We start from the raw sequence: 57,671 nt of genomic DNA, 5'->3' as shown, positions 1-57,671 counted from the left end.
CCATTTAAATGCGATTGAGCATCACGATAAAATTGTGTTTCTGCATCAAGTTCAAGAAGGCGCGGCGTCTAAAAGCTATGGCTTACAGGTTGCCTCCCTTGCAGGAGTTCCGAAAAGCGTAATCGGACGTGCCAAGGAGATTCTGCAGGATTTAGAAAACCACAACACCACCTCCACAAACAAAGAAGCGCAAGCCAAGCTTGGCTCAGGACGCACAAAAACCCAAGCTAACAAGACATCAAAAGAGGCCGAAATTCAATACGACCTCTTTAATTCGGGCACATCGCACCCTATATTAACTAAACTTGATGATATTACACCCGATGAAATCACGCCTAAACAGGCGCTCGATTTACTTTATGAACTCAAAAAACTGCGCTAATGCGCGAACATTAATAGGATAAATCATGAGCCAAGCTTTAATCGCCGATGTAAGTGCGGACAACTTTCAACAAGTCGTGATTGAAAACTCAAATCAAATTCCAGTATTAGTCGATTTTTGGGCGCCTTGGTGCGGACCGTGTAAATCGGTGATGCCGATTTTAGAAAAATTGGCCGAAGAGTATGCCGGCTTGTTTTTACTTGCCAAGATCAATATTGATGACCACTCAGCGTTGGCCGATCAATATGCCGTGCGCTCAGTGCCCAGCTTTAAACTTTTTAAACAAGGCGAAATGGTGGCCGAACTAACTGGCGGCCAACCTGAATCAGCTTTTCGTGAATTATTGGATGCACATATTGCGCGCCCGTCGGATGCCATTCGTGCGCAAGCGCAACAAGCGTTTGTATCCGGCCAGATGGATCAAGCGCTCGCGTTACTTGGAGAGGCGGCTCAACTTGATCCGCTCAATCACAAGGTTCACTTGGATTTGGTGCAAATGTATTTGCAAACCGGTCATTTAGATAAAGCCACCAACCTTTTTAACAAGCTACCGGATGAAGCCAAGAATTCAACCGAAGGCAAACCCATGTCGGTGATTCTGAGTTTTGCTGAAATTATGCAAACTACGGATGATATTCAGACCTTACAAAAAAAGTTGGCTGACAATCCGAATGATCCAGCCGCACTTTATGGATTCGCCAGTATTTTGGTGATGCATCGTGAATATGAAAAAGCCATGCAAACTCTGCTTAAATTGTTTAGCGTTGATCGAAGTTATGCCGATGGCGGTGCACAAAAAGGACTCATCAAGCTGTTTGATATGTTGGCTGAGCAAGCACCAGGCCTGGTTAAAGCCTATCGCCGTAAGCTCCAAACTTTACTTTATTAATGCACGATTGTTTTGCTACAATTCCAAACTATATTAGAAAAAACTGAAATAACACCCATTCACCGAGGCTATTTACATGAAAAAATCGATTCTTCTTACTTGCGTATTGGGGCTGAGTTTTGGACTAACGTCTATTGCCCAAGCTGAAAGTGAGGTATTTAAAGCACCGCAAGACTTAAGCAAAGTGAAACCGCAACAGCTTTGTGTGCATTACGCAGAACAGGATGAAGCTGAGAAAAAACGGTTTTTTGATCGTTTAGATACCCTTAGCTTACTGAGCCACAAAGATTATGACTTAATTTCACAAGGCAAAGTTGAAGTAGGTTCGTCTATGTGTGGCATGTATATGGGCAAAGGTAAGCCATTGTCTGAAGATGGCATTCAGATTCGTCCAATGGTCTTTAAGGTTGTACATATTTATGACGATCTATACGCGGTGACACAAAGTGGTATGGTAATGGAAGTGCATGAACGCATTGAAGGTAAAATGCCACCGACGCTAAACCAACAAACCCCAAAAGTGGCTCCACCTCCGATTTTACCCCACTAAGTCAGCAAAGCCTTTTTCAAGCATGGGTGCGTTAATAAATACAACCCACCCATCCTGTTTAAGAACCGTTAGGAACAATGATGGGCCAAGCGCCTGGTCGCTCAATCACCTCTACCGAACTTTGGTATACCGTTTCTATATTATTCTGGGTCAACACCGATTCAACTCGACCACTCGCATAGACCGCCCCTTCATGCATCAACAAGGCTTTATCCGCAAACTGCGATGCTAAGTTTAGATCATGCAACACAGCAACGACACCCATTTTTTGCTCGCGAACACATTGCTTCAACACCTTAAAAACCTTCTGTTGATGAGCTAAATCTAGGTTAGAGGTGCATTCATCTAATAGCAAAAAACGCTCTTCAGCCAAGGTTAAAGGGTTTAAAACTTGCGCCATTACACGGGCTAAATGGGTACGTTGTTTTTCGCCACCTGACAGCGTTAAATAATTACGCTCAGCCAAGTGAGTGACATCAAATAAAGTCAAAGCTTGATTCACCAAACCTTCAACTTTATCTCGTGATGTGTCCAATAAACCCAGCGCGACCACCTCTTTTACCAAGAAGCCAAACTCTAGTCCAACCGACTGAGGCATCACCGCACGTAATCTCGCTAATTGACTGGAAGTGTATGATGTTAAAGGCTGCTGATTTAGAAATACTTGGGATTGAAACCTGTTGAGTTCGCCCGATAACACATTTAACAAACTAGACTTACCGGCGCCATTTGGCCCTAAAACTACCCATATCTCACCGGCTTTTACCTGCAAAGATACTTCACTCAATATGGCCTTATTGCCAATTGTATAATTAATAGATTGAGCTTCTAGCATATTTAGGACACCTCGATTATCCCCTAGATATTTCTGCGGAGGACTGACCACCAGGCCTGGTAGTTAATCCAAATAGGGATAAGTTTCAGCCTCAAGGGTTTCTTGGTAGGTTTCAATATTACCTGCTGCAATATCAGTTCGATAAAAACGTGCAATATGGAATAAGGCTTCACCTTCGTTCACCAAGGGTAGATGCAATTGGCCAATAATAATGCCACTAAATGGCGACCAAACTTCCACTTCTGACTCGCCAAACGGATCAGAGACACGCCCCAATAGCGTTTGATCCTTGACCACGCGCTGCCCCTGCTTGACACTGGCACGGAAAATCCCATCTTGAGGCGCACGCACCCAGGCCGAAGAACGTGCCATGATAGGTTCAGCAGGCTGTGCTTTTCGTGATTTAGGTAGCATTTCTAACTGGCGCATCACGCGAAGTATACCCTGCACGCCACCACGAATTGCCAGTTCGTCAAATCGCAAAGCCTCGCCGGCTTCATATAATAAAACCGGTATACCTTTTTTAGCGGCGGCTTCACGCAATGAGCCATCGCGCAAATCCGAGTTAAGAATCACCGGCGTTCCAAATGCACGCGCTAAATCTAGGGTTTGTGGATCATCTAAATTAGCGCGAATTTGTGGCAAATTTGAACGGTATATTGCACCGGTATGTAAATCAATACCGTGGGTTGAACGCTCTACAATTTCCTCTAAAAACAAACGCGCTACACGCCCTGCTAATGAGCCTTTTTCAGAACCCGGAAAGCTACGGTTTAAATCTCGACGATCGGGTAAATAACGACTTTGGTTAATAAACCCATGCAAGTTCACAATCGGTACGGCAATTAAGGTGCCCTTAAGCTGACGCAAACCCGGCACTTTAAGTAGCCGACGGATAATTTCTACCCCATTGAGTTCATCGCCATGAATCGCAGCACTTACAAACATCACTGGCCCGGCTTGGCGGCCACACAACACCTGTACCGGCATGGTGATTGGGCTATGGGTATAAAGTTTACCTACCACTAAATCGACAGTGCGACGCTCACCAGGCTGAATCGTTTGTCCGCCCAGTGTTATGGGCGAGTTCTTGCGCCGTTTTGGCGCTGGCGAGCCAGACGACATCAACCTTTACCCTTGGTTTGGGTTTTATTTGGCTTGGCGGTTTTTTCTATAAAATCGATAATTAAGCCTGCTACATCTTTACCGGATGCGGTTTCAATTCCTTCCAAACCCGGAGAAGAGTTCACCTCCATCACCACTGGGCCATGGTTTGAACGCAAAATATCAACACCACATACATTCAAGCCCATAATTTTGGCAGCTCGCAACGCCGTCGCGCGTTCTTCTGGCGAAATCCTTGTCAAAACGGCACTACCACCACGGTGTAAATTGGATCGGAACTCACCATCTTGCCCCTGACGTTTCATAGCTGCAACCACCTTACCACCAACTACAAAGCAGCGAATATCCGAACCACCTGCTTCCTTAATGAACTCTTGAACCAAAATATGCTCTTTCAAACCCATAAAGGCCTGTATCACACTTTTGGCCGCTTGCTTATTTTCGGCCAATACCACACCAATACCTTGCGTGCCTTCCAGCACTTTAATAACAGCAGGTGCACCACCCACAATGTTTAATAAATCATCAATATCATCTGGCGAGTGCGCAAAACTGGTGACAGGCAAACCCACACCGTGTTTCGATAAAAGCTGCAAACTGCGCAACTTATCACGCGAGCGTGAAATGGCCACCGATTCATTAAGCGGGTAAACCCCCATCATCTCAAATTGACGCAATACCGCCGTTCCATAAAACGTAATGGATGCACCAATACGTGGAATGACAGCATCAAACCCGGTTAATACCTCACCCTTGTAATGGATCTCAGGATGATGGGAAGTGATATTCATATAACAACGCAGTGCATCAATGACACGCACTTCGTGACCGCGCGCCTCGGCTGCCTCGACTAAGCGGCGTGTAGAGTAAAGATTACGGTTTCTCGATAAAATGGCTATTTTCATGCGTGGCTCCCTTGAGCAACAGTTTTGTCTAAATTTTTTAACGCTTATTTGGGCAATTTTTGGCAGTAAGAGCGACTTACATCCACTAGGAATCGGTTTTCCATCGCTACGCGCCCAAGCAACATTCTAAAACGCATTGTATCGCGACTGGTTAAGGATAAGTCAATCATAAAACGCTGGTCGCCCAAGACTAGTTCCGTTTCAATAAAATAACGCTCCGTTTTATTACCGCCGGAATCGGTTACTGTTCTTTTATCTTTAACTCTTGCTTCACACCATACTTCGGTATCCAGTTCATCTTGATGCGGGTGAACCCCAAATCTTATCCAGTCTTGGGCATCACGTTCAAAAGGTTCGACTGAAAAAGCATGCAAAGCGGAGGTTCTCGCTCCTGTATCGACTTTGCATTTTAAAGCTTGGATACCCAAACCTGGCAGAGATACCCATTCTCGCCAACCTAACGTTTGTTTAGCTAGAACAGGCTCAGATAGCGTTTGTTTATTTATATTGGTTTTCACTTAATGACCTCACCCAGTCTTGATCCAAAAGATGCCAATCGTTAAACCTTATCATAGCCTGAATTTCTTTAATATATTCTTCACGACGTTGCGAATACGCCAACAAACCTTTAGCCAACTTCTCACCAGTTAATACTTGGTTCTTGTTACGCAAATCTAAACGCAACTGACGAAAATCACGATAAGTATGAAACGCATTTAAATTAGTCATATAAGCCTGTACCGATTCGCTAGGAGACTTAAATAAACGTACTTCATATTTTTTGCCATCAGGTCGCTCCTCTGGTACGAGCCCACAACCTTCTGAGAAACACCATTGGCCATAAAAGTTTAAACCTTCCGTCGCAAATCGTGAGGTACCCCAAGCCGACTCATTCGCGGCCTGAGCCAATGCAAGCGATGGTGGTATGATGTCGACTTTTTTTAATAAGGCCTGCCGCCATTGTGCCTTAGTTTGTTTTGCTTTACGTGGTTGCTGATACTTGTCAGCCAACAAGGCTAAACGCCGTGCTTGTGGTTTGCTTAAGTTGTTAAAATCTAACGCCTGCAAAAAAGTACGCTCTTCTAAAATTTGTTCATTAGACTGGTGGATCGCTGGTAATAAAAACGCCTGGAAAGCCTGCTTTTTTTGATTAACATCCTGAATACTAGCAAAATCCGGCAAGCTTACTTTTTCGACTGGTTGATTCTGCTCTAAGGCATTTATACCTTGTTCTTGTGTAGCTCGTTCTAACGGCTTCTGTTGACGACTCTCGCTTACAAATATCCCTATCGCAACCAAAATTAACCCCGCCAAAACTATTTGAATCACTCGTTCCAAAACACCCTCCAAGGTTATTACAATATAATGTCTTTAATTCGGTTATTATCTCAAAACTCAGGAATCTACATGCTGAAAAAAAGTTATAAACTTGCATCTATCTTACTACTGTCCAGTTTAGTATCTGGCATGAGTTACGCTAAGTCATCCGCTGTGATTTTAATGTATCATCATTTTGGTGATGACACGCCAGCTAGCACCAGCGTGACACTTGATCAATTTGAAGCCCACTTAGATTATTTAGAACAAAATAATTTTAATGTATGGCCTTTGTCTAAGCTTATACAGCAATGGCAAACGAATCAGGATGTGCCTGATAAAACCGTTATATTGACAGCAGATGACGCTTATAAAAGTGTTTATACTGAAGCTTATCCACGCCTTAAAAAACTTGGCTGGAGCATCACAACCTTTGTTAATTCAGAGCCGATTGATAAACGTTTTGGCAATTTTATGAGTTGGGATCAAATGCGCGAAATGCAAGCGGATGGTTTTGAATTTGCCAACCATACTCACACTCATACCAAAATGCGCCCATCAAACGATGAAACCAAACAACAAATGTTGGAACGCGTTCGTAACGAACTGACGTTAACGCAAACACGCTTGCAAGAAGAGCTGGGTGAACAGGCCAACCAAAATCCAAAGCTATTTGCCTATCCTTATGGTGAGTACAGTGAAAGTGCCGCAAACTTAATTGCCGAAATGGGTTATGTGAGCATGTCGCAAGTATCCGGTGCGGTGGATAAAAACTCCGATCGACGGGCACTCAACCGTTTCCCAATGGCTGTTAATTTTGCCAAGATTGAGGATTTCGCTCTAAAAGTTAACACGCTCCCTCTCCCTATTCGCCACCAAAGCCCTAGCGATCCATTAATTCAAACCAACCCACCGGAGCTTACTCTTAAATTAAGCAAACCGGTTAAGCAATTAAATTGCTTTAATAGCCTTGGCCAACACTTAAGCATGGATTGGCGCTCAGAAACTGAGATCATGGTTAAAGCAAAACAAGCTCTTAAACCACCCCGTGATCGTTATGCCTGCACCGCACCTGCGGGCCAAGGCCGTTGGTACTGGTTTGGTCAACTTTGGATTATTGACAAATAAACCCAACAGCCCAACCTTATACATTGATTTGATATGCGTAAGGCTTAAAACAAAAAAACCGCCTTTCGGCGGTTTTTTTATGACGTCTTGTTTAAAGAAACTATTATAATTTTTCTTTAATACGAGCCGCACGACCTGACAATTCACGTAGGTAGTAAAGTTTCGCACGACGTACCGCACCACGACGCTTAACAGCAATACTCTCAACAAGTGGACTATATGTCTGAAAAGTACGCTCAACACCGACACCGTGTGAAATCTTACGCACAGTAAAAGCCGAGTTTAAACCACGGTTACGTTTTGCAATTACAACGCCTTCATAAGCCTGCAAACGTACGTTTGTACCTTCCTGTACTTTAACCTGTACAACTACTGTGTCACCCGGTGCAAATGCTGGAATTTCTTTCGTCATTTGTTCCGTTTCAATTCGCTTGATGATATCGCTCATCTTAAAGCTCTCCATATTCTTTGAAGTGTTTCTCGTGTTTTCACTTCAAAATTGCTATTCAACCAACTTGAGCCAAGCATCCAGTTTTTGGCGTTGCTCAGAGGTTAGTGCCAATTTTTCTATCAAATCTGGTCGACGTGCATGGGTGCGTAACCATTTTTGCCGCTCGCGCCATTCGTCGATTTTGGCATGATGTCCTTCCAATAAAACACTTGGAACCAGCATGCCGTCCACCGACTCTGGACGCGTATAGTGTGGACAATCAAGCAACCCGTCCGAAAAAGAATCTTGTTGAGCCGACTGCGAATGACCAAGTGCGCCTGGCAACAGGCGTATCATGGCATCCATTAACATCATCGCAGGTAGCTCTCCGCCACTTACAATAAAATCGCCAACACAAATTTCTTCATCAACACATTGCTCAATCAAACGTTCATCAATGCCTTCGTAGCGCCCACATAGTAAGGTTACTTGTGGACGCTCAACCAACTCTTCCACTTTCGCTTGTGTTAAGGGTTGGCCTTGTGGAGACAAATAAACCACATGCGTTTTTGCATCTGGCTGCGATTGTTTGAGCGTTTGATCTAACGCATCAAAGGTGTCTTTAAGAGGCTGGTACATCATTAACATACCCGGCCCCCCACCATAAGGGCGATCATCTACGGTTTTATGCCGATCATGCGTAAAATCACGCGGATTCCAAAAGTGCAGATCAACTAGCTCTTTTTGAAATGCCCGCCGACTTATACCTTGCTGCGTAATCGCATTAAACATGTCAGAAAACAGCGTAATCACATCAAAACGCATGCTTTACTGATCATCCTCTTCATATTGATCCGCTTGCCAATTAACTAAAATCTGCTGTTGTTCTAAATCCACATCCAAAATGTAGTTGTCGAACACAAACGGAATTAAATGGCTTCGCTCACCTTTGACACGCAACACATCATGTGCGCCTGTCTCAACTAAATCAGTAACTCGACCCAGCTGCTCACCTTGTTGATTTTTAACATCGCAGCCAATTAAGTCTGTCCAATAAAAACCATCGTCATCTTCGGGGAACTGATCACGCATTACAGCGATATCAGATCCCATCAAATCCCGTGCTAATTCACGCGAATCGATGCCTTTCAAATGAGCCACTATGGCCTTGCCACCTTGCGGTGCATGGGAGTCGATAACTTGCATCTCCACCCATTGTCCCTGGCGTTTTACCAACCAGGGCTGGTAACTTAAAATGTTACCGACTGGGTCTGTATGTGAATACACTTTAACCCAGCCTTTGACGCCATACACGCCATTAATTCGGCCGATAATGAGTTTATCTGGTTTCATTAAATCGACCGAAAATTCTTAAGCTTTCTTTAGAATGCTTTTAACGCGATCACTCATTTGAGCGCCTTGAGCAACCCAGTGATCCACTCTCGCCTGATCAACACGAAGAGTTTCTTCGTTGCCACGGGCGCTAGGGTTATAAAAACCAACTTGCTCAATAAAGCGACCGGTTGCCGCAACACGGCGATCCGCTACTACTAACTTATAAAACGGGCGCTTTTTTGAGCCACCACGTGCTAAACGAACTACAACCATTGTGTATCTCCTTATGGTTAATCAGGCGATGACAGGAAACCCCATCAACAAATTCTTCTAGTTTACAGTCACCAGAACCAGGCCTGGTGATGGGTTGACACGATTTTAGGCGCATCAAGTAAGCGCGTGATTATACACGCGCGCTTAATGTTAAGCAAAGTTTTTATTAGGCTTGCTAAATACGCCTCTAGTCATACGACCAAGTTGGTTATCTTGGCATTCCGCCAATACCACCCATTCCAGGTGGTAATTTTCCGGCCATGCCCCGCATCATGTTTTTCATGCCGCCTTTTGAGACTTTTTTCATCATTTTCTGCATTTGCTCAAACTGCTTGAGTAATTTATTAACGTCTTGAACCTGCGTGCCCGAACCCGCGGCGATTCGACGCTTACGCGAACCTTTTAGCAGAGTAGGATAAGCGCGTTCTTTTGGCGTCATGGAGTTAATAATCGCTTCTAAACGTTTAAACTCTTTCTCCGCTACACCTTCTTGCATTTGGTTTTTGAGCTGCCCCATTCCGGGTAATTTACCCATCAAACCACCAATCCCACCCATACCTTGGATTTGTTGCAACTGTTGACGAAAGTCTTCCAAATCAAATTGACCGGTTTTTTGGATTTTTTGTGCAAAGGCTTGTGCCTTTTTTTGATCGATTTTGGTTTCGGCTTCTTCAATCAAGCTTAAAACATCACCCATCCCCAAAATACGACCGGCCATACGATCTGGATGGAAAAGCTCCAACGCTTCAGTTTTTTCTCCCGCACCAATAAATTTAATGGGCTTGCCAGTTACTTCACGAATTGATAATGCTGCACCACCTCGTGCATCACCATCAGTTTTGGTCAAAATTACGCCAGTTAAAGGCAAAGCATCATGGAAAGCTTTAGCTGTATTAGCGGCATCTTGACCTGTCATGGCATCCACTACAAACAAGGTTTCGATCGGCTTAATCGCTTGATGTAAGGCCTTTATTTCGGTCATCATGCCTTCATCAACATGCATACGACCAGCGGTATCCACCAGTAACACATCCATAAATTGTTTTTTGGCTTCGGCTCGCGCCCGCTCTACGATATCAACCGGCTTTTGATCCGCACTAGATGGTGAGAAAACCACTCCCACTTGTTGAGCCAGCGTTTCTAACTGCTTAATCGCGGCTGGACGATACACGTCGGCGGACACGACCATAACTTTTTTCTTCTCACGCTCTTTTAACCAGCGCGCCAACTTAGCGACCGATGTGGTTTTACCTGCCCCTTGCAAACCCGCTACCATAATCACCGCAGGTGGCTCCACACTAAAGTTAAGCGGCTCAACTTCTTGCCCCATGGTTTCGGCCAGTTGCTCACGCACCACTTTAACAAAGGCTTGTCCTGGGTTTAAGGCTAGTGAAACCTCTTGCCCTAAGGCGCGCTCTTGTACCTTATTAATAAAGCTTTTTACTACAGGCAGGGCAACGTCCGCTTCTAGCAACGCACGGCGAACATCCCTTAGGGCGTCCTTAATATTATCTTCTGTCAGGCGACCTTGACCGCGAATGGTTTTCAGCGTCTTCGCCAAACGATCCGATAAATTATCAAACATAACGATTCTCCAATGTTCTAAGCCAAGTTGGTAAAGTTGGCTTAGGGTGTGTTATTTGACGGTCCATTTATGAGAAATCCTTCTCAATAACTTTTAATTTCGCTATTATAGCGGATATGATGATTTTTCGAGACCTTTGCATTGCTAGCCTCTGTCCAGCATGCTAAGAACCCCTGTCACAAACAAGGAATTTGCATGATCAGTAGCCTTAGCGCCCTTATGGCGAGTTTGCTTTATTTAATGAGCACCTATTATCTATTGCGCTGCATTCGCGACACCCAAACCACCTCTCGCTCTTTGCGCCGCCCGATTTTGGGCGTGGCGACTTTTGCACTAGTGCTACATACCATTTCCTTAACACTGACTTTGTTTACTCCGGAATCAATGATTTTTAGTTTTGGTAATGGCTTATCCTTAATTGGCTGGATCGGGGTGTTTGCCCTACTTATCATTAATTTGAACAAGCACACCGAAGCCTTAGGCATTTTTATTTTTCCACTGGCCGCGATGGTGACGTTATTCCCACAGTTTATCGGTGACTTTCACCCCATTGATTATACGCTTGGCTTTCATGTCATTATTTCAATTTTTGCCTACAGTGTTCTTGGTTTAGCGACCGCCCAAGCGGTGCTTTTTTCTGCCCAAGAGCGTCGCTTTCAGCGTCGCAACTTATCGAACTTAATTCGCGCCTTGCCGCCTTTGCAAGTCATGGAGAAAACATTAATTCAATTAGTTGTTTTGGGTTATGTGATTCTGACCTTTGCAATTTTTAGTGGTGCTTACTTTATTGATAACTTTTTTAGTCAAAACATCGCGCACAAAACCTTCTTTTCGATACTGGCGTGGCTAACCTACAGCCTGTTTTTGTGGGGGCACTTTCAATTTGGCTGGCGCGGCCAAAAAGCCGCGCGCTATACCATCTGGGCCTATAGTTTCTTGATTATCAGTTACATTGGCACCCAGGCAGTTTATGGTCTAGTTAACGCTTAAGCACTAGACTGAACACCCTAAGTATGCATTCGATTATAAAATTCGTTATAATCCCAATCTTGTTTTCAAACTTAATGGTAATACTTTGAACGACATCCCTCTATCCTTGTTATTCTTTATTTTATTTCTAATGATGGTTTTATCGGCGCTTTTTTCAAGTTCCGAAACCGCCCTTATGTCGCTCAACCGTTATCGCTTAAAGCATAAAGCGAACAGTGGTCACAGTGCCGCCATCAAAGCCCAAAAGCTACTTGAAAAGCCTGACCGTTTATTAGGTGTGATTTTGCTTGGCAACAACTTTGTGAATATTTTCGCTTCATCCATCGCAACCATTATTGCGTTGCGCTTAATGGGTGAAGCCGGTATTGCGATCGCCGCCGGTCTATTAACCCTCTTGATCTTAATTTTTTCTGAAGTGGCACCAAAAACAGTCGCCGCTTTATATCCAGAAAAAATCGCTTTCCCAATGGCTTATATCCTTGACCCAATGCTCAAAATATTCAGTCCGATTGTTTGGTTTGTGAATATTTTTGCGAATGGCTTTTTACGTTTGTTTGGCATACATGTCAATAAAATCCAAGCTGACCATTCTTTAAGCCATGAAGAACTTCAGACCTTAATTGATGAATCAACGGGTCAATTACCACAACAATATCGAGACATGTTAACCAGTATTTTACGCTTAGAAAGCGTCACGGTTGAAGACGTGATGATCCCAAAGCAAGAAATCTATGGTGTAGATGTGGATCAACCATTTGAAGACTTCTTAAAGTCAATTCAAAACTCCTCATATACTCGAGTTCCTTTATATCGCGGCACGTTTGATGCAGATTTAGTTGGCATACTCAATTTACGCCGTGCATTGCCGACTCTAATGAAACCTGGAATCACTCTAAAAGATATCATCAAATTAGCAAGACCGGCTTACTACGTGCCAGAAACCACGCCGCTAAACACTCAGTTAGCTAACTTCCATAAAAACAAGCGACGCATGGCATTAATCGTTGATGAGTACGGCGAGCTGCAAGGCTTACTAACACTTGAAGATTTGCTAGAAGAAATTGTGGGCAAGCTTTCAACGGACGCCAATGCAAAGCTGTCTGAACATGTTGCAATCCATGCAGATGGCTCCATGACCGTAGATGCGGCCGAATTTATTCGTGACCTAAACAAAGATTATTTTCTCGACCTACCCACGGATGGCCCCAAAACACTAAATGGTTTAATTCAAGAACATTTAGAAACTTTGCCGGCGGCGGGCACTTGCATTCGGATTGGTGAATATAGCCTTGAGGTTTTAGATGTATCTCAAAACGCAATTGATAAAATCAAACTCAGTTTAATTGATACCAACCGAAACAAAACAAACTAAAGGCGGCGCTTTATGTCCCACCCATTTGTCGACAACCAGGCCTGGTCAGGCCTCAAACAAGCCATTGTAAGCCTAGCCAAGCAAGAAGTAATGAGCCGGTTTAACCAAATAGGTTATGAAGTTAAAAAAGACGGTTCCTTGCTTACTGAGGCGGATACATCCATGCAACAACAAGTAACCCAACTGCTTAAACGCGAGTGGCCTGAATTTGCTTTACTAGGTGAAGAATCATCTTTAGAAATACAGCAGGCGGCACTAGATCATCCCAATGGCTGCTGGGTTCTAGACCCTGTAGATGGCACCACTAATTTTGCAAATCATATACCTTTTTTTAGCGTATCTCTCGCTTTGTTGATTGCTGGAAAACCGGTAGCGGGTCTGGTATATGATCCGGCTAGAGATGAATTATTCAGTGCCCGCGTAGGATTAGGTGCTGAACTCAATGATCAACCACTCAACAGTCCCCAAATTACCCCGCCTTTAAAACGCTGTGTAGGGATTATCGACTTTAAACGCTTAGACGCTCCCTTAGCCACCGTATTAGCCACCCAAGCGCCATACGCCTCGCAACGTAGCTTTGGCTCGGTAGCTTTAGATTGGTGCTGGATTGCTGCAGGGCGCGGTCAGATTTACCTGCATGGCAATCAAAGCTTATGGGATTATGCAGCGGGCTGGTTAATATTAGAAGAGGCTGGAGGAGCCAGTTGCAGCTTAGACGCTGAAGCGGTTTTTCAAAATAAAATCGGCAAGCGTTCAGCCGTAGCCGCGATTAATCAAAGTACGCTTTCCTTGTGGCATGAGTGGATTCAGACTCAGCAGTAATTCGTTAACTATAAAAAGTCTTCTCAAACAAAACTGTCTTTAACGGCTCCAACGCCAGAGAACCCTTTGAAGTGCTTCGACATCTATTGGCTTACTTAAATAATCATTCATGCCAGCGGAGATAACTTTTTCACGATCGCCAAACATCGCGTTCGCGGTTAAAGCAATAATCGGAATACAAGCCACGTTTTGGTTTTCGTGATTGCGAATCTTCTGCGTGGCCTCTAAGCCATCCATTTCTGGCATTTGCATATCCATTAGAATTAAATCGAACTTTGAGCCTGGCTTATTCAGCTGTGCTAGCACTTCCAGTCCATTTTCAGCTAAGACTGTTCGATGATTTAATTTGGTAAGAATTGCTTGAATTAAAAGCTGATTAGATGGGTTATCTTCAGCCACTAGAATTGATAATGAATGTTGTTTCAGGTAATCAGACTGACCGATTTCTGACTCAAGTTCATCTGGGTTTGCGCGCTCACAAGGTACTTCAAACCAAAAACAACTGCCAACCCCTAATCGACTACGTGCACCGATGTCTCCGTGCATCGCTTGAGCCAATTTTTTACTGATGGACAAGCCCAGCCCTGTCCCCCCATATTTTCGGCTAGTAGACGCATCAGCTTGAGTAAAAGCATCAAATAATCGCTGTAATTTATCCTCCGCAATGCCAATACCTGTGTCCTTGACCTCAAAACGGATTCGATGGTCAACAGCGATTACTTTTAAGGTGACCGAACCTTTTTCAGTAAATTTAATTGCGTTACCCAGCAGGTTAAGCAAAACCTGACGTAATCGCGCCGGATCGCCTTTTATATGAGTCATCAGGTCTGGTTGCTTATCAACCAACAACTCTACGTCCTTAGCTTCGGCACTAGGTTTAACCATTTCAATAACGGTATCAATCAGTTGATTTAAATCGAAAGCCTGATGTTCTAATTCAACCCGACCCGCTTCTAACTTATTAAAGTCCAGAATATCGTTGACTAAGTGAAGTAAATGTTGACCAGAGCGCTGAATCATTTCAGCTTGGCTCTTCTGCTCCGAGTCCAACTCTTGGTCTAACAATAAACCCGACATGCCAATTACGGCATTTAATGGCGTGCGAATTTCATGACTCATTACTGACAAAAACTCAGACTTGGCATTGGCCGCTGATTCGGCCTCTTGACGCGCCTGCTCTAACACTTGCTCCATTTCTCGCCGGTCTGTAATGTCCAGCGCGAATCCTAATATCCAAATTTCAGGGGCTTGGTCCGGACGCTGAATATGGATTGGGCCACGGCCAGTTAGCAGCCAGCGTGTTTGACCCATTAGGGTTAGTTGTTCTTCCGACACAATCAACTTGCCACCTTGTTTGGCCTGTCGATCATCATCCACAAACTTACGCGCTAAATCAATAGGAAACACCTCGAAATCGGTGCGACCAATCGCACGATTGCGTTCAACTCCGGTTATCTGTTCGGTTTGCTTGCTGTAAAAACGGAAACATCCTTGAGCATCTTTAACGTAGATACTGATAGGAAGCGCATCTAAAACTTGCTCAATTAAAGCCTCCCGCTGCCTAACCGTCTGTTCTAATCGCTTAGCGTCTGAAACATCGCGAACCGATCCCATTAAACGGTACGCTTGATTAGTCTCTGTTTGCCAGCTGGCTTGCCCAGTCATTTGCATCCAGACAAAACTTTGGCTAGAAGTCTTAAAGCGGAACGTTACATTGAATGGCCAACGTGCCTCAAGGTGCGCAAACAAGGCATCTTCTACCCGAACCCTATCTTGAGGATGGACACGCGCCATAAATTTGACTTTTGTCTGACCCAGTTCAACCGGTGAAATGTCACACATTTGATAAAACCGATCACTGTAACGGATCAAATCTTGTTTTAAGTCCCAATCCAGCAAACCCAAACCCGCCGCATCTGATACCGTTCGGTATATCTGATCTTCTGCACATTCTGGATTAAAACTTTCTGTATGAGCCCCCGACATCATAAATTGGATTAGAATTCCATTTTTATAATGCACCAACGTAAAGTGACAAGCTTCTACCCAACCTTTTAAAGCATGCTGAAAAGTCGAAACACCGTTACGCTGCATCGCGCTTAATAGTTGTAACTTCAGTTCTAGATCTAAGTTGAGGTCATAATGCCCCCATAGCGAGTGGGCGGTTTGATTTTGCCAGCTGATACGCCAGTGCGACTCATCATTGCAAACAGCCAAGGCGACGGCCAAAGGCGAGTTGGCATAAAGTTCGTTTAAAGCCGAGTTGGCAGGCATGGCATATCTCTTAAAAACAAATTGAAATTTATTCTAGCCTATTGGTCTTGATAAGTGGAAGGTCTTTTACACAATCCATTCATAATTGATCTAAAGCTTGCGCTAAATTATGTACCCCGATCAATTCCATACCTGCAACCCCGCCTTTTGGGATATTCGCCATAGGAACAATCGCCCGTTTAAATCCGTGCTTACCGGCTTCAAAAATGCGCTCTTGACCACTTGGAACTGGCCGGATCTCGCCTGCCAAACCAACTTCACCAAATACAATTAAATCCTGATCGAGTGGTTTATTGCGCATACTGGATAGAATCGCCACCAATAAAGCTAAATCTGCACTGGTTTCCGATACTTTAATCCCGCCCACCACATTCACATAAACATCCTGGTCAGCCGCTTGTATACCGCCATGACGATGCATAACAGCTAACAACATTGCAATTCGATTTGAGTCCAACCCCACACTTACACGACGCGGACTGCCATAAGGTGACTCATCCACTAAGGCTTGAATTTCTACCAACAAAGGGCGCGAGCCCTCCCAAATCACCATTACTACCGAACCGGGTGCGGGTTCATTGGCACGCGATAAGAAAATAGCTGAAGGATTTTTAACCTGTTTTAGCCCTAACTCAGTCATGGCAAATACGCCCAACTCATTCACTGCACCAAAGCGGTTTTTTATCGCCCTTAAAGTTCTAAAGCGGCTATCAGATTGACCCTCTAAAAATAAAACACTATCCACAATATGCTCCAGCACACGAGGGCCAGCCACTTCACCGGATTTTGTTACATGCCCAACCAGGAATACTGCAATATTATTTTGTTTCGCAAAGCGTGTTAGATAGGCGGCCGATTCTCTCACCTGAGTTACCCCTCCGGCCGCCGTCCCAACTTCAGCTAGCTGCATGGTCTGAATCGAATCCACTACCATCACCTTGGGCGACTCTTGTTGCGCAAAACGAATTATTTGCTCCACTTCCGTTTCCGCCAATAAACGTAAATGATCTTCCGGCAGCTGCATACGCTTCGCGCGCATGACGACTTGTTGTAGAGATTCTTCACCAGTTACATAGAGCGCTGGAATAGCCTGACTCAAACCACACATGACCTGCAACAAAATCGAGGATTTGCCCACCCCTGGATCACCACCAATTAACACCACCGATCCAGGTACGATTCCGCCACCTAGCACACGATCCAGCTCTGAAATGCCGGTCGAAAAACGTGGTACTTCGCCCAACTCTATATCGTTGACTGACAATACTTGATTCGATTGGCTACCACTATACCCTTGAACAGAACGCGAAGCTGACTTGCTAGACGTTGAAATTTTAAGCTCTTTAAGCGTATTCCAAGCACCGCATTCCATGCACTGGCCTTGCCACTTAGTGTGCTCGGCGCCACAGTCCGTACAAACAAATACTGATTTTGCTTTCGCCATACTCAATCCTTAAAGACTCAGTGTTTTGCTGTCAAAATAAAAAGGCCCGCTCTAGCGGGCCTTTCTTAATGCTTCACATCTCGCCAATATTCTCTTTTGAGAAGATAGGTTAGAAGCAATAATACAAGTAAGAATAAAATAACCTTCCAACCTAGATCCCAACGTTCTACTTTATTGGGTTCAGCAATATAATCTAAGAAGTTAACTAAATCACGCGTCACTTGCTCATACTCTTCTGGGCTAGAGTGCTTCTGGAACGACTCTAGAACATTTGGCATGGAAGTACCCTCCAATACCTTATTGTTCCAGTTACCCGGTTCCCAAACACCTTCATTCTCCAGGTAGTAACCACGTAAAAAAGTATAAATGTAATCGTTACCTTTTAAACGCGCCATCAACGATAGATCGGGAGCCTCAATACCAAACTTGCTTTCTGACACACCGTCTTCCATAAAGCTCATCATGTGATCAACTGGTAAACGCTGACCAAAAGCTAGTTTTTCAACCACCTCTTCATCCGTCCAACCCAAGTCACGAGCTACACGGTTGTAACGCATGTATTGAGCGGAGTGACAGGCCATACAATAATTCGCAAAGTGAACGGCACCACGCTGTAATGACTCTTTATCTCGAATGTCATTATTGGCTGCTTCAAGCTCTATATTATAAGACGCCGCCGCTAGCACTAAGCTAACAGGAAACACCATTGCCGCTATCACTAAACTCAGTCTGCTTAAAAATGATGTCATCATTAAGTTGTCCTCTCTGGTACAGGTTTGGTTTTTTCATACGCTGAGGTATAAGGCAGCAAAATGAAGAAAGCAAAATACAAGATCGTAAATATTTGCGCTAGTTTTGTATAAAGCGCTGTCGATGGTAAAGCACCTAATACGCCTAGCACCACAAAGCTAATTGCAAACATGGTTAATAAGAGCTTATAAGAATAGCCACGGTAACGAATGGAACGTACTTTACAGCGGTCTAACCAAGGCATCGCAAACAATACGGCAATCGAAGCCCCCATCGCAACAACACCTAGGAATTTATCTGGAATTGCACGTAAGATCGCATAGAAAGGCGTAAAGTACCAGACTGGCGCAATATGATCCGGTGTTTTTAAAGGATCAGCTGGCTCAAAGTTCGGCGCCTCTATAAAATAACCACCGCCCTCTGGCATATAGAACACCACCACTGCAAACAAAATCAGGAAGGCGGTCGCACCAAACGAATCTTTTACGGTGTAATACGGATGAAATGGAACCCCATCCAAAGGTAAACCTTGTGAATCTTTATGCTTTTTGATCTCAACACCGTCCGGGTTGTTTGAACCCACTTTGTGTAATGCAACGATATGCATAAAGACCAATAAGACTAACACCAAAGGCAAGGCAATCACATGCAATGCAAAGAAACGGTTTAGAGTTGCGTCTGAAATAATGTAGTCACCACGAATCCATAATGCCAAATCCGGCCCCACTAATGGAATCGCACTAAACAGTGAAATAATGACTTGTGCCCCCCAATAAGACATCTGACCCCATGGCAACATATACCCCATGAAGGCTTCAGCCATTAACACTACAAAAATCAACATCCCGATTAGCCAGACTAACTCACGTGGCTGTTTGTAAGAACCATAGAGTAATGCGCGAGTCATGTGCAAATAGACCACTAAAAAGAAGGCCGAAGCCCCTGTGGTATGCATGTATCGAATCAGCCACCCCCACTCTACATCTCGCATAATGTATTCAATCGAGTTAAACGCATCATCCGCTGAAGGCTTATAGGACATGGTTAACCATATACCAGTGATAAATTGAATCACCATCACCAACAAGGCAAAAGAACCAAAGAAATACCAAAAATTGAAATTTTTTGGTGCGTAGTATTGAGCGACATGCTCATTCCAGGTGCTGATCAAAGGATAACGATCATCCAACCATTTCAACATGCCACCAGGCGCGGCTTGATTTGTATTTTTGTCAGACATTAGGCTTGCCCTCCTGATTCCGCATCTTCACCTACTCGAATATGTGTTTCTGACAAATACATATAAGGTGGAATTTCTAAGTTGGTCGGTGCTGGCACCGAACGGAACACACGACCCGCTAAATCAAAGCTCGAACCATGGCAAGGGCAGAAAAATCCACCTCGCCAATCTTCCGCCATATCTGTCGAATTTACGGCCGGACGATATAAAGGCGCACAACCCAGATGCGTACAAATCCCAACGACTACAAGATATTCAGGTTTGAGCGCACGTGAAGGGTTTTGACAATAGTCTGGTTGAATAGAAGCAACGGAATCTGGATCTCGCAGCAATTCGTCTAAAGTCGTTAAACGTTCTAGCATTTCCGGAGTACGGCGCACAATCCAAACTGGCTTACCACGCCAGCTTAAAGTCATCATCTGACCGGGTTGTAGCCCACTAATATCCGCATCAACCGGAGCACCGGCCGCTTTTGCTTTTTCACTGGGTTGCCAAGAACCTAAAAAAGGTACGGCTACAAATGCCGCACCCACGGCACCCACAACCCCTGTTGCACCAGCCAATACTTGACGGCGCTTTATGTTCACCGTTTCTATCGTTTTCGTTTCAGACATAGTCATGACTTCCTCATGGCTCAAAAATAGGGCTCTATTCTACAGAACCGCCTCGTGAACTGGTATATATAAATGTTTATACCAGCATAAATAACTTTTATCGATATTGCACATTTTAACCCAATAATTCGTTTGAATACTCGGGGATTTTTTCTCAGATTATTTCTAGTTAAACCGGGTTAACACAGTCTACAAATTGGCACTCAATACCAAATTTATTTTGAAGGTACTCACCTAAGGCTTTCACACCCCAGGTTTCAGTCGCATGGTGTCCTGCAGCCAAATAATGAATACCTGATTCACTGGCAATATGCGTAGTCTGCTCTGACACTTCTCCACTAATATAAACGTCAGCCTGCCAATCTACGGCTTGTTGAATATAACCTTGTGCGCCACCGCTACACCAGGCAACAGTCTTAATCTGTTCTGGACCACCCGGCAGATGCAAAGGCTCGCGTGCTAAGGTTTCACTAACCCTATGTTTAAATTCTTCTATTGACATAGGGTTACTCAAGCGTCCCAACCGTACCAGGCCTGGTGCTGGCGTAATATCTTCTAACTGCCACAGCTTACCCAGCTGAGCATTGTTACCATATTTGGCATGGCCATCTAAGGGCAAATGGTAAGCGAATAAATTCAGGTTATTTTGGATCAGTTTTTTAATGCGCTGAAATTTCATACCCGTAATAGCTTGAGGTTCATTTTTCCAGAAATAACCGTGATGAACGATAATCGCATCCGCTTGGCGATCGATCGCCGCTTCAATCAGTGCTTGAGTCGCTGTCACGCCCATTACAATTTTGTTTATCTGCTCAGGGCCCTCCACTTGCAACCCATTCGGTGCATAGTCTTGGTACTGATCGACCTCTAATAATTGATGTAAATGTGCTACCAACTCATTTCTTAGCATGAAACCCTCACAGATTTAGGCTTTTAAATGATGCGAAAAACTATTCAAAAATGCTTGATTTTCATTTGGGGTTCCGACCGTGACGCGCAAACAATCCGTCAACAAGCCACCCATGGGCGACAGGTTTTTAATCAGCACCCCGTCTTGTTTCAACCCATCAAAAATACGATTAGCTTGTCCATTAGGCACCCGTAGAGTGACAAAGTTAGCTTGTGAGTCAAACACTTTCAATTCTGAAAATTCGGAGAGTGTTTGCATTAAAATGGTTCGATCTTGCTTAATTTGCTCAGCTTGCTGCCTTAACACATCGCTATTTTCCAAGGCAAAGGTCACGCCCATTTGAGTGACCACATTAATGTTATACGGCAAGCGAACCTTATCAAACTCAGTCATCCAGGCCTGGTGACCAATCATGTAGCCCAAACGGAAGCCGGCTAAACCTTGTTTGGAAACCGTGCGCATCACAATTAAGTTAGGGTAATGTTGAATATCGCCAATAAAACTATCATCGGCGAACGCGTTATAGGCTTCATCCAACACCACCAGGCCTGGTGCTTGTTGAATAATCTGCTCTATATCTTGACGGGAAAAGGCATTGCCGGTTGGGTTATTGGGGTAGGCTAAAAACACAACAGCAGGTTGATGCTGCTGCATCGCGTTTAAAAAAGCGGGCAAATCTAACTCAAAATTTGATTGGAGTGTCACGCCATGAAATTGCAAACCTACAAACTTAGCAATCATCTCATACATGACAAAGGTCGGAACCGGCGACATCACACTACGACCTGGTTGAGATAACGCCATCATTATGATCTGAATTAACTCATCCGAGCCATTACCAAATACCATTGCTTGATCGTCTGACAAAGCCAATTCTTGCATTAATATATGACGCAAGGACTCTGCTGTTGGATCTGGGTAGCGATTAAAGGCTTGATAACGAGTGCGCTCAATCCATGCCGATTGCATTTCGGGTGGCCAACCATAAGGGTTTTCCATTGCATCCAGCTTTATCATATTCGCCGCGGGCTGAACATGATAAGCCTTAATGTCTCGAATTTCAGGCCGAACCCAACGCTCAATCCAGTTTTTCACGTCCATAGGTTCCGTATCTCTTAAGGTTTTATTATGATTTTTTCAGGCGGAAACGCGCTGAAGCAGCATGTGCTTGCAAGCCTTCACCATCCGCTAAAATTCCGGCCACTTCACCCAGAACGCTCGCGCCGTCGGCCGAGCACATTATTAAGCTTGAACGCTTCTGGAAATCATATACACCTAATGGCGATGAAAAACGTGCAGTACGAGACGTTGGCAATACATGGTTTGGACCGGCACAGTAGTCACCTAAGGCTTCAGCAGTATAGCGCCCCATAAAAATGGCACCTGCATGGCGAATTTTTGGCAATAAGGCCTGCGGATTGTCGACCGACAACTCCAGGTGCTCAGGTGCAATAAAATTAATCATTTCAACCGCTTGAGCCATATCGTCCACCACAATCACGGCACCACGCGCTTCTAAAGCGGTGCGAATAATTTTCTGACGCGGCATGGTCGGTAATAAACGATTCATGCTGGCGACTACTTTATCGGCAAAGTCCGCATCCGGCGTTACTAAAATCGACTGAGCATCTTCATCATGCTCCGCTTGTGAGAACAAATCTACCGCAATCCAATCTGGATCGGTTTCACCATCACAGACGACTAAAATTTCGGACGGCCCAGCAATCATATCAATCCCAACCGTACCAAATACCATACGTTTGGCCGTAGCTACATAAATATTACCTGGACCCACCACCTTATCAACCGGTGGAATAGTTTCGGTGCCATAAGCCAAGGCCGCTACGGCTTGAGCGCCACCCACACAGAATACACGATCTACGCCACAAATCGCTGCGGCGGCCAATACCATTTCATTCACTTCGCCATCTGGTGTCGGCACGACCATTATCAACTCAGGTACACCCGCAACTTTAGCTGGCACCGCGTTCATAATTACCGATGAAGGATAAGCTGCTTTACCGCCTGGAACATACAAACCAACCCGGTCCAAACAGGTAACCTGCTGGCCCAGCATGGTGCCGTCTTCTTCAGTGTAAGACCAAGATTCACTTTTCTGACGCTCATGGTAAAGTCGAACACGCTTCGTCGCCAATTCCAATGCATCACGTTGTTCTTTTGGAATATTGATTAAGGCTTGCTGTAGGCGCTCCTGAGAAATCTCAAGCTCCGCGCCGGTTTTCAAGTCTAATCGATCAAACTTAGCGGTATACTCCAACAAGGCTTTATCACCTTCGGTCTTAACCCGATGCAATACTTCTTTTACAACATTGTTAACGCGGTCATCTGAGACCCCTTCCCAATCCAATAAACGATTTAGCTCTTGTTTAAAACCCGATGCATTAGCATCTAAACGGCGAATATTAATGGCTGAGTCTGACATAATTATTTTCCTATTACAGTTTTGAACTGTTCCACGATTTCTTGAATCTGCGCAAACTTGGTCTTATATGCATGTTGGTTAACAATTAAACGCGAACTAATATCCGCAATATGTTCCAGCGGTTTAAGATGGTTAGCTTTCAGTGTGTTACCGGTGTCGACCAAATCCACAATACGGTCGGCTAAGCCAATTAAAGGTGCCAACTCCATCGAACCATAAAGCTTAATTAAATCGACTTGCTGGCCTTTTTGTGCGTAATAAGCCCGCGCTGAGTTCACATATTTGGTGGCAATCTTTAAACGATGTCCATGCGGGCCTTCCTGTTCTGGACCGGCCACCATTAAACGACACTTGGCAATTTGCAAATCCAGTAACTCATACAGATTATCCGATGGAGCCTCCATCAATACATCTTTGCCTGCCACCCCAATATCGGCCGCACCATAAGCCACATAAGTAGGTGCATCGGTTGTGCGCACCACTAATAAACGTACATTCGGCTGAGTGGTTTCCAGAATCAACTTGCGACTGGTTTCTGGATCATCTAAAGGCTCAATGCCAGCGGCTTTTAATAAGGGCAAAGTATCTTTAAAGATTCGGCCTTTTGACAGCGCGATCGTTAATGTCTGTTTCATAATCTAAACCTCAAGAACTTAAACGCTGAATATTGGCGCCTAAGCGGTGGAATTTTTCTTCAATACGTTCATAGCCGCGGTCAATATGATAAATTTTATTAACCACGGTTGCGCCTTCCGCTACTAGTGCGGCTATGATTAAGCAAGCCGAGGCCCTTAAATCGGTGGCGACCACTTCCGCGCCATGGAATTTGGCTTGACCTTTGGTTTTCGCGACATTTCCATCTAGCTCAATGTCGGCTCCCATCTTAATGAGTTCAGCCACATGCATATAACGATTCTCAAAAATGGTTTCTTTGACTTTAGCTTCGCCTATCGCCAAACAGTTCATCACTAAAAACTGAGCTTGCATATCGGTCGGGAAATTCGGATAAGGATGCGTCACAATATCAACGGCTTTTAATTCACGTCCTCGCATATCCAATGTAATCGTAGATTCCGTTTCCGTAATCAACGCCCCCGCCTCTTCAAACTTCTCCAGCACGGATCTTAAATGCTGAGGTTCAACCTGCGTCACGGTGACACAACCTTGTGTTACAGCGGCCGCAGCCAAATAAGTACCGGCTTCAATACGGTCAGGGATCACACGGTAAGGTACGCCTTGTAATTTCGACACGCCTTCAATCGTAATCGTAGGCGAGCCTGCGCCCTTAATTTTGGCACCCATTGCATTTAAGAAGTTAGCTAAATCCTCAACTTCAGGTTCACAAGCGGAATTGCGTAAAATCGTGGTGCCTTTCGCCAAAACAGCGGCCATAATCAAGTTCTCTGTGCCGGTGACCGTGACTGGATGCATATCAATATCCGCACCTTTTAAACCGGCTTCGGCCTTGGCAATGATAAAACCGTCTTCAATGTGAATATCCGCACCCATTTTCATCATGCCATCAATATGGATATTAACCGGGCGCGAGCCTATCGCACAACCGCCTGGCAATGCCACCTTCGCTTCACCGAAGCGCGACAACAATGGCCCCATCGCCAAAATAGACGCACGCATAGTTTTCACCAAATCAAAAGGGGCTTCTTTGGTATGAATATGTGAAGAATCGAGCGTAATGTTCATACGCTCATCCATCATGACTTCTGTACCCATGGTCGCAAGCAACTGGATAGTGGTGGTGACATCACGCAAATGAGGCACATTCGATAAGGTTACAGGGGTTTCGGCCAGCAAAGCCCCCATTAATATTGGTAACGCGGCATTTTTTGAGCCCGAAATTTCGACTTCACCATTTAATACCGCCTGACCTTGTATGACTAATTTATCCATTCAACTTACTCAGGTGCGTGGGTTTTAATTGAAAGTGCGTGTAGTTCACCATTTTCAAGCTGAGTTTTAAAAATATCGTTAACCAAGCGATGACGTTTTAATGGAGGCAAGCCCACAAACGCGTCACTCGTGACTTCGATACTAAAATTACAGTCCGCACCGGACATCTTGACCTGACTGCCAGGTAAGGCGTCATGAATCATTTGTTGAATTTTTTCAGGAGACATAGATTTGATACCCAATTTTTTAGTGGCGTATTTTAACGCCTTTCAGCAATAAAATCAGATTTATCACGGTGACTACCAACAAAAAGGCCAGAGTAACCGCTAAGCTTAAATAAACAGAAACGTCTGAACTGGCATAAAACCCGTAACGAAATCCGTCTACCATATAAAAGAATGGATTGAAGTGTGACATGGTTTGCCAGAACTCAGGCAAGGCATGAATCGAATAAAACACGCCACTTAAAAAGGTCAAAGGAATAATAATGAAGTTCTGAAAAGCGGCCAAGTGATCGTATTTTTCAGACAAAATACCGGCGATTAATCCGACACCGCCCATTAAAGCCGCACTTAATACGGCAAATAACACCACCCAGCTAACCGAGTACCATTGCAAATCAAACCAGATCCAGCCGACTACTAACACGCCCAAACCAACGGCTAAACCACGCAATACAGAGGCTGCAATAAATGCTATATACAACTCAAGCGGCGAAATCGGACTCACCAACACAAACGTCAAATTACCGTACATTTTTGATTGAATAATACTCGAAGACGAATTAGAAAACGCGTTCTGCAAAATCGCCATCATCACCAGGCCTGGTATGAGGAATTGACTGTAAGTTAAGCCTGAAAACGCATCAATACGGGCCTCAATAACTTGTCCAAAAATCAATAGAAATAACAGCGTTGAAACCACGGGAGCAAAAACGGTTTGCACGACCACGGAGTAAAATCGACGCACTTCTTTTACAAAGAAAGCCCAACATCCGTACCAATTCATGCTTTCACCTCCGTTAAATCTAAAAACACTTCTTCAAGTGACGCATCACGAGTACTCAGATCTTTGATATTCAAACCATTTTCCTGTAGCCAACCCAAAATAGTCTCCATCGAAATATTTTTTTCGACTCGAAACAAGCAGGCGGTAGCTTCACGCTCGACCAAACGCAACTGAAGCTCGCTGGTTAAGCTGATGGTTTTCGGATTATGCTCCGGCAAAGTGATGCGCAAATAACGATAAGGATGGCGGGCCAATAAAGCTTGGGTTTGCTCTAAGGCTTTCACCTCACCCTTTTGCATAATCGCAACCCGATCACACAAGGCCTCCGCTTCTTCTAAATAATGCGTGGTCAAAATAATCGTGTGTCCTGCAGAGTGCAATTCACGCGCAAACTCCCAAAGAGTGCGCCGCAGATCAACATCTACCCCAGCCGTCGGCTCGTCTAAAACCAGTACTTGTGGCTTGTGTACAAGCGCCATCGCAATTAACACACGACGTTTCATACCCCCAGAAAGCTGCTGAGTTTCGGCATTGGCTTTTTCACTCAAGGCCAAACGTTCAAGCAACTCATCCACCCATGCCCACTGAGCCTTTCCGTGCAAACCAAAATAACCCGACTGCACACGCAAGAGTTCACGAATTGAGAAAAACGGATCAGATATAAGCTCTTGTGGCACCAAGCCTAGCGCACGTCGCGCTTGACGATAATCACGAATAACATCATGCCCCATTACTGAAATTCGGCCAGAGCTGGGCGTCACTAAACTCGACATGGCATTAATAAGTGTTGACTTACCTGCACCATTCGGTCCAAGCAAACCAAAAAAACTGCCTTCTTCCACTTCAAAACTGACATTATTGAGGGCTTGCAAGTCTCCGAACTGTTTTGAGACCTGTTCAAATTTTACCGCTCCACTCATGCTGTCTCCTTGGCAATGGGTAATATTTCGGTTAAGTTATATAAGCTTAATAAGGTTTGTAATGAAGCCGGTGGACTAGCCAACACTAAGCGAGCCGAACCACGCTGTTGCAAGTCAAGCAACAATGCAATTCCGGCACTATCAATCTGCGACACTTCGGCCATATCAAGCGTCATAACATCTAACATGTTAATTGATGCTAGCTCAGCCCAGACTTCAGATAAATTAGAAAGCATCAAAGCCTTTTTGAATATTAAACGACCTTCCGATGTCTGGTTAATCCACTTCATTAAATGACTTATTCCGTTCTTTCATCGCTACGATCACCTCATCAAACCCACGACGCTCTATGTCGGTCGCATAGGATTGACGGAAATTAACTAACAAACTAATGTTCTCCACTACGACATCATAAATCAGCCATTTTCCGCTACTGGCTTCTTTGAAAATGCGATAAGTCACTTCTGCGGTTGAGCCGTCGTCCTGGGTAACCTTAGTAGAAACGATTACCCGATTTTCACCATCTGGCAAAGGCTTAGCTACATCAATGGAACGCACATTCAACTTTAAAATACTTTGTGAGTAAGAGCGCATCATGGTTAAAGTAAATTGTTCAACAAAATCCTGCTGCTGCTGTTCACTTGCCGTGCGCCAATAACGTCCAACCACATAACGCGCCATACGAGCCGTATCGACATAAGGCAAAATATTCTGATCTGCAAACTGGCGAATGGCACTGGGGTTGTCCGACAACTCATCAGCGCGCGCCTTAATTTCGTCTAAAACGGAGGTCGACAAGCCTACCACCATCTCTTGAGGATCTTGCTGGTTAAGCTTAATCGGATCGGCTATCGCGAACCCCGCTCCCAAAGCAAGCCCGAATAATGCCGTTATTATTTGTGTTTTCCACAGCCTCATTTATCACCACCTTCGGTTAGACTTACCATCAGACGACCAATTAAATTCTCAAGCACTAAGGCCGACTGAGTATAGCCAAAGCGACCACCGTCCGCTAAAACTCGTTCATCCCCCCCTATCTCAATCCCGACATACTGACTGCCGAGCAGACCCGATGTTAAGATTGAAGCCGATGAGTCCATCGGCAAGTCATCATACTCATTATAAATATCCATCACTACCTTAGCTCGATAACTGACCGGGTCAATACTGATCTCGCCGACTCGACCTATCGTTACACCACTTATTTTAACTGGGGCACGCACGGTCAAACCGCCGACATTACTAAACAGGGCTTCAAGTTGATAACTCGGGCGATCTTGCATTGCGTTAAAATTACTCACTTTTAACGCAATAAACACCATGGATATCAGCGTCATCAACACCAATAATCCCACTCCAATTTCTGCTTTAACTTGACGAGTCATAATCTTTCCCTAAGTAAACATCAACGATGTCAAAATAAAATCCACACCCAATACCACAAGTGACGCATGCACCACCGAACGAGTCGTCGCGCGACTCACGCCTTCCGATGTGGGCACGGACTCATAACCTTCATACAGCGCAATAATGGCAATTAAAACCCCAAATACGATGGCTTTAATCAAACCATTCATCACGTCATCTTGCCAATCCACTTGCTCGGACATCTGCGCCCAAAACGCGCCGTCATCCACGCCTAACCAACCGACCGAAACAACGTAACCGCCAAACACACCCATCGCGATAAAAATCATCGCCAACATTGGCAAGGCAATAATACTGGCTAGGATTCGAGGCGCGATCACAAATTTCATTGGATCCACCGCCATCATTTCGAGTGCCGAAAGCTGTTCGGTAGATTTCATCAAACCTACCTCAGCCGTCAAAGCCGAACCCGCACGCCCGGCAAACAAGAGTGCCGCAACCACCGGCCCCAATTCACGAATTAAAGATAAAGCGGTCATGGTGCCAACCGCTTCTTCCGAATTATAGGTCGTTAAAATATGATGTCCTTGCAAGCCAAGCACCATACCCACAAATAAACCGGCAGTTAATATAATCGGCAGTGATAACACACCGGCGAAATAAACCTGCTTCATTAGCAATCGAATTCGCCAAACACTATAAGGTAAAGCGGGAATAACGGCCCAAACAAAAAAAGCACGCTTACCTAGACTCTGTAGAAACCCTAAAGTTATGCTTCCCAACCAAGCAATAGACCGTGTGGCTGTATGCATCATCGAAGTCTTCATTATCTTACACCCCAAGGTTCAACCGGATAATGCATCGGTACTGGACCATCCGGCAAACCTTGTAAAAACTGCTGAACATAATCTGAGTCCGACTGCTGCAACTCTTTCGGTGTGCCTTGCGCCACAATTCGACCTTCTGACAGCACACAAGCAAATTCGGCAATGGATAAGACTTCATTCACATCATGCGACACAATAATACTGGTTAAACTCAAACTGGCATTCAATTTCTGAATCAAAGACACCAACACCCCCATTGTTATAGGGTCTTGACCAACAAAAGGTTCATCATAAAATAACATTTGTGGGTCCAGTACAAACGCGCGGGCAAGCGCCACTCGGCGCGCCATACCTCCGGACAACTCAGCCGGCATTAAAGCATGCGCACCTCGCAAACCCACCGCCTCAAGCTTCATACGCACTAAATTAGAAATCAATGGTTCGGGCAACTTGAAATGCTCACGTAAAGGAAAAGCTACATTTTCAAACACATTTAGATCGGTTAGCAATGCGCCCGTTTGAAACAGCATTCCCATTTGTTGTCTAAGCTTATACAAGACATTGCGACTTAGATTATTAACATCTTGACCATCAATCAAGATACGCCCTGAGCTGGGTTTTAGTTGACCCACGATAAGCTTTAGCAAAGTAGTTTTACCTGTGCCACTGGGCCCCATAATCGCCGTAATTTGGCCGCGCGGAATTTGCAGGCTCAGATTATCGAAAATCTTTCGATCACCTCGATAAAAGCTCAAATTTTCGATTTCAATCAATGGCATGCTTTGCATAATAAGTTCGAATCCAAGCTGAAATTCCGTTAATAACCCAGCAACTCAGCCAGGGACTTAAGTTGCTGTAAATCGTCCATCTTAATGGATTCGCCGCCAACAAAAAAGGGCACCGTTAGTTTTTTATCCACCAAGCTCGCCGCGAAACTGCGCAGCATTTGTGCTCTTAACTTAGGATTCGAATCCAACTCATCCACCCAACCACAAGGTTCGCCAGACAAAACCTTTCCGGCGAATGACCAATGCCACCCCGACCAGGCCTGATGATCTGCTACCCAAGTGACTGGACGACCATGAAAGCGTTTATCACCCGCTGACCAACTCTCATCGAACACAACAAAACCTGCCACCCAATCACCTAAAACCACTAACAAATTGGCCAGATGAGACTCCGGAACAAGCTGCTTATCATCAATTCGCAAATACAAAGCACTTTCAAGCCGATACGCCACCTGTAACTCGTCAAAATCCAAATCACTCCAAGCCACCCACTCAGTTTGTGCAATCAGTGCGCTGCGATATTCATTTAAATAATAATCAAATCGCCATTCGACGGGCAGACTTTCAGGATAATAATACTCAATCAATTCTGGGCGCTGCCAATCATCGACGCCTATCGACATATTTTTAAGCATAACTTTGTTACCCACCACCTAACTAAAACACATAAATTTAACAAAATCCGACCTAAATACAGCCTAGGTCGAAAAAAGCTGAAGGTATCATAAATTTTTTTTATCCGAACCGACAAGATTGTATAATGTCGACCAAATTTTGAAAACTAGTCTATAGCGAGTAACCCGCCATGTCGACAACATTAATCCTACCCAGTGCCTTACTTATTATAGGTTTAGCCCTTTTAGTCTGGAGTTCTGATGTCTTTATTGAAGGCGCCGCCAGTACGGCCTTACGCTACAAAGTCTCGCCCCTCATCATTGGGGTCGTTATTATTGGCTTTGGTACATCAAGTCCTGAAATGATAGTAGCCGTAATGGCTTCACTAGAAGGTAACCCAGGCCTGGCGATTGGTAACGCGGTCGGATCCAATATTACCAATATCGGTTTAGTTTTAGGTATAACCGCGTTAATTGCGCCACTGGTCGTAAAATCTTCGGTATTAAGACGCGAGTTTCCGATCCTACTATTCATTACGGCTTTTGGCCTGGCCTTGTTGCTAGATCATCACCTGGGGGTGATTGATGGCATTATTCTACTGTCTACCCTTATCGGCATTCTTGTTTGGATGGTTCGCTCCAATAAAAACATTGCGTCCGGGGACCCATTAGCCGAAGAAATAAATCAAGAACTCGGCTCACTTCCTAAACTCTCTAAGGTAAAAGCATTAGTGTACCTATTTGGTGGCTTGGTTTTATTGATGATCAGCGCCCGCATGATGGTATGGGGTGCCGTCGAAATCGCTGAGTACTTTGAAGTACCCGACTTAATTATTGGCTTAACCATCATTGCAATTGGAACAAGTCTGCCTGAACTAGCCGCCGCCATTACTGCTGCGTTAAAAAATGAAGTGGATATGCTCATCGGCAACATTCTAGGCTCTAATCTATTTAACATATTAGCGGTGTTAGCTGTGCCGTCAATTCTTGCACCTTCATTAATTGATATGGATGTATTACAGCGCGACTACCCAATTATGTTGGCCTTCACCGTTGCTATGTTACTGGTCGCTTTGCCGCGTAAAGGTAATGCGGCTATCTCTCGAATTGAAGGCTTTTTACTGCTGGCCTTATTTGTTGGCTACCTAACTTTGTTATACTTCAACACAGTCTCATAACCAAAAAGCTTATAAATATGGATTCTTTACAAAGCAAAGCAAAAAAAATAAAACTACTGTTACTAGATGTAGACGGCGTTCTGACCGATAACCGCCTAATTTACGGTGATGACGGTCAGGAATATAAAGCTTTTTATACACGTGATGGCCACGCTATGGTGTTAATCCAAAAAAGCGGGATTGAAATTGGCATTATTACCGGCCGTAAATCTAAACTGGTCGAAAAACGTATGCAAGATTTAAAGGTCAAACATTTGTACCAGGGTGTTCCCGATAAGTTGCCAACGTTTGAAGCTTTAATAGGTTCAATTAATATCGAGTTAGACCAAGTCGCTTATATGGGTGACGATATCTTAGATTTACCGATTTTGACGCGAGTCGGACTCGCTAGCTGCCCAAAAGATAGCGATCCTGAAGTAATCAAACGCGTCGACTTTGTGAGTAATTTTAATGGTGGCCGAGGTGCTGTACGTGAGCTTTGTGAATTTATCATGCAATCACAAGATACCTGGCAAACTCAACTAGACTTTTACTTAAGATAAGTCCTTTCATGTTTAAGAAGCGTTCATTTATTTTCAGTCTACTGCTTGGACTGATGGCCTTGGTTATCCTAGTCAACAACCAAGAGCGTAACGACAATAAATCTCCAGTGAGCGCTATTGAGCAAGACGACTGGCAAATAAGCCAATCACAAAGCTGGCAAATCAACCGTAATCAACCCAACCAACAACAATTTTTGCAAGCTGAGTTCATGCGCAAACAAAGTGAAAAGGTGTTTATTGAACAACCCCAGTTGGTTCTACAAGAAGCCGAACAACTTGTGCGCCTTGATAGTGCGCATTTAGAAATCCACAACCAAACTCGGTTCGAGTTTAAAGGCAATGTGATTGTTAATCGTCATAATGAAGATGCCAGTCAAAACCAGCGTTTGCTAACCGAACTGTTAATTTATAACCAGACCAATGACCAGCTAAGCAGCCCGTTATTGGTTAAAATAGAAAGTCAAAATCAAATCACAACCGGCGTTGGCTTGGTTGCCGACTTAAAAACCAACCACACCCAACTGCTTTCTGAGGTTAAAACACGCTATGTTCCTTAACTATGCCATGCGCTCAGTTGTTGCTTCATTTTTAATAGGTTTATCTGTTAGCAGCTGGGGGCAAACCCAAACCAATGATGAAACAACCTTACCTATTGACATTGAAGCTAACGAGTTAGATGCACAAGACCAACAAGGCTTAACTATTTATAGCGGCCAAGTGGTTGCAACTCAAGGCAGCTTAACCTTAACCGGCGACCGTCTCGAAATTCAACACCCGGATCGTCAAGTACAAAAAATCACCACAACGGGTAGCCCGGCGACATTTAAACGTTTTTTAGTCGAGGAAAATGCTTGGATCAAAGGTAAAGCCGATACCATTATTTACTTAAACCAAAGTCGACAGGTGGAACTCATTGGCCAAGCTTACTTGGAACAAGAAGGCGCACATAAAATTGAAGGCCCAAAACTGGTTTATGATATGAACGCTCAAACCCTAAACGCTGGTCAAACCGACAAAGAAGCTGGACGCATCAAAATGACCATCACACCAAGCACAGAATCCTCGCCAACCGAGGGAGAAGACTAATGGCACATTTCTTCGCTCGTGGGCTGGCCAAAAGCTATAAAAAATACAAGGTTGTCACCTCGGTCGATATTGATGTATACAGTGGTCAAGTAGTTGGTTTACTAGGACCCAACGGCGCCGGGAAAACCACCACCTTCTATATGATGACCGGCTTAGTGCAGCATGACCAGGGGCAAATATTTTTAGATGAGCGTGATATCAGCCAGCTGACCATTGACCAACGCGCAAAATTGGGGATTGGCTATTTGCCTCAAGAAGCGTCGATTTTCCGTAAACTCAGTGTAAAAGATAATATCTTAGCCATTCTGGAAATGCGGCCAGAATTAGATTCACACCAACGTGAAGAAAAACTCCAACACCTACTCGAAGACCTGCAAATAACTCATATTATTAACCAGCCAGGTCAAGCCTTGTCCGGCGGTGAGCGCCGACGTGTAGAAATAGCACGTGCGCTGGCGATGGAACCCAAGTTCATTCTGCTTGACGAGCCTTTTGCGGGGGTTGATCCGATTTCAGTCAAAGAAATTCAAAACATCATTCAACACTTAAGAGACAAACAAATCGGTGTTCTGATTACTGACCACAATGTGCGAGAAACCTTAGGAGTGTGTGATCAAGCCTACATCCTTCATGCCGGTACAATTCTAGCCCAAGGTGAACCCCAAGTCGTACTGAACCATCCAGATGTGCGCCGTGTTTATTTAGGTGAAAATTTCCGAGCTTAGTCGGCTTAAGGCCAACTAGAAACGATCAGTCTACCAAGCGCAAATCCAAACAACACTAGACTTCCATTTAAATCGAATGTGCTATACTGAAATCAAGTTTTAAAGTCCTATTTTGACAAAATTCCACACATAATATAAAAGGAGTCGGGAATGCAAATTAACATTACAGGTCACCATGTTGACCTAACCGATGCGCTACGCGATTACGTTCAAGAAAAATTGACTAAGCTAGAGCGTCATTTTGACCACGTTACAAATGTTCATGTGATTTTGACGGTTGAAAAACAAGGTCAAAAAGCTGAGGCTACGGTACACGTTTCTGGTCAAGATTTGTTTGCACAAAACGAAACACAAGATATGTATGCTTCAATTGATGGCTTGGTTGACAAGCTGGACCGCCAAATTATCAAACATAAAGAAAAAATTGGCAACCACCACCAAAAGTCAGGTGGTGTTAAAAACATGCTAACGGACGAAGAATAATTTCCTCCTTCTACCCATGTTAATAAAAGAGCGCTTTATGCGCTCTTTTTTGTTTTGCTTTTTAAAGCTCTAGCTCCCCTTCAACCCTCCAAATATTTTTTATATCAAACGGTCATGCTTTTCATAAGCATATCTCACTCATGGCCTTTATAATAAGTTCACCAGCACAAGGAACCAGCATGACTGAATACGACGACATCAAACTCACCGATCAACTCATCGACGCCTCCAAACAGGAAGATGAAGCTAGTATTCGCTACTTCCTAGAGACGATGGCGGCCGAAGATATCGCGGATGTCCTCGAAGCCACGCCCCCCAAGCTACGTAATATCATTTGGCAATTTGTTGACCCGGATAAACAAGGCGACATTCTTGGTCATACTAATGACGAAGTACGTTCCGCCCTACTCGACCAGCTAGAAACTGAACAGATTGTCGAAATTGCGGAAGACCTTGAAACCGATGACATTGCGGTTATTGCCCAGTCTCTACCAGATGAAGAAAAACAAACTTTTCTTGAAGCCCTGACCGAAGAGGATCGTACTGCGGTTGAAATGGCACTGAGCTTCCCGGAAGACAGTGCTGGCGGCATCATGAGCACCGATTTTGTGGCCGTGCGAGCTGATATTACTTTGGACGTTGTACTACGTTATTTGCGCAAACAATCCGAACTCCCCAAATCGATGGTTAACCTATTTGTGCGGGATCGCGATGGGCGTTATATGGGCACATTAAAGCTCAACCATATTCTCACCAAAGATGGCGACACACTAGTCTCAGAATTGGTTGAAGATACTGAACCCACAGTTAATGCGCTACTTTCAACCAAAGAAGTCGCGCGTATGTTTGAGGTTCACGATTTGATTTCAGCCGCTGTACTGGATGATAAAAACCAAATCTTGGGTCGTATCACCATCGATGACGTGGTTGATATTATTCGTGAGGAAGCCGAGTACACCCAAATGAAAAGCGCGGGCTTGGATGACGAGGACGATATTTTCGCCCCCGCACCGCGTACCGCCAAACGCCGCACCTTTTGGCTAGGCATTAATTTGCTTACAGCCTCATTCGCCGCCTTTGTGATTAGCTTCTTCGAAGCCACGTTAGATCAAATTGTTGCCCTAGCGATTATGATGCCGATGGTCGCGAGCATGGGTGGCGTAGCTGGCACACAAACCTCTACCGTGGCGATTCGAGCCCTAGCGACCGGCAAACTGGTCTCTAGCAACAGCCGAGCCTTGTTAATGAAAGAAGGGATTGTTGGGTTATTGAACGGCGTTACCTGGGCTGTTCTGACCGCGATTGGGGCCTACATTATTTTGCAGCAAATTGATTTAAGTCTGATTTTTGGCGCCGCCATGTTAATTAACCTAGTAGCGGCGGCCATCGCGGGGGTTTTGATTCCACTTATTTTAAAACGCATGGATATTGACCCAGCTTTAGCCACCGGCTTAATGATTACGACCGTCACCGATTCATTAGGCTTTTTTGTCTTCCTAGGCTTGGCGACAATCGTTTTAATCTAGGCTTAAACCAAAAAAACGACCTGACTTATACAACCGATTTTTCCAATACCTTATCGGTTATTAAATTTTGGTAAATCGGTTGCTGTCTTAAACCCGCCAATAACGGATCCGACTCAATTTCTTCTCGGTAGGTTTCTGAATAACTCAGGGTTTGAGTTAAGAAACGTACTGCTTCTTCATACTGTTCTAACTGGGCATAAGCACAACCCAACTGGAAGAAAGCAAACGCGTTTTCCGGATCTAGTTGCAAGGCTTGATGACACAAGTTAATCGCCCAACGCGGTTCATCCATTTCCAATACCGCATCCGCTTTATAGGTATAAGCTTCGACACTGGTGGGGTCAATCACCAAAATTTGGTCATAAATTTTGACCTTATTTGCCGCCGAGTGTTCTTGCTCAGCGCGCAACCAAAGCGCGTGCAATTCTTGCGTACGTTCTATCTGCTCCTTGTTTGAATCAATACTTTGGGTTTTATCTTCAATCAAGTGCTCCATCGCACGCAAACGGGCTTCGTACTGCGTCACCAGTTTCGTGACTTTTTGTTCTGCCAAACTGTGAACACGCTCTTTAATATCTCGGATAGATGTCCAACCCACCCAAACCAAAACGGTACTCACACCGAGGATCAAATAGAAAAAATACGTCACCGTGTTGGTGGCATAACCCAGCGACCGATCGGCGACCGTCATTTCACGATCCACCACTTCGCGCACGATTTCTACACGTTGATTCGCCATATCAATACGCAATTGTTTAAGTTCATCCAAAATATAACGCTCAATAAACGCTGAATACATGGGTTCTTCTAAGCCTTCGATCACGGCCACAGCATGATCATCTTGCACGTTAGGTTGCGGCTGATCCGCTGTATAGTTATTGTTTGCCCAAACACTCTTGGCTAACATTGGCATCAATATCACTAAAACCATGATAAACCCAGTCAACTTCTTCACACGCCATCCCTCTTTACTTTCATGAATTTTTTAACAATAACAAATATTATGGGATATGTCGAAAACTCAATATATCAGTCGTGATATGACATAAACTGCGCACGTTGACTCACAAATGCATCAAAACTGTGCTTTAGATCGTCAAAGTTTCGACCCTTTTCAAGTTGCGTCAGTAAGTAATATATAGCTTCAAGAGTAGACAAACTGTCCACCCGATTTGATTTTCGGATCTTATAATCGGTCGGACTAAGATCTGACAAAACCAGCCTTGGTAACGCCTGAAGCATCGGATTTAACTGCAATATCTTATGCGTCTTGCGCCAAGTACCATCCAGCAAAAGCACTTGAAACGATTCTGGCTTAAATTGTTTCGCCAATTCCTCAGTCGATACCACCAGGCCTGGTGCTTGTTGGGGATACAATAAATAAGTCGGCTTTTGTGACAACCAGACCTGCAATTCCGGCAAGTCATCTACCTGCTCACTCACCCATATCCGACAGTTCTCTAAACACAAACTCGCCAGCTTAGCCGTGCCCTTGGCCTGTTTAACTTCGGATGGGTGCTGTAAAATACCCAAACCAATTTGATGCGAAACCAGTCGCACCAAACTGCAAATACAAGCACGCTGGGCGCGCATACATTGCTTACAAACCGCACGTTTTGTGCCTACATTTTTATTGGAATCAAGCGGTGAATCAATCACTACACAGCACCTATCAATTTAAAATAGCCGACACTCTCAGCTGGGGCTTAGTTAAGCGTTTTCATAAACAAACCAAACTCAGCACACCTCTACAAAGCGACCGTGTATTTTTAGTTTTAAAGTCCGAAAGTATAATCGGTGTGGCGCGCTTCATTCAACACCACCAGGCCTGGTGGTTAAGAGGGCTTTACATTCTACCCGAGTATCGTCAAAAACATTTGGCAACGCAATTGATAGAGTTTGCACTTAAATCACTAGGCGCACCTTGTTATGCGTTTGCGCAACCTAATCTTGAGCATTTCTATCAAACATTAAACTTTCAGCCTCAAAACCCAACCCAATTGCCCAACGAACTAGCTGAACTTTATAAGCGTTATCAAGCCAGCAAAACGCATCTGAAAATTTGGTATAGAGCTTAAATCGTCCCTCACAAAAACCTTATTCCTTTCACAATAAAATCTGTAAGCGCGTGTATTTTTTAACTGATACTCATAAAAACACAGGATAACAACATGAATGGCCGCAGACAGTTTATACAAAAATTACTCGCACTAGGGGCGACCACTACTGCCTCATACAGTGGCTTAAGCTGGGCTAACACAACATTCTCTGCTACAAACAGCACTGGAGTCGTGCTAGATGATCTATTTTTAAAGCATACAATGAAAGGTCATCCTGAGAGCGCCGAACGCCTAATTGCTATTGATCGTGCATTAGAAAAGCGCGACCTTTGGAATCAACTTAGCCCAGTCGCTGCACGTATGGCCAAAAATGAAGAACTCCGATGGGCGCACAGTCAAACTTATATCGACGAAATCGAACACCTCAGTCAAACTCATGTCGGCTATTACGATCCCTATCACGAAGACACTTACATTAATGCCGCTTCATTTGATGCCGCTAGAACCGCCGCTGGTGCCGCGATTGAGCTGAACTTAGCCGTATATGACCGTAAAGTGGACAATGGTTTTGCTCTACTCAGACCACCAGGACACCATGCTTTAAAAGACAAAGCAATGGGCTTTTGTATCTTCAACTCCGATGTTATCGCCGCCAGAGCGTTGCAGCAATATCGTGGCATAAAACGTGTCGCGATTGTTGATTTCGATGTGCATCATGGCAACGGCACACAAGACATGACCATTAACGACCCAAGCATTATGGCCGTGTCCATTCACCAACATCCCTACTGGCCATTGACTGGCGGCATGGAATGGGTTGGTGAAGGCGAAGCGAAAGGCACGAATGTTAACTGCCCATTTCTTCGTGATGCCGGCGATAAAACCTACCTCAAAGCCTTTAACGAAATTATTTATCCAAAATTAAAAGCTTTTAAACCACAACATATTATTGTATTTGCTGGTTACGATGGACACTGGCGCGATCCGCTTGCTCAACACCTTGTAAGTGTGGATGGATACAACCAGCTGGTTAACCGCTTGAAACAAACAGCTCAAGAATTATGTGACGGTCGTTTAAGCCTATCGCTTGGCGGTGGCTACGATGTCGAAACCCTAGGACATTGCGTAACCGGCAGCATGCAAGTACTTCTCGGTCAAACTCCGACAGCTGATCCACTCGGCCCATCGCCAGACAAGGAAAGGGATTTTTCAAAACACCTGAAAGAACTCAAAGCTGTCCACAAAACGGCTTAATCTTTGACGCGCTAAAGCCTTACCAGTTTGTTTTTCAGATGCAGACTGATAAGGCCTTTTAATCTGTAAACTATCTTATAAACAATTAAAAGTAGTAATCAAGACCGACGTAAACTCGATCATTGTTTTTCATCGCCTCCCACAAAGAATGATCGCCACCGAGATAATCAATATAGCCAAAGGTTAAATTGATATGATCACTATAATCATAGTCTAACCACAAACGCTGAAAACCGCCCTGCTGTCCGGCTTCTCCAAGCAATGAAACCAAATAACTCAGTTGCGCTCGATCTCGATCAAAGCTGTAACTAACCCGGCCTGCCGTTTGCCAATTATGCTCTTCAACGGCATCAGGTAAATCGCCCATTTTAGGCTCATAATTTTGGATATATCGATCGGCCACTTCAATCGATAACGTCCAATCCGGTATCGACATATAGTCATAACCCAGTAACCAATCTATGCGATGTTTTTTATCAGTAGTGGTGTTGTAACGTAAATCCGACAAATAGGCGACCTCGGTTTTTATTAATCCGCCGCCAAACGAAAAGTTAGCCGCCGCCCCAACCATATTTATCAAACCATAGTCTCGTGCGGTTTTATTGTCAGTAAAATGCCAACGACTGTCTTGGACACGAGCGGCATAAAGCGATAAATCCCAACCACTAAATCGTCCCTCCGCTGAAGCCGCAAACGTGGTTTCATAATCCGACTTTTGGCTATCCACTTCTGGAAATTTGAATCCAGGCGGAAATGGAAAAGCCTCTAATGGTAAAAACTCTCCGTTGATCGCTGGTTCTTTTGGTGGACGCTGCTCATGCAAAGCCAATAATGAAAACGCCCAGTTTGATGAATAAGCTGTCATCTTGCTTGCAAAGATAGGTAAACGTAAATCTTCTATATCTACCAGGCCTGGTTGTCGATTATCCAACGGGTTAATGACATCTGTGATACGTATGCTATCCGATTTACCCCAAACCTCGATTTGACGCCCCACTTTCAAGTCCACTTGATCGGTTAAGGAACCGGTGACATAAGCTTCAAAGATTTCGGATTCAGATTCTTGGGTTTTTAAAACCTCTTTAGGATAAGAATCTCGGTCATTTAAATGGTAAACCACATCATAATTGGCGTTAACGCCCAATTTGGCTTTCCAGCTATTGGGTAAGTCCGCATCCGCTTCAATTCGGGTTTTAAGCTGTAACTGCTGTAGCCCCCGCCAATCCACTTCATTTTGCGGTGGCGCCGAATGCGCGGTTGTAAACTGACTGTTCACCCCTAGCATTGTCCGTAGGTTCAACCAGCTAGGAGAACTTGAGCTCGGGGTTGATTTAGCACTAGATAGATCGGAGGAGTCAAACCCTTGTAACGCTTCACCTAAATCATTTTTCGCTTCTGCAGATTCATCAAATCCGCCTAATGCATCATCTAATTCGCTGTTTGCCCAAGCGCCATTCATCGACAGGGTTAATAAAACCCCGATCCCTAGGGCGTAGATTGGTGACCTAAAACGCATTTTATAAGCCACGCTCAATTCGTCGAACAGAGAAAAAGCTCTCATCAAAGTCTTGGTTAAACTTAACATCTCTAAAACTCATCAAGGTGGTATGCAAGGTGATCTTATCTTTGGTTGTGCGCATCTCGATTAAGGTTGGCACCCAAATACCTTCGATTTTTTCAAGCTCTTTTACATCCATGTACTTACGCTTGCCATCGGTTTGAAAGTGAATCGCCCTAATCACCACAAAGTTATCTTTGCGCACAAACATGTAAGATTTGTCGTACCCCGTCTCACGACGAACTTTTTCAGTCTTAGGCACCGCTTCCATAATCCAAACTTCGTTTCCATTCACCTCATCTTCTTTTGCAATTTTATAACTATAGTCCTCTATCGCACGTGAGGTCATATCCGCATAAGAAAAATCAGACCCCATAAAACTGCTACTTTTATCACTGCTGACAATACGTTTAGTATTACGCAAAGCGGGCAAGTATAGCCATTGATCATCATCCTTAGATGAATCCGCATAGTCGAAAGTTAAAAACGCGGTATTTCGAACATCACTTGGATCTGAGAAAAAGATCACACTATGTGTATCTTCACCAAAGTCCTTCTCGAACTTATTCATAGTTCGCACACGTTTATTGCCTTGGCGATCAATCAAAGTCATTTGAATCACAGCGCTACCATTGTCGCCATCATCACGTGCATCAACCGCTTGCGCCACTTCATCTGCCGTATAGGCCAGCGCCAACCCGGGGGTAAAAAACATCCCCATGCACAAACTTAACCCGATCGTTTTAGTCCAGTTTCTCATTATTAATCCCTCACTTTAATTTGGTATTGCGCATGACAAGCCACACAGCTTTTTTGCAAATCAGCCAGTTGTTGCAAAATGATGGTTTGATCACCCAAACCCGAGGCTTCATCCGCAATATTCTCAAACCCTAAATGCGCTTGTGGTTGTGGGCCTAACTGAGTAAACCCCGCCGGCAGCTTATCTTTTAAACTCGCTGGCGTATCTTTCATTAACTTCACGCCTACCGGTCTGGCTAAGGTTTCCACCTTTGTCATATCTTCTGCAAGGGTGGCCTCTAATATTTGCTGACTGGTGCTTAAAAACAGTCGCATTTCACTCATTAAAGCCGCGCGCTCGGCTCCACTTAGCCAAATAACTTCTCGCGCATCCGTTTCTTGCCCTAAAGCTAAACCGCTTGTGCTAGTAAGGCTGGCTATTAAAATCCCTTTCCAAAATGACTTGATACTTAAAGATTTCATTTTTATCACCTCAATTTGATATTTTTTTAGAAACAAGATTCGATTTTTTGGTTTGATGGTCTGGATAAACCAGCGCCATTAAAGCCGGAGCTAAGAAGAAAACAGCCAGCAGAGCGATTGCGAACGCAACCGCCGTCAATAAACCAAATAGAAACAAGTTGTTCATATTGGCGAACATATACAACATAAAGCCAATCACCAATACCACCGTGGTAATCATCATGGCGCGGCCGGTAGTGGTTAACGTCATTTCAACCGCAACACGTGTTGAATAACCTTGTAGGTGATAACGACGGAAGTTATGCATAAAGTGCACAATGTCATCAACCGCAATCCCTAACACGATGGCACCGATTAGCATGGTAAATAGATCCAAAGGCCAGTCGAACACCACCATAACCCCAAGTACAAACAGTACAGGCAAGCTATTCGGAATCATCGCCAATAAACCAAGCTTGAAACTTGATAACAATAAAACCAGCATTAAGCCGATAACACCAAAGGCAATCATATAACTCACCCCTGCACTCTGAATCGCAGCGGTGGTAGTTTCAAGTAACAAATTAATCATCCCTGTGGTCGTAATGTGTACCGAACTATCAAAGTTTTCCTCCAGCAACTGTGCGGTGGTTTGCAATAATTTATGGTATTCAAACGCATCAATCCAAGGCGCTTTAACAGTAATGCGCGCTTTAGACAGCTGGCTATCAACAAAATCTTGCAGATCATCCGAGCCTGAGTTCTCAAATAGTAAAATTTCTTGTGCAACTAAATCTGCGCTACCAGGCAGTGCGTGAAAGTTTGGATCATTATTGTTGAGTGCTTGATGAATTTCTTTAATCACATCCACCACACTGACGGCTTTGCCCACAAAATATTCGGGGTGATCTATGGCTTCTAATTGAGCGGTGGTTTTCTCGATTGCCTGCAATAAACTCACATCGTACAAACCACTTGGACGCCCGGTATCAATCACCAGCTCTAGCGACACCGTGCCACGCATTTCTTTATCTATGGTTTCAGTCGCGATCCGTGTTGGGTGTTCCTCTGGAAACCATTCCAACGGATTGTGTGAATAACCAATTTGGGTCGCAATCGCAATCGATCCCAACATCAGCACCATAGAAAACGCGACTATTTTTTTGGCATGGTTTTGCGAAATGGCGGCGACACCTTTTAACCATTTATCCAATGTATCGTGATGATCATCGTTACGCTGATAGGTTTTTTGTTTGATCTTCAGCACCATCAACATGGCCGGTAAAAAAATCAAGGTAAACACCAACGCAATCAAGACCCCTGCAAAAGCAAATAGACCTAAATCGGACACAGGTGCAACACTTGAAGGTACAAAAGACGCCATACCGGCCGCCGTGGTTAAAGAGGTCATAATGATAGCCACGCCGGAATGCTCAAGGGTATAACTTAAGGCCTGAGCTTTATCACCGGTTTGATCAAACTTTTTATAAAAAATAGCTAATACATGGATGGAGGCCCCTACCCCGACGGCCAATAAAAAGGAAGGTAAAACCTGCGTCATTACTTTTACAGGCGTGCCAGTTAAAGCCATTAACCCCATGGTGCTGATAACGGCTAAAAATACCGTAAGCAAAGGCAGCAACACGCCAGAAACACGTCTAAAAAGCAAAGCCAGCACAATCGCAATGGCAATAATAATCATGGCAATAAATTTGCGCATGTCACTCATAATAGAACTTTTAAGAAAAGCCGTAACAGAAGGCGAACCAGCGACATAAATCTCAAAACCGGGTTGATTAAAGTCCGCCACAACTTCGGCCACTTTTTTAACCATTTCACTATTTTCTTTGTCGGTAATAAACGCCCGACTTGTGTTTTCGACCGTCTCAGTAACCTGGTCAAACCCTGATAATTCATCGGCCAAAATATCGGCTTCATTTGTCAGTTCGCTCTGACCTAAACTACTATAGGTATTTGACTCCAACACAATAACCGTAAACTCAGCCGCGTCATTAATTAATATATTGCGATACATGGGGTTGGCTAAAGCACGTGCTTTTATTTGGTCAGCCTGTTGCTGAGATTGTGGCCAGTCCACCATTAAATCATCCACCAGCAGACTGTCATTTTCTCCAATGGTATTACGTGCATTAATTAATGAGCTGATATCGTATAAATAAGGCACCTCATCAGCTAAACGCTGGTGTAACTCCCGCAGTTTTTCTAAGTTATCAAGCTGAAAAACATCTTCAGACTTAATCGCGACTACAATTTTTTCATCACGCCCAAACTCATCCCGAAACTGGTCATAAATCACTCGAACCGAGTCAGTTTCGTGCAAAAACCCTTCCGTTGACGTATCTACGGTGGTTTTTGGCAGGTTGACGGCTAAGGCCAATACAAATAACAAGCTAAACGCGATAAATCGTTTCGGTGCATAAGCAATGAAAGCACCCAAACGACCTAAGCGAGCCTCCATTTTTAACATTAGGTTTCTCATTTTTTATCCCCTAATTACTTAATAAAGCGTGATAAATCAATTCTGAAACATGACCAATGGCTTCATCCAAACTCGGATCCGTTTTGGATTCAGTCTGAATGGCTAAGCGCATCGGCTCACTCGTAATGTGAAAACTCAAACTGCCAATAATCATAAAATGGATCATTAATGGATCGACGCTACGGAAAACGCCCTGCTTTTCACCTTCAATTAAGATCTCTTTTAGTGTGGCAAGCAGACGCTGCATTTGCTGGCGTGCTGGTACCGGCATATTTTTACCCGCCGCCGCGATTTCTCGCATTAAAGTAGCCGGCATTTGTTTATGGCTGTAAGCCCCTTTGGCAAACTCGTAAACAAAGGTTTTTAGTTTTTCCTCTACCCCATCACACTGAGCGACCTGCAAGATCACTTGATCCACCACTTTTTTAAAAAGCCGAGTCATGCAAACCTCATACAAGCTGGCCTTATCATTAAAGTGATAGTAGATACTCGCCTTATTGACGCCACAATGTTCGGCTAACTCATCCATAATCGTGCCTTCAAACCCTTTCTCAGCGAAGATGTCCGTCGCGCAATCCAAGATTTTCAATGCCGTTTTACCGTAATTTTTATTCAAAATTCATGACCTCTTAAATTTAACTAAATAGTTTAACTATTTAGTTAAATTTGGCAAGACTAATATTAATATTTATTAAAATACAGGTGAGATAAAAAAAATTATGAGCGCAAGAATGTCACAAATTTAGTACTCACAAATGAATGATATGGGCGTTAATGAGCTACAAGAGGAGAGTTGGAGGGTTTGGTCTAAAAGCCTATAAATCGGCTTTTTCCAGAATTTAGGCAATAAAAAAGCCCGAACTAAGTCGGGCTTTATCAATATGGCGGTGGAACAGGGATTCGAACCCCGGGTAGGCTACAAACCTACAACAGTTTTCAAGACTGCCGCATTCAACCGCTCTGCCATTCCACCGGGTTGATGGAGCGGTATTATAAAGATTTGCTCAGGCTTTGCAAGCCTTCCAGCCATTTTTTACAAAATTTCGCTTAAATTTGATCCGCTCCACCCATATAAGGTTTGAGAACATCCGGTACGGTAATACTACCGTCTGCATTTTGGTAGTTTTCAAGGATCGCAACCAGGGTTCGCCCTACAGCTAGGCCAGAGCCATTTAAGGTGTGCAGTAGCTGAGGTTTATCTTGGCCTAACCGAAAACGCGCCATCATACGTCGTGCTTGAAAGTCTTCAAAGTTTGAGCAAGATGAAATCTCACGATAAGCCTGCTGACCTGGCAACCAGACTTCTAGGTCAAAGGTTTTGGCCGCAGAAAAGCCCATATCCTTGGTGCATAACGACATCATTCGATAAGGCAAACCGAGCTTTTCAAGAATCGAAGCGGCATGCTGGGTTAGTGCATCTAAAGCTTCATAGGATTGATCTGGGTGGACAAATTGCACCATTTCGACCTTCTCAAACTGGTGTTGACGAATCAACCCTTTTACATCACGGCCATAAGAGCCGGCTTCAGATCGGAAACAAGGCGTATGCGCCACATAACGAATCGGCAATTGCGAAGCATCCACAATTTCAGCACGCATTAGATTAGTGATCGGCACCTCTGCGGTTGGGATCAAGTACAGATCGCGATCACTGGTATCGTGTTCATCGTGTTTTTCTAGTTTGTATAGATCCGCCGCAAATTTAGGAAGCTGGCCTGTTCCATAAAGACTGTCTTGGTTAACAATATATGGAACATACACTTCTTCATAATGATGTTCGTTGACATGGGTGTCCAGCATAAATTGAGTTAACGCACGCTGTAAGCGTGCCATAGGACCTTTCAAAACTGAAAAACGTGCCGAGGTCAGCTTGGTGGCTGCATCATTGTCATACCAACCACGCTGCTCCGATAATTCGACATGATCTTTCACATCAAAATCAAATTTACGCGGCGACCCCCAACGTTTGATTTCAACATTATCATCTTCTGATTGACCAATCGGAGTAGAGTCATGTGGTAAATTGGGCAAACTGGCCAACATCGCATCCAACTCGTTTTGTACTTGATCAAATGATGATTTGGCTTCTTCCAGCTGCGCACCTAAATCCGCTACCGCATCTAACAAAGGCTGAACATCTTCGCCTTGGGCTTTCGCCTTACCAATCGCTTTAGCGCTTTGGTTTCGTTGCGCTTGCAACTGCTCGGTCTGCACTTGCAGGTCTTTACGCTGCTGCTCAAGCTGTTCAAATTTGGCGCCATCAAAGTTAAAGCCTCGCGTAGCTAACTTCGCCACCACGCGGTCCAAATCGGTTCTTAATAATTTTGCATCTAACATAATTTCTTCTCTAAAGTTCTAAATCTATCTATTCAACTAAAAACTGTTTACCCGCGACCAAACCGATCCAAACCGCGATCAAGCACCCCGCTACGCTCAAAGCAATATTCAACATGGCTTTGTTTAACTCACCGACTTGAATATATTGCATGGTCTCAAATGAAAAGGTTGAAAAAGTGGTAAAAGAGCCTAAAAAACCAACAATTAAGAATGCACGCCATTCAGCGGATACTGCGAATTTGTTGATTAGTAAAATGGTCAGCAGGCCTATCATAAATGAACCGATAAGATTGACGGCTAAAGTCCCCCATGCAAAATCACGCCCTAACCATATATAGGTTTGATGTGATAAAGCAAAACGACTAACAGCACCCAAAGCCCCGCCCAATGCAATCGCCAACCAAAAAGTCATGAGTCTTGTCTCCGCTTATTTTCAGCCTGCTGATCTAGCTGTTTTAAGTGCGCCATTTTGGCGGCAATTTTTATTTCCAGACCACGTTCGACTGGCTGGTAATATTCGCGTTCCACCATTGAATGAGGGAAATAACATTCACCCGCGGCATAAGCATCCGGTTCATCGTGGGCATACCGATAACCTTGCCCATAGTCCATCGATTGCATTAGTTTGGTAGGCGCATTGCGCAGGTGTAACGGTACCTCATCTGAACCATGTTTCTTAATATCTTTCAAAGCCGCTTTATAAGCCATATAAACCGCATTCGATTTAGGAGCAACCGCTAAATAAGTCGCCGCTTGCGCTAGGGCTAAATCACCTTCTGGTGAGCCTAAGCGCTCATAAGCTTGTGCGGCATTGATGGCGACATCAAGTGCGCGCGGGTCGGCATTGCCAATTTCCTCGCTCGCCATACGTACCAAACGTCTGGCTAAATAACGGGCATCCACGCCCCCATCGAGCATACGAACCAACCAATACAAAGCCGCGTCAGGATCGGAACCGCGTACCGACTTATGCAACGCCGAAATTTGATCATAGAAGGCTTCGCCGCCTTTATCAAAGCGCCGAATACCGGCTTGGACCACTTCTTTGCAAGCTTGCGGCGTCAGCACCAGGCCTGGTGATTGAGTTTGCGCATCAATATTGGGCTCCGCAAAATCAGTTGCCTGCTCGACAAAGTTGAGTAAACGACGCGCATCACCATCGGCGGCTTGAATTAAAATTTCGGCGGCGGCAGCTTCTATTATTAAGTTCTCACCTAAATCTTCAGAAACCAAGGCTTGCGCACGCTGCAAAACTAATTTTAAATCTTCCTCATCCAACGAGCGTAAAACATAAACGCGCGCGCGCGACAGCAAAGCATTATTCAATTCAAACGAAGGATTTTCAGTGGTGGCGCCAATAAATACAAATGTGCCATCTTCGACATAAGGCAAAAACGCATCCTGTTGCGATTTATTAAAACGATGAACTTCATCTACAAATAATAGGGTTCCCTGTTGAAATTGTTCGCGGTGTATCTGAGCCTGATCCACCGCTTTACGCACTTCTTTTACGCCATCCAAAACGGCTGACAAACTAATAAATTGCAAATCCGATTGCTGAGCAATTAAGCGCGCCAAGGTCGTTTTACCTGTACCGGGCGGCCCCCAAAAAATCATTGAATGCAAATGTTGCGAAGCAAATACGCGTGACAAGGCGCGGTTTTCGCCTAATAAATGACGTTGTCCGACGAAGTCGGCTAATGTTTGTGGACGTAAACGATCTGAAAGGGGCTGATAAGCCATCATAAATCCTTACATGCGCCCTACAACATCCGCGCCCTGGGGCGGCGTAAATTGAAACGCACGCGGTGAAACACCCTCGTTCAGGCGAATATTTTTGAACTTAACTTTAGTGATGTTATCGGCACTCTGATACATCCAAACTTCTTGCATCACGCCATCACGTAGACCAATTTCGATACTTTGAAAATAGGTAGCCGAACGAGGTTGCAAGTTATACCAGGTCATATTATTGCGATTCCCTGCTGGGATAATTCGATAGGCTTTTTCAACCGGTTCATCAAACAATAACCAAGCCAAAGGAATATCCCCTTGAATGTCTGCAATCGGTCTCACCGAAACCTGGTCTAATTCCAAATCATAAACCCACAAATGCGAACCATCGACAATAATATGTTGCTCTTCCGGGCTGTGATAATCCCAACGCATTTTGCCTGGACGATCTAAATCAAATGTACCTTTTGCACGCTCAACCCGGAAAAATGCGTCTTCTTCACGCTCCTGCACAAACTCCGCCGAATAGCTTTTTAGATGATCAATAAAGCTATGCAACGGCTGCGTATTGGCAAGCACCAGGCCTGGTAGTGCGACAAGCAAACCGCCGACTAGATATAATTTTTTTAGCATGTGTTTTCCTACTTGTTTGGCTTGATTCGGTTTAATCGTGTTTGGGCACCAGCACTTCGCGGTTGCCGTTCGCCTGCATAGTCGATACCACGCCGGCGGCTTCCATTGCCTCGACGATTCTAGCCGCGCGGTTATAACCAATTTTAAAGCGACGCTGAACAGATGATATCGACACGCGCCCAGCTTGCACAACAAACTCAACCGCTTCATCATAAATCACATCTTGCTCGGCATCACTCGGATCGGCCGCGTTACTACCCGATTCAGCATTCATTGAATCAGGGTCTCGCGTGATCGCCTCTAAGTATTGTGGTGCGCCCTGCTGTTTAATAAAATCCACCACGCGGTGAACTTCATCGTCAGAGACAAACGCACCATGGACTCGATCAGGCGCGGCGGTGCCGGGCGGCAAATACAACATATCGCCCATCCCCAACAACTGCTCCGCCCCCATTTGATCCAAAATAGTACGTGAATCAATTTTAGATGACACTTGGAATGACATACGCGTCGGAATGTTAGCTTTAATCAAACCTGTGATTACGTTTACGGACGGACGCTGGGTCGCCAAAATTAAATGAATCCCCGAAGCACGCGCTTTTTGTGCGAGTCGCGCGATCAGCTCCTCCACCTTTTTACCCACCACCATGATCATGTCAGCAAATTCGTCTATCACCACCACAATATAAGGCAAAGGCGTTAAGGTAGGCGGTGCGTCCGACAGCTCCATTCCCTTGGTGACGGCTTGCTGATAAAGCGGATCAATAATGGGTTCACCCGCATCAATCGCCGCTTGAACTTTTTCATTAAAACCAGCCACATTTCTAACGCCCAATTTGGCCATTAGTTGATAACGCCGATCCATTTCAAACACGCACCAACGCAACGCATTGGCTGCATCACTCATATCGGTAACAACCGGCGTTAACAAGTGCGGAATGTCTTCGTAAACCGACAATTCCAACATCTTCGGGTCCACCATAATTAAGCGCACTTCATCGGCTCGGCTTTTATAAAGCAAGCTTAAAATCATGCTATTCACACCCACCGATTTACCCGAACCGGTGGTACCCGCAACTAATAAATGCGGCATTTTAGCTAAGTCAGCAATCACAGGATTACCGGCAATATCTTTACCCAACCCCATCGTCAAAGGCGATTTACTCTTTTGGAAAACCTCTGACGATAAAATGTCGCGGAAGCCGACAATTTCACGTTTCTCGTTCGGAATCTCAATCCCCACAAAGGGTTTGCCCGGAATAATATCCACCACACGCACTGACTTAACTGCCAATGCACGCGCTAAATCTTTTGCCAGGTTCGAAATCTGACTGACCTTCACACCCGCGGCTGGCATAATTTCAAAACGCGTGACGACGGGCCCCGGCAACACCGCTTCGACCGTTGCCGTGACACCAAATTCTTGCAAACGCGTTTCCAATAAGCCCGACATTTCTTTCAAGTCGTCTTCAGAAAAGCTGTCTTCATAAACCGGTGCTGGATCTAATAAATCCAAACTTGGCAATTCGGCATGCTGCGCCTCAGGTACATAAGAAGACGAGTCTGATTTGTAAGGCGCATGAACCTGAACGTTCGTTGCTGCCCCCCCTGCGGTAGCCTGTTGGGTCTGTTCAATTTGGCTAGGGGAAGCTTCAACCGGCATTTTCGCTTGAGCCGGCTTACTAAACGAATCAAATAATTTGGCACGTTTTTCTTCAATGCGCGCACTCATATCAGCTCTCTGCTCAACCACGGGTCTCACCGTTTGTGAGTTCGGCAGACTTTGAGTTTCTTTTTTCAAATCTATTCGACTTAATACGTTTTTAAACTGTTCTGAATGCACCACATGTTTCTTGGCATTTTTATGGATAAAGCTAATCAAGCGCCAGGCCTGGCGCCCAGTTACATCACAAATGGTTAGCCACGATTGGCCGATAAGCATGCTAAAGCCCAATGCGAACATCACCAAAAAGAACAAAGTGGTGGCTAATAAATCGATCCCCTCAACCAACCACAAACTTAACTCATAACCCAGTACACCGCCCGAATAATACGGCAGACTCACAACCCAACTATCCGGGTGCAAATATAGGCTAGCCATCGACGCGCCAGAGAACACCAATATTAATAAGCCGAACATGCTTAGCCCAAAACGCGCCCAGTCAAACTCAGTAGATGAGCGAATTTTTAAGGTCACCCAACCGGCTAGCAAAATACCAAATGGCCAAGCAAAACCGAATACCCCAAACAAATACAAAATTAATGAAGACAGCCACGCGCCACTCGCGCCGCCGTAATTATTGAAAGCCTCAACCGAGCGTGCCATTTGAAAGCCCGGATCATCTGGATGATAGCTATAAAGAATAATAAACAAGAAAAACGCCAAGCCTATACAACTTAGCAATACCAAATCTTTTAACAGCCATGTCCAACGCGAAGATGGTTTCGTCACATCCGCATCGTCGAGGCTGTTATCCTTATCCGCTGATTTAATCAAATTCAAAACCATACCTATTTATAAGACAAGACAAGCAAGCACTTTTGCCAAGCTCACTTGACGCCAAGTTGATTATCTTTCATTCGTAAAAACTGCTAGAATTTTAACACACAAGCCGTCATATGGTAGACACACTCCATCTAAAACCATGGGCATCATATTGACTAGGCCGCACTCTGGTGCAAGTGAGCCAATTTATTCACCGAAAAGGACTCAGATTATGGAAACCAAACATTGCAAACTGCTTATATTAGGATCAGGCCCAGCCGGTTACAGCGCAGCCGTTTATGCGGCGCGAGCTAACTTAGACCCCGTCATTATCACCGGCATGCAACAAGGTGGTCAACTTACTACCACCACCGAAGTCGATAACTGGCCGGGCGATGTGGAAGGCTTAACTGGGCCGGACTTAATGGTCCGAATGCAAAAGCACGCTGAGCGTTTTGGTACCGAAATTATCTTTGACCACATCAACCAAGCTGACTTACAAAAACGTCCTTTTACTTTAAGCGGCGACAGCGGCACTTATACGTGTGATGCACTAATTATCGCCACCGGTGCTTCGGCTAAGTATTTAGGTTTAGATTCAGAAGAAGCATTTAAAGGCAAAGGCGTATCGGCTTGTGCAACCTGTGACGGTTTTTTCTATCGCAACCAAAAGGTCGCGGTTATAGGTGGTGGCAACACGGCGGTTGAAGAAGCCTTATATTTGTCCAACATTGCCGCCGAAGTGACCGTGGTACATCGTCGTGATAAATTTAGCAGTGAGAAAATCTTATCTGACAAACTACTGAAAAAAGCCAAAGACGCTAACGTAAAAATTGAGTTTAACAGCGCATTAGAAGAAGTATTGGGCGATAAAACCGGCGTAACCGGCATACGTATTAAAAACAACCAAACAAATGAAACCAAAGACGTTGATTTAGCAGGTGTCTTTATCGCGATTGGTCACACACCCAACACCTCCTTATTTGATGGCCAGCTGGATATGGTAAATGGCTACATCAAAGTTCAAAGCGGCTTACAAGGCAACGCGACCGCCACCAGCATTGAGGGCGTATTTGCCGCTGGAGATGTAATGGATCAAGTTTATAAGCAAGCGATCACCTCAGCTGGAGCAGGCTGTATGGCGGCTCTGGATGTTGAAAAATACCTAGAAACAAAAGGTCTAGCTTAATCCTAAAAAAGTGGTGCACACTGCACCACTTTTGAACCATTAACGTATATCCCGCCTCATCAGCGCCTTTAATAAACGGCCAATCATTAGTTAACCACCTGATATAGCGATATTTTTTTAAAGTTACCACGCAGCATGCTTATGTATAAAAATTATTAATAAGCAGAATTTTAACTTTAATGTCTATTTCAACTCATTATCAACCCATTATTAGCTTGGCACACCGACGCGTTGTTGGCTATGAGGCTTTGTTGCGCGCCAAACGATCCAATGGCGAGTTTTGCCCGCCGTTAGAAGCGTTTGAGCACGCGCGCCAACAAGGACGAGCTGAGCAATTCGACCGCTTGTGCTTAGCCAACCACCTCAAACACTTCGCACCGATTCAACGCCAAGACCAGTGGTTATTCTTAAATCTAAGTAGCGATACAATTAACCCACAAAATCAGCGCGCCGAACTCATCACGAATCGTTTGGCCAGGCAAGGTTTGCAACCCCAAAATATCGTATTGGAAATACTCGAAGATGCGGCCAAAGATGGTGAACAACTCAAAGAATTTGTGCATTACTATCGAAATGCCGGTTTTTTAATTGCGATTGATGATTTTGGCACGGGCCACTCCAACTTTGACCGCATGTGGGAGCTTAAGCCTAATATTGTCAAACTGGATCGTTCAATGTTAGTCAATGCGCGTAATAACCCAGGACGCCAACGCTGGCTGGCACGTTGTGTTGCATTGCTGCGCGAAACGGGCGCACTGATTATAATCGAAGGCGTTGAAACCCAAGACGATGCTTTGTTAGCACTCGATTCGGATGCGGATTTAGCGCAGGGTTATCTATTTGCAAAACCCTCCCCACTCGGGCATCACGACCAGGCCTGGTTGTTGAATGAGCTACAAATGCTACACCACCATAGTTTGTACAGTTTGGGCGAGCGCCAACGACTGCACACCCAAAAGAAGGTCTCGCTAAAAAACATGTTACTTGAAACTTCAATTGCTGTTTCTCAAGGCATTGATTTTCAAACCGCGACGGCCGAAATACTCCAGCATACCGCTGTTGAGCGGGTTTACTTGCTCAACAGTGAAGGCGTTCAAATCGTTGAAAGCCTGATCTCTGAACATGTGATCCAAGACACCTCCATGCGTTACGCACCTTTAACACGTAGCGATGGGGCACTTTGGGCGAGGCGCGCTTACTTTCGCAATGCGATGGACCAGCCCGATCAAGTACAGCTCTCTTCGCCCTACATTGGGCTACCTAATGCCAATTTAAATATCACCTTGTCAAAAGCTCTGTGTCGACCCTTTTCCGAAGAGAAAAACGTATTATGCGTTGATATCAACGCACATTACTTAAGTGAATAAAACCAAAATCGTTGCCGACCAAACCGGTGACAAAATAAAAAAATACGACGATGAGATTCTGCTATGCAACAAAATATTAAAGAACTAAAACTCTACACCCAGTACTTGCCTGAAGTAAAACGCTACTTAAGCCAACTCGAAGAACAAGATCTTTGGTGGACGACCGTCGCGATGGTCGGCAAAATTAACAATGAAAAAATGGACCCTCAGCTATTGGTGTCAATTGTTGAAACCCAAAAAGAATTTCAACAGTTACGCGATATGATGATTGAAGCCTTGATTACTCGTTACCTAAATCAAGCAAACAGCGAGGTGATGCTCAAAGCCCAAGCCACCATTGATATGATCAATCGAAACCTATTTGAGCGCACCGCCGATGTCGGCTTTTTAGCGACCGATGATGATTTGGTCAACTTTATGGCCGAATCTCAACCCGATGCCAGTCAACAGAACTTTATTCAAAATCGACTCGAAGAATATGTTGCCAAATACAGCGTATACGATGACATAGTGTTACTGAAACCTAATGGCGATGTGGCAGCCAAGCTTAACCCAAACAATCAAGCACAACATAGTCAAGATCCATTAATTCAAGAGGCCTTAATTGGCAAAGAAGATTATATTGAGATCTATCGCCATAGCGATATTTTCCCGCAACACGGCAAAAGTCTAATTTATGCAAAACGCATTCAAAAACAGCACGGTCGCGAAACCAAAACCATTGGCGTGCTTTGTTTAAGTTTTCGCTTTACCCAAGAAATGGACTTAATTTTTGACATATTAAATAGTCAAGATGCGGCTTACGAAATTCTGTTGAAAGATGAACACGGTGAAGTACTGGCCTCTGATTGCCCTAAAACTCACCCAGTCGGCCAAAAAACTAGCCCGCCCATCTTAAGCGAAAAACCTATTAGCCAGGACAACCAATTGCAGTTTTATGCGCAAGCGAAAGGCTATGAAGGCTTTATGGGGTTACCTTGGTTTAGCCAAATCCGAGTGGACAACCAGATCGCATTTGCTGAAAAAACTAATAGCCAATCAATTGGCTTAAAAATCTCGCCCGAATCCCCAGTGTATTTAAAAGATCTAGAGCAGACCAATCTTAAAGTCAGCACCTTATTGTTGATCGTGATTTTGAATGGAAAAATTACCTCGCTAAAAAAGGATGTACAATCCTTTTTGCCCATCCTAGATAGCTTTCAGGATATCAGCCGGAATATTGCCGAGATTTTTCATGATTTCATTCATCATATCCATGACGTCCTCATTGATACCATACAAGACAAAGTTCGCTTTAGTGGCACGCTAGCCGCTGAAATTATGGATCGAAACCTATATGAACGTGCTAACGACTGTCGTTGGTGGGCACTTAACTCCACCTTTCGCCAAATGCTTTCTTTGCACGATCAAGGGGAAGCCTTAAACGGTGAACAAGAAGCTGAACTCCACCGCATATTAAAGTACATCAACTCCCTGTATACCGTCTATACCAATATCATCCTATATGACCGTAAGGGCATGGTTTTAGCAATTTCCGATCCGGCACAGTCTGAACTGGTCGGTCATTCGCTAGGTCAGGTTCGCGACAGCCAGGCCTGTTTGTTATTAAATAGCACGCAAAGCTATACGGTGTCGGAGTTTGAGCAAACCAAACTCTACAATAACCGCCCCACTTATATTTACCATGCTGCAGTTAAAGATTGGCACAATATACAAAAAAACGTCGGCGGCATTGCTTTGGTATTTGACAGTGAACCTCAATTTGAAGCCATGCTAAAAGATACCGAACCCAAATACCAAATTAAAGAAATACAACAAGCCTCGTTTAGCATGTTTGTGCAACTTAACGGTATTTTGATCGCCTGTAGTCACCCAGACTTTGCACCAGGCCTGGTCATGGATTTACCAAACGAATTGTTGGCATTTGAAGCCGGAAAAACTGGTACGCTTGGCTGGAAAATTAACGGGAAAAACTATGTAGTAGGTTATCAAATGACACAGGGCTATCGTGAGTACAAAACCAGCGACGGCTATGATAATCCTATCCTCGCGTTGGCTTTAACACCGATTTAATCCAAACCACCAGGCCTGGTGGTTTGGATTAAAAAACAAGCCTAAAGTTTAACTTTCTATAAATCGGAAAAATCGACTTTTACCTCATCTATTAGTTCCGCGGGTAGATGACGCTGTGCGTATTCCAAGTAAAGCCCCGACTGATAGAAAAACTTCACCAACCCTCGATCCAAGTCATCATCTTTGGCCATGAAATATAAAATCTTCATCGCCACCGATAAGGGGTTAGCTTTTTTGTAAGGTCGGTCATGTGCCGTCAGGGCTTCAAACACATCCGCCACCGCTAAAATACGGGCTTCAAATGAAATCTCACCACCTCTTAAGCCCAGTGGATAGCCTTTACCATTTATTTTTTCGTGGTGCGCCCCAGCAATATGCGGGATATCTTTATACTTTTCAGGGAAAGGCAACTGCTTCAAAACTTCTAAGCCAATTTCGGCATGTTCATTGATAATCAAACGTTCTTCGTTGGTTAAGGTGCCTTTTTGCACCACTAAACAATAAGCTTCTTCAGGTGTAATCAGCGCCAGACTTTGACCACCAATTTGAAAAGGTTCGTCCGCCAATTTTTGAATCGCTGCAGCTTGCTCATCTGGCAAAAACTCACCGCCCATATTACTTTTTCTTACAAGTGCTAAACCTTGTTCCAATTGATTTAAATGGCTCAAAAGTTCGGTTTCAATCTCGGCCTGACG

Annotated in this window: 61 protein-coding genes and 1 tRNA gene (2 of these 62 running past the window's edge); 19 read left to right on the top strand and 43 right to left on the bottom strand. The window is 44.4% G+C overall.

From position 1 onward, the window contains the following. From mutS to N746_RS0103855, 3 genes are all read left to right on the top strand, one after another. Positions 1–382: the end of a DNA mismatch repair protein MutS gene (gene mutS / locus N746_RS0103865; protein WP_029934054.1), read on the top strand. The gene continues 2,231 nt to the left of window position 1, outside the view; 382 of the gene's 2,613 nt are visible here — the last part of the coding sequence; its start codon lies beyond the left edge, outside the window; it ends in the stop codon at positions 380–382. 25 nt (positions 383–407) lie between these two features. Beyond that, complete coding sequence (gene trxA / locus N746_RS0103860) at positions 408–1,271, top strand: thioredoxin (RefSeq protein WP_029934052.1); 864 nt, start codon at positions 408–410, stop codon at positions 1,269–1,271. Between the two features lie 76 nt (positions 1,272–1,347). Further along, on the top strand, positions 1,348–1,821 hold the full coding sequence (locus tag N746_RS0103855; protein ID WP_156018270.1) for a hypothetical protein: 474 nt from the start codon (positions 1,348–1,350) through the stop codon (positions 1,819–1,821). Between the two features lie 58 nt (positions 1,822–1,879). Here the strand turns inward: N746_RS0103855 and N746_RS0103850 are convergent, their stop codons facing one another. Genes N746_RS0103850 through N746_RS0103830 form a run of 5 tightly spaced genes read right to left on the bottom strand, consistent with a single transcriptional unit; the run spans position 1,880 to position 6,015 of the window. After that, entirely contained in the window at positions 1,880–2,707 is an 828-nt protein-coding gene (locus tag N746_RS0103850; RefSeq protein WP_425426621.1) for a heme ABC transporter ATP-binding protein, read from the bottom strand. A gap of 12 nt (positions 2,708–2,719) precedes the next feature. Continuing rightward, on the bottom strand, positions 2,720–3,781 hold the full coding sequence (locus N746_RS0103845; RefSeq protein WP_029934048.1) for a succinylglutamate desuccinylase/aspartoacylase family protein: 1,062 nt from the start codon (positions 3,779–3,781) through the stop codon (positions 2,720–2,722). Next, positions 3,781–4,686, bottom strand: coding sequence for a 30S ribosomal protein S6--L-glutamate ligase (gene rimK, locus N746_RS0103840; protein ID WP_029934047.1), 906 nt, complete (start codon positions 4,684–4,686; stop codon positions 3,781–3,783). Before rimK ends, N746_RS0103845 begins: the two co-directional genes overlap by 1 nt. A 44-nt stretch (positions 4,687–4,730) precedes the next feature. Further along, positions 4,731–5,204, bottom strand: a complete 474-nt coding sequence (locus N746_RS0103835) for an ATP-dependent zinc protease family protein (protein WP_245603332.1) — start codon at positions 5,202–5,204, stop codon at positions 4,731–4,733. Next, positions 5,185–6,015, bottom strand: a complete 831-nt coding sequence (locus N746_RS0103830) for a glucosaminidase domain-containing protein (protein WP_245603372.1) — start codon at positions 6,013–6,015, stop codon at positions 5,185–5,187. Before N746_RS0103830 ends, N746_RS0103835 begins: the two co-directional genes overlap by 20 nt. Before the next feature lie 78 nt (positions 6,016–6,093). Here N746_RS0103830 and N746_RS0103825 point away from each other — a divergent pair, with 78 nt between their 5' ends. Further along, the gene (locus tag N746_RS0103825) at positions 6,094–7,131 is read left to right on the top strand and encodes a polysaccharide deacetylase family protein (RefSeq protein WP_029934041.1); all 1,038 of its coding nucleotides are present in this window, start codon (positions 6,094–6,096) and stop codon (positions 7,129–7,131) included. Positions 7,132–7,234: 103 nt separating this feature from the next. Here the strand turns inward: N746_RS0103825 and rplS are convergent, their stop codons facing one another. From rplS to ffh, 5 genes are all read right to left on the bottom strand, one after another. Beyond that, a complete protein-coding gene (gene rplS, locus N746_RS0103820; RefSeq protein ID WP_029934040.1) occupies positions 7,235–7,579 on the bottom strand; it encodes a 50S ribosomal protein L19 in 345 nt (114 codons plus the stop codon). Between the two features lie 54 nt (positions 7,580–7,633). After that, positions 7,634–8,386, bottom strand: coding sequence for a tRNA (guanosine(37)-N1)-methyltransferase TrmD (gene trmD, locus N746_RS0103815; protein WP_029934038.1), 753 nt, complete (start codon positions 8,384–8,386; stop codon positions 7,634–7,636). 3 nt (positions 8,387–8,389) lie between these two features. Further along, positions 8,390–8,914: a ribosome maturation factor RimM gene (gene rimM, locus N746_RS0103810; protein ID WP_029934037.1), complete on the bottom strand. Its 525-nt coding sequence runs from the start codon at positions 8,912–8,914 to the stop codon at positions 8,390–8,392. 18 nt (positions 8,915–8,932) lie between these two features. Then, positions 8,933–9,169 carry a 30S ribosomal protein S16 gene (rpsP, locus tag N746_RS0103805; RefSeq protein WP_029934036.1) on the bottom strand — a complete coding sequence of 79 codons (237 nt, stop codon included), beginning with the start codon at positions 9,167–9,169 and terminating at the stop codon, positions 8,933–8,935. A 208-nt stretch (positions 9,170–9,377) separates the two neighbouring features. After that, positions 9,378–10,754 (bottom strand): signal recognition particle protein, encoded by a 1,377-nt coding sequence (gene ffh / locus N746_RS0103800; protein WP_029934035.1) that lies wholly within the window; start codon positions 10,752–10,754, stop codon positions 9,378–9,380. 195 nt (positions 10,755–10,949) lie between these two features. Between ffh and N746_RS0103795 the strand changes: the two genes are divergently transcribed. The 3 genes from N746_RS0103795 to N746_RS0103785 all read left to right on the top strand — a co-directional run bounded on the left by N746_RS0103795 (position 10,950) and on the right by N746_RS0103785 (position 13,938). Further along, entirely contained in the window at positions 10,950–11,744 is a 795-nt protein-coding gene (locus N746_RS0103795; protein WP_029934034.1) for a cytochrome C assembly family protein, read from the top strand. Between the two features lie 130 nt (positions 11,745–11,874). Next, positions 11,875–13,116 (top strand): HlyC/CorC family transporter, encoded by a 1,242-nt coding sequence (locus N746_RS0103790; protein ID WP_081836026.1) that lies wholly within the window; start codon positions 11,875–11,877, stop codon positions 13,114–13,116. A gap of 12 nt (positions 13,117–13,128) precedes the next feature. Continuing rightward, positions 13,129–13,938: an inositol monophosphatase family protein gene (locus tag N746_RS0103785; RefSeq protein WP_029934032.1), complete on the top strand. Its 810-nt coding sequence runs from the start codon at positions 13,129–13,131 to the stop codon at positions 13,936–13,938. Positions 13,939–13,977: 39 nt separating this feature from the next. On the opposite strand, the gene N746_RS10610 is transcribed toward N746_RS0103785, so the two are convergent. The 19 genes from N746_RS10610 to N746_RS0103690 all read right to left on the bottom strand — a co-directional run bounded on the left by N746_RS10610 (position 13,978) and on the right by N746_RS0103690 (position 31,067). Beyond that, positions 13,978–16,212, bottom strand: coding sequence for an ATP-binding protein (locus N746_RS10610; protein ID WP_051678497.1), 2,235 nt, complete (start codon positions 16,210–16,212; stop codon positions 13,978–13,980). Positions 16,213–16,291: 79 nt separating this feature from the next. Further along, entirely contained in the window at positions 16,292–17,656 is a 1,365-nt protein-coding gene (gene radA, locus N746_RS0103775) for a DNA repair protein RadA (RefSeq protein WP_029934030.1), read from the bottom strand. Between the two features lie 65 nt (positions 17,657–17,721). Continuing rightward, entirely contained in the window at positions 17,722–18,408 is a 687-nt protein-coding gene (locus N746_RS0103770) for a cytochrome c1 (RefSeq protein ID WP_245603330.1), read from the bottom strand. Next, a complete protein-coding gene (locus tag N746_RS0103765; protein WP_029934028.1) occupies positions 18,408–19,646 on the bottom strand; it encodes a cytochrome b in 1,239 nt (412 codons plus the stop codon). The genes N746_RS0103770 and N746_RS0103765 overlap by 1 nt, the downstream gene beginning before the upstream one ends. Next, a complete protein-coding gene (gene petA, locus N746_RS0103760; RefSeq protein WP_029934027.1) occupies positions 19,646–20,260 on the bottom strand; it encodes a ubiquinol-cytochrome c reductase iron-sulfur subunit in 615 nt (204 codons plus the stop codon). Before petA ends, N746_RS0103765 begins: the two co-directional genes overlap by 1 nt. A gap of 169 nt (positions 20,261–20,429) precedes the next feature. Next, positions 20,430–21,170 (bottom strand): Nif3-like dinuclear metal center hexameric protein, encoded by a 741-nt coding sequence (locus tag N746_RS0103755; RefSeq protein ID WP_029934026.1) that lies wholly within the window; start codon positions 21,168–21,170, stop codon positions 20,430–20,432. Positions 21,171–21,185: 15 nt separating this feature from the next. After that, positions 21,186–22,265, bottom strand: coding sequence for a histidinol-phosphate transaminase (gene hisC / locus N746_RS0103750; protein WP_245603329.1), 1,080 nt, complete (start codon positions 22,263–22,265; stop codon positions 21,186–21,188). A 31-nt stretch (positions 22,266–22,296) separates the two neighbouring features. Further along, positions 22,297–23,613, bottom strand: a complete 1,317-nt coding sequence (gene hisD / locus N746_RS0103745; protein WP_029934024.1) for a histidinol dehydrogenase — start codon at positions 23,611–23,613, stop codon at positions 22,297–22,299. A gap of 2 nt (positions 23,614–23,615) precedes the next feature. Continuing rightward, positions 23,616–24,248, bottom strand: a complete 633-nt coding sequence (hisG, locus tag N746_RS0103740; RefSeq protein ID WP_029934023.1) for an ATP phosphoribosyltransferase — start codon at positions 24,246–24,248, stop codon at positions 23,616–23,618. Positions 24,249–24,258: 10 nt separating this feature from the next. Further along, the gene (gene murA / locus N746_RS0103735; RefSeq protein ID WP_029934022.1) at positions 24,259–25,521 is read right to left on the bottom strand and encodes a UDP-N-acetylglucosamine 1-carboxyvinyltransferase; all 1,263 of its coding nucleotides are present in this window, start codon (positions 25,519–25,521) and stop codon (positions 24,259–24,261) included. Positions 25,522–25,526: 5 nt separating this feature from the next. Next, positions 25,527–25,748 carry a BolA family protein gene (locus tag N746_RS0103730; RefSeq protein WP_029934021.1) on the bottom strand — a complete coding sequence of 74 codons (222 nt, stop codon included), beginning with the start codon at positions 25,746–25,748 and terminating at the stop codon, positions 25,527–25,529. A gap of 19 nt (positions 25,749–25,767) precedes the next feature. Next, positions 25,768–26,529, bottom strand: coding sequence for an ABC transporter permease (locus N746_RS0103725; protein WP_029934020.1), 762 nt, complete (start codon positions 26,527–26,529; stop codon positions 25,768–25,770). Further along, positions 26,526–27,449, bottom strand: a complete 924-nt coding sequence (locus tag N746_RS0103720; RefSeq protein ID WP_029934019.1) for an ABC transporter ATP-binding protein — start codon at positions 27,447–27,449, stop codon at positions 26,526–26,528. The genes N746_RS0103725 and N746_RS0103720 overlap by 4 nt, the downstream gene beginning before the upstream one ends. Next, positions 27,446–27,739 (bottom strand): STAS domain-containing protein, encoded by a 294-nt coding sequence (locus tag N746_RS0103715; RefSeq protein ID WP_029934018.1) that lies wholly within the window; start codon positions 27,737–27,739, stop codon positions 27,446–27,448. The genes N746_RS0103720 and N746_RS0103715 overlap by 4 nt, the downstream gene beginning before the upstream one ends. After that, positions 27,726–28,367, bottom strand: coding sequence for an MlaC/ttg2D family ABC transporter substrate-binding protein (locus tag N746_RS0103710; RefSeq protein WP_029934017.1), 642 nt, complete (start codon positions 28,365–28,367; stop codon positions 27,726–27,728). The genes N746_RS0103715 and N746_RS0103710 overlap by 14 nt, the downstream gene beginning before the upstream one ends. Continuing rightward, on the bottom strand, positions 28,364–28,834 hold the full coding sequence (gene mlaD / locus N746_RS0103705) for an outer membrane lipid asymmetry maintenance protein MlaD (protein WP_029934016.1): 471 nt from the start codon (positions 28,832–28,834) through the stop codon (positions 28,364–28,366). The genes N746_RS0103710 and mlaD overlap by 4 nt, the downstream gene beginning before the upstream one ends. A 9-nt stretch (positions 28,835–28,843) precedes the next feature. After that, positions 28,844–29,644, bottom strand: coding sequence for a lipid asymmetry maintenance ABC transporter permease subunit MlaE (gene mlaE, locus N746_RS0103700; protein WP_245603328.1), 801 nt, complete (start codon positions 29,642–29,644; stop codon positions 28,844–28,846). Continuing rightward, a complete protein-coding gene (locus N746_RS0103695; protein WP_211245136.1) occupies positions 29,644–30,423 on the bottom strand; it encodes an ABC transporter ATP-binding protein in 780 nt (259 codons plus the stop codon). Before N746_RS0103695 ends, mlaE begins: the two co-directional genes overlap by 1 nt. 38 nt (positions 30,424–30,461) lie before the next feature. Continuing rightward, positions 30,462–31,067 (bottom strand): hypothetical protein, encoded by a 606-nt coding sequence (locus N746_RS0103690; protein ID WP_029934013.1) that lies wholly within the window; start codon positions 31,065–31,067, stop codon positions 30,462–30,464. Between the two features lie 170 nt (positions 31,068–31,237). Between N746_RS0103690 and N746_RS0103685 the strand changes: the two genes are divergently transcribed. The 7 genes from N746_RS0103685 (at position 31,238) to mgtE (ending at position 36,586) form a co-directional block, all read left to right on the top strand. Further along, entirely contained in the window at positions 31,238–32,224 is a 987-nt protein-coding gene (locus N746_RS0103685) for a calcium/sodium antiporter (protein WP_029934012.1), read from the top strand. Positions 32,225–32,241: 17 nt separating this feature from the next. Continuing rightward, complete coding sequence (locus N746_RS0103680; protein WP_029934011.1) at positions 32,242–32,766, top strand: KdsC family phosphatase; 525 nt, start codon at positions 32,242–32,244, stop codon at positions 32,764–32,766. Positions 32,767–32,774: 8 nt separating this feature from the next. Beyond that, on the top strand, positions 32,775–33,323 hold the full coding sequence (gene lptC / locus N746_RS0103675; RefSeq protein ID WP_029934010.1) for an LPS export ABC transporter periplasmic protein LptC: 549 nt from the start codon (positions 32,775–32,777) through the stop codon (positions 33,321–33,323). Further along, the gene (gene lptA / locus N746_RS0103670) at positions 33,313–33,852 is read left to right on the top strand and encodes a lipopolysaccharide transport periplasmic protein LptA (RefSeq protein WP_051678496.1); all 540 of its coding nucleotides are present in this window, start codon (positions 33,313–33,315) and stop codon (positions 33,850–33,852) included. The genes lptC and lptA overlap by 11 nt, the downstream gene beginning before the upstream one ends. Then, entirely contained in the window at positions 33,852–34,577 is a 726-nt protein-coding gene (gene lptB / locus N746_RS0103665) for an LPS export ABC transporter ATP-binding protein (protein ID WP_029934008.1), read from the top strand. Before lptA ends, lptB begins: the two co-directional genes overlap by 1 nt. Positions 34,578–34,727: 150 nt before the next feature. Then, the gene (hpf, locus tag N746_RS0103660; RefSeq protein ID WP_029934007.1) at positions 34,728–35,060 is read left to right on the top strand and encodes a ribosome hibernation-promoting factor, HPF/YfiA family; all 333 of its coding nucleotides are present in this window, start codon (positions 34,728–34,730) and stop codon (positions 35,058–35,060) included. Positions 35,061–35,239: 179 nt separating this feature from the next. Further along, positions 35,240–36,586: a magnesium transporter gene (gene mgtE, locus N746_RS0103655; RefSeq protein WP_029934006.1), complete on the top strand. Its 1,347-nt coding sequence runs from the start codon at positions 35,240–35,242 to the stop codon at positions 36,584–36,586. Between the two features lie 25 nt (positions 36,587–36,611). Here the strand turns inward: mgtE and N746_RS0103650 are convergent, their stop codons facing one another. Continuing rightward, a complete protein-coding gene (locus N746_RS0103650) occupies positions 36,612–37,541 on the bottom strand; it encodes a TPR end-of-group domain-containing protein (RefSeq protein WP_211245120.1) in 930 nt (309 codons plus the stop codon). Between the two features lie 74 nt (positions 37,542–37,615). After that, complete coding sequence (locus N746_RS0103645) at positions 37,616–38,245, bottom strand: tRNA-uridine aminocarboxypropyltransferase (protein ID WP_051678495.1); 630 nt, start codon at positions 38,243–38,245, stop codon at positions 37,616–37,618. Between N746_RS0103645 and N746_RS10390 the strand changes: the two genes are divergently transcribed. Together N746_RS10390 and N746_RS0103635 are read left to right on the top strand one after the other, a co-directional pair. Then, positions 38,233–38,664 carry a GNAT family N-acetyltransferase gene (locus tag N746_RS10390; protein ID WP_038125872.1) on the top strand — a complete coding sequence of 144 codons (432 nt, stop codon included), beginning with the start codon at positions 38,233–38,235 and terminating at the stop codon, positions 38,662–38,664. The two genes, N746_RS0103645 and N746_RS10390, sit on opposite strands and share 13 nt — an antisense overlap. A 93-nt stretch (positions 38,665–38,757) precedes the next feature. Beyond that, positions 38,758–39,900, top strand: a complete 1,143-nt coding sequence (locus N746_RS0103635; RefSeq protein ID WP_029934002.1) for a histone deacetylase family protein — start codon at positions 38,758–38,760, stop codon at positions 39,898–39,900. Between the two features lie 85 nt (positions 39,901–39,985). On the opposite strand, the gene N746_RS0103630 is transcribed toward N746_RS0103635, so the two are convergent. The 11 genes from N746_RS0103630 to N746_RS0103580 all read right to left on the bottom strand — a co-directional run bounded on the left by N746_RS0103630 (position 39,986) and on the right by N746_RS0103580 (position 52,365). After that, positions 39,986–41,416, bottom strand: a complete 1,431-nt coding sequence (locus N746_RS0103630) for a DUF1302 family protein (protein WP_029934001.1) — start codon at positions 41,414–41,416, stop codon at positions 39,986–39,988. Position 41,417: 1 nt separating this feature from the next. After that, positions 41,418–42,218 (bottom strand): outer membrane lipoprotein-sorting protein, encoded by an 801-nt coding sequence (locus tag N746_RS0103625; protein ID WP_029934000.1) that lies wholly within the window; start codon positions 42,216–42,218, stop codon positions 41,418–41,420. A gap of 2 nt (positions 42,219–42,220) precedes the next feature. Next, complete coding sequence (locus N746_RS0103620; RefSeq protein WP_051678494.1) at positions 42,221–42,679, bottom strand: hypothetical protein; 459 nt, start codon at positions 42,677–42,679, stop codon at positions 42,221–42,223. 10 nt (positions 42,680–42,689) lie between these two features. Further along, entirely contained in the window at positions 42,690–45,158 is a 2,469-nt protein-coding gene (locus N746_RS0103615) for an efflux RND transporter permease subunit (RefSeq protein ID WP_029933998.1), read from the bottom strand. Positions 45,159–45,168: 10 nt separating this feature from the next. Beyond that, positions 45,169–45,774 carry a TetR/AcrR family transcriptional regulator gene (locus N746_RS0103610; protein ID WP_029933997.1) on the bottom strand — a complete coding sequence of 202 codons (606 nt, stop codon included), beginning with the start codon at positions 45,772–45,774 and terminating at the stop codon, positions 45,169–45,171. Positions 45,775–46,040: 266 nt separating this feature from the next. Next, positions 46,041–46,131: transfer RNA gene (locus tag N746_RS0103605), tRNA-Ser, on the bottom strand. Between the two features lie 74 nt (positions 46,132–46,205). Beyond that, positions 46,206–47,495, bottom strand: coding sequence for a serine--tRNA ligase (serS, locus tag N746_RS0103600; RefSeq protein WP_029933996.1), 1,290 nt, complete (start codon positions 47,493–47,495; stop codon positions 46,206–46,208). 28 nt (positions 47,496–47,523) lie between these two features. Beyond that, positions 47,524–47,907: a fluoride efflux transporter CrcB gene (gene crcB / locus N746_RS0103595; RefSeq protein ID WP_029933995.1), complete on the bottom strand. Its 384-nt coding sequence runs from the start codon at positions 47,905–47,907 to the stop codon at positions 47,524–47,526. Next, on the bottom strand, positions 47,904–49,241 hold the full coding sequence (locus N746_RS0103590) for a replication-associated recombination protein A (RefSeq protein ID WP_029933994.1): 1,338 nt from the start codon (positions 49,239–49,241) through the stop codon (positions 47,904–47,906). Before N746_RS0103590 ends, crcB begins: the two co-directional genes overlap by 4 nt. A 6-nt stretch (positions 49,242–49,247) precedes the next feature. After that, positions 49,248–49,862 carry an outer membrane lipoprotein periplasmic chaperone LolA gene (lolA, locus tag N746_RS0103585; protein ID WP_029933993.1) on the bottom strand — a complete coding sequence of 205 codons (615 nt, stop codon included), beginning with the start codon at positions 49,860–49,862 and terminating at the stop codon, positions 49,248–49,250. A 31-nt stretch (positions 49,863–49,893) separates the two neighbouring features. Continuing rightward, complete coding sequence (locus N746_RS0103580) at positions 49,894–52,365, bottom strand: DNA translocase FtsK (protein WP_425426620.1); 2,472 nt, start codon at positions 52,363–52,365, stop codon at positions 49,894–49,896. Positions 52,366–52,579: 214 nt separating this feature from the next. On the opposite strand from N746_RS0103580, the gene trxB reads away from it, so the two are divergent. The 3 genes from trxB to N746_RS0103565 all read left to right on the top strand — a co-directional run bounded on the left by trxB (position 52,580) and on the right by N746_RS0103565 (position 56,976). Beyond that, positions 52,580–53,536: a thioredoxin-disulfide reductase gene (gene trxB, locus N746_RS0103575; protein WP_029933991.1), complete on the top strand. Its 957-nt coding sequence runs from the start codon at positions 52,580–52,582 to the stop codon at positions 53,534–53,536. A 179-nt stretch (positions 53,537–53,715) separates the two neighbouring features. Continuing rightward, positions 53,716–54,903 carry an EAL domain-containing protein gene (locus N746_RS0103570; protein ID WP_029933990.1) on the top strand — a complete coding sequence of 396 codons (1,188 nt, stop codon included), beginning with the start codon at positions 53,716–53,718 and terminating at the stop codon, positions 54,901–54,903. 63 nt (positions 54,904–54,966) lie between these two features. Beyond that, positions 54,967–56,976, top strand: a complete 2,010-nt coding sequence (locus N746_RS0103565; RefSeq protein ID WP_029933989.1) for a cache domain-containing protein — start codon at positions 54,967–54,969, stop codon at positions 56,974–56,976. A gap of 56 nt (positions 56,977–57,032) precedes the next feature. On the opposite strand, the gene N746_RS10935 is transcribed toward N746_RS0103565, so the two are convergent. Further along, a protein-coding gene (locus N746_RS10935; RefSeq protein ID WP_029933988.1) for an HD domain-containing phosphohydrolase crosses the window boundary here: on the bottom strand, positions 57,033–57,671 show its 3' end. The gene runs 1,740 nt beyond the window's last position; only the last 639 of its 2,379 coding nucleotides appear in the window; its start codon lies off the right edge, out of view; the stop codon is at positions 57,033–57,035.

The sequence above is a fragment of the Thiomicrospira pelophila DSM 1534 genome, from assembly GCF_000711195.1.
GTDB lineage: Bacteria > Pseudomonadota > Gammaproteobacteria > Thiomicrospirales > Thiomicrospiraceae > Thiomicrospira > Thiomicrospira pelophila.
Note: the sequence above shows the minus strand (reverse complement) of the source record. Positions and strands in the feature narration are given on the sequence as shown.

Bases quoted from the DNA above. Each gene is read 5' to 3' on its own strand.
- trxA (WP_029934052.1), top strand. From the start codon at position 408: ATGAGCCAAGCTTTAATCGCCGATGTAAGTGCGGACAACTTTCAACAA.
- N746_RS0103855 (WP_156018270.1), top strand. From the start codon at position 1,348: ATGAAAAAATCGATTCTTCTTACTTGCGTATTGGGGCTGAGTTTTGGA.
- N746_RS0103845 (WP_029934048.1), bottom strand. From the start codon at position 3,781: ATGTCGTCTGGCTCGCCAGCGCCAAAACGGCGCAAGAACTCGCCCATA.
- rimK (WP_029934047.1), bottom strand. From the start codon at position 4,686: ATGAAAATAGCCATTTTATCGAGAAACCGTAATCTTTACTCTACACGC.
- N746_RS0103825 (WP_029934041.1), top strand. From the start codon at position 6,094: ATGCTGAAAAAAAGTTATAAACTTGCATCTATCTTACTACTGTCCAGT.
- rplS (WP_029934040.1), bottom strand. From the start codon at position 7,579: ATGAGCGATATCATCAAGCGAATTGAAACGGAACAAATGACGAAAGAA.
- trmD (WP_029934038.1), bottom strand. From the start codon at position 8,386: ATGCGTTTTGATGTGATTACGCTGTTTTCTGACATGTTTAATGCGATT.
- rimM (WP_029934037.1), bottom strand. From the start codon at position 8,914: ATGAAACCAGATAAACTCATTATCGGCCGAATTAATGGCGTGTATGGC.
- rpsP (WP_029934036.1), bottom strand. From the start codon at position 9,169: ATGGTTGTAGTTCGTTTAGCACGTGGTGGCTCAAAAAAGCGCCCGTTT.
- ffh (WP_029934035.1), bottom strand. From the start codon at position 10,754: ATGTTTGATAATTTATCGGATCGTTTGGCGAAGACGCTGAAAACCATT.
- N746_RS0103795 (WP_029934034.1), top strand. From the start codon at position 10,950: ATGATCAGTAGCCTTAGCGCCCTTATGGCGAGTTTGCTTTATTTAATG.
- N746_RS0103790 (WP_081836026.1), top strand. From the start codon at position 11,875: ATGATGGTTTTATCGGCGCTTTTTTCAAGTTCCGAAACCGCCCTTATG.
- N746_RS0103785 (WP_029934032.1), top strand. From the start codon at position 13,129: ATGTCCCACCCATTTGTCGACAACCAGGCCTGGTCAGGCCTCAAACAA.
- N746_RS10610 (WP_051678497.1), bottom strand. From the start codon at position 16,212: ATGCCTGCCAACTCGGCTTTAAACGAACTTTATGCCAACTCGCCTTTG.
- radA (WP_029934030.1), bottom strand. From the start codon at position 17,656: ATGGCGAAAGCAAAATCAGTATTTGTTTGTACGGACTGTGGCGCCGAG.
- N746_RS0103770 (WP_245603330.1), bottom strand. From the start codon at position 18,408: ATGATGACATCATTTTTAAGCAGACTGAGTTTAGTGATAGCGGCAATG.
- N746_RS0103765 (WP_029934028.1), bottom strand. From the start codon at position 19,646: ATGTCTGACAAAAATACAAATCAAGCCGCGCCTGGTGGCATGTTGAAA.
- petA (WP_029934027.1), bottom strand. From the start codon at position 20,260: ATGTCTGAAACGAAAACGATAGAAACGGTGAACATAAAGCGCCGTCAA.
- N746_RS0103755 (WP_029934026.1), bottom strand. From the start codon at position 21,170: ATGCTAAGAAATGAGTTGGTAGCACATTTACATCAATTATTAGAGGTC.
- hisD (WP_029934024.1), bottom strand. From the start codon at position 23,613: ATGTCAGACTCAGCCATTAATATTCGCCGTTTAGATGCTAATGCATCG.
- hisG (WP_029934023.1), bottom strand. From the start codon at position 24,248: ATGAAACAGACATTAACGATCGCGCTGTCAAAAGGCCGAATCTTTAAA.
- murA (WP_029934022.1), bottom strand. From the start codon at position 25,521: ATGGATAAATTAGTCATACAAGGTCAGGCGGTATTAAATGGTGAAGTC.
- N746_RS0103730 (WP_029934021.1), bottom strand. From the start codon at position 25,748: ATGTCTCCTGAAAAAATTCAACAAATGATTCATGACGCCTTACCTGGC.
- N746_RS0103725 (WP_029934020.1), bottom strand. From the start codon at position 26,529: ATGAATTGGTACGGATGTTGGGCTTTCTTTGTAAAAGAAGTGCGTCGA.
- N746_RS0103720 (WP_029934019.1), bottom strand. From the start codon at position 27,449: ATGAGTGGAGCGGTAAAATTTGAACAGGTCTCAAAACAGTTCGGAGAC.
- N746_RS0103715 (WP_029934018.1), bottom strand. From the start codon at position 27,739: ATGAAGTGGATTAACCAGACATCGGAAGGTCGTTTAATATTCAAAAAG.
- N746_RS0103710 (WP_029934017.1), bottom strand. From the start codon at position 28,367: ATGAGGCTGTGGAAAACACAAATAATAACGGCATTATTCGGGCTTGCT.
- mlaD (WP_029934016.1), bottom strand. From the start codon at position 28,834: ATGACTCGTCAAGTTAAAGCAGAAATTGGAGTGGGATTATTGGTGTTG.
- mlaE (WP_245603328.1), bottom strand. From the start codon at position 29,644: ATGAAGACTTCGATGATGCATACAGCCACACGGTCTATTGCTTGGTTG.
- N746_RS0103695 (WP_211245136.1), bottom strand. From the start codon at position 30,423: ATGCCATTGATTGAAATCGAAAATTTGAGCTTTTATCGAGGTGATCGA.
- N746_RS0103690 (WP_029934013.1), bottom strand. From the start codon at position 31,067: ATGCTTAAAAATATGTCGATAGGCGTCGATGATTGGCAGCGCCCAGAA.
- N746_RS0103685 (WP_029934012.1), top strand. From the start codon at position 31,238: ATGTCGACAACATTAATCCTACCCAGTGCCTTACTTATTATAGGTTTA.
- N746_RS0103680 (WP_029934011.1), top strand. From the start codon at position 32,242: ATGGATTCTTTACAAAGCAAAGCAAAAAAAATAAAACTACTGTTACTA.
- lptC (WP_029934010.1), top strand. From the start codon at position 32,775: ATGTTTAAGAAGCGTTCATTTATTTTCAGTCTACTGCTTGGACTGATG.
- lptA (WP_051678496.1), top strand. From the start codon at position 33,313: ATGTTCCTTAACTATGCCATGCGCTCAGTTGTTGCTTCATTTTTAATA.
- lptB (WP_029934008.1), top strand. From the start codon at position 33,852: ATGGCACATTTCTTCGCTCGTGGGCTGGCCAAAAGCTATAAAAAATAC.
- hpf (WP_029934007.1), top strand. From the start codon at position 34,728: ATGCAAATTAACATTACAGGTCACCATGTTGACCTAACCGATGCGCTA.
- mgtE (WP_029934006.1), top strand. From the start codon at position 35,240: ATGACTGAATACGACGACATCAAACTCACCGATCAACTCATCGACGCC.
- N746_RS0103635 (WP_029934002.1), top strand. From the start codon at position 38,758: ATGAATGGCCGCAGACAGTTTATACAAAAATTACTCGCACTAGGGGCG.
- N746_RS0103630 (WP_029934001.1), bottom strand. From the start codon at position 41,416: ATGCGTTTTAGGTCACCAATCTACGCCCTAGGGATCGGGGTTTTATTA.
- N746_RS0103625 (WP_029934000.1), bottom strand. From the start codon at position 42,218: ATGAGAAACTGGACTAAAACGATCGGGTTAAGTTTGTGCATGGGGATG.
- N746_RS0103620 (WP_051678494.1), bottom strand. From the start codon at position 42,679: ATGAAATCTTTAAGTATCAAGTCATTTTGGAAAGGGATTTTAATAGCC.
- N746_RS0103615 (WP_029933998.1), bottom strand. From the start codon at position 45,158: ATGAGAAACCTAATGTTAAAAATGGAGGCTCGCTTAGGTCGTTTGGGT.
- serS (WP_029933996.1), bottom strand. From the start codon at position 47,495: ATGTTAGATGCAAAATTATTAAGAACCGATTTGGACCGCGTGGTGGCG.
- crcB (WP_029933995.1), bottom strand. From the start codon at position 47,907: ATGACTTTTTGGTTGGCGATTGCATTGGGCGGGGCTTTGGGTGCTGTT.
- N746_RS0103590 (WP_029933994.1), bottom strand. From the start codon at position 49,241: ATGATGGCTTATCAGCCCCTTTCAGATCGTTTACGTCCACAAACATTA.
- lolA (WP_029933993.1), bottom strand. From the start codon at position 49,862: ATGCTAAAAAAATTATATCTAGTCGGCGGTTTGCTTGTCGCACTACCA.
- trxB (WP_029933991.1), top strand. From the start codon at position 52,580: ATGGAAACCAAACATTGCAAACTGCTTATATTAGGATCAGGCCCAGCC.
- N746_RS0103570 (WP_029933990.1), top strand. From the start codon at position 53,716: ATGTCTATTTCAACTCATTATCAACCCATTATTAGCTTGGCACACCGA.
- N746_RS0103565 (WP_029933989.1), top strand. From the start codon at position 54,967: ATGCAACAAAATATTAAAGAACTAAAACTCTACACCCAGTACTTGCCT.